The sequence below is a fragment of the Arthrobacter sp. P1_B11 genome (assembly GCF_056406715.1).
Genome location: NZ_JBFTZQ010000016.1, coordinates 1 through 56,616, shown reverse-complemented (window position 1 = coordinate 56,616; position 56,616 = coordinate 1). Strand labels below are relative to the sequence as shown.

At 66.1% G+C, this 56,616-nt stretch carries 53 protein-coding genes; 20 read left to right on the top strand and 33 right to left on the bottom strand.

The features are described 5' to 3' along the window. Window positions 1–5: 5 nt before the first annotated feature. Together AC1D14_RS13910 and AC1D14_RS13905 are read left to right on the top strand one after the other, a co-directional pair. The gene (locus AC1D14_RS13910; protein WP_476968650.1) at window positions 6–719 is read left to right on the top strand and encodes a tyrosine-protein phosphatase; all 714 of its coding nucleotides are present in this window, start codon (window positions 6–8) and stop codon (window positions 717–719) included. Beyond that, on the top strand, window positions 716–2,908 hold the full coding sequence (locus AC1D14_RS13905; protein WP_230119485.1) for a trypsin-like serine protease: 2,193 nt from the start codon (window positions 716–718) through the stop codon (window positions 2,906–2,908). The genes AC1D14_RS13910 and AC1D14_RS13905 overlap by 4 nt, the downstream gene beginning before the upstream one ends. 2 nt (window positions 2,909–2,910) lie before the next feature. Here the strand turns inward: AC1D14_RS13905 and AC1D14_RS13900 are convergent, their stop codons facing one another. The 4 genes from AC1D14_RS13900 to AC1D14_RS13885 all read right to left on the bottom strand — a co-directional run bounded on the left by AC1D14_RS13900 (window position 2,911) and on the right by AC1D14_RS13885 (window position 6,116). Continuing rightward, window positions 2,911–3,219 carry an antibiotic biosynthesis monooxygenase family protein gene (locus AC1D14_RS13900; RefSeq protein ID WP_230119484.1) on the bottom strand — a complete coding sequence of 103 codons (309 nt, stop codon included), beginning with the start codon at window positions 3,217–3,219 and terminating at the stop codon, window positions 2,911–2,913. 109 nt (window positions 3,220–3,328) lie between these two features. Then, the gene (locus AC1D14_RS13895; protein ID WP_230119483.1) at window positions 3,329–4,654 is read right to left on the bottom strand and encodes a right-handed parallel beta-helix repeat-containing protein; all 1,326 of its coding nucleotides are present in this window, start codon (window positions 4,652–4,654) and stop codon (window positions 3,329–3,331) included. A gap of 239 nt (window positions 4,655–4,893) precedes the next feature. After that, the gene (locus tag AC1D14_RS13890; protein WP_230119482.1) at window positions 4,894–5,643 is read right to left on the bottom strand and encodes an ABC transporter permease; all 750 of its coding nucleotides are present in this window, start codon (window positions 5,641–5,643) and stop codon (window positions 4,894–4,896) included. A gap of 41 nt (window positions 5,644–5,684) precedes the next feature. Further along, window positions 5,685–6,116, bottom strand: a complete 432-nt coding sequence (locus AC1D14_RS13885) for a PaaI family thioesterase (RefSeq protein WP_230119481.1) — start codon at window positions 6,114–6,116, stop codon at window positions 5,685–5,687. Window positions 6,117–6,300: 184 nt separating this feature from the next. Here AC1D14_RS13885 and paaZ point away from each other — a divergent pair, with 184 nt between their 5' ends. Next, window positions 6,301–8,412, top strand: coding sequence for a phenylacetic acid degradation bifunctional protein PaaZ (gene paaZ / locus AC1D14_RS13880; protein WP_230119480.1), 2,112 nt, complete (start codon window positions 6,301–6,303; stop codon window positions 8,410–8,412). A 243-nt stretch (window positions 8,413–8,655) separates the two neighbouring features. Then, a complete protein-coding gene (locus tag AC1D14_RS13875) occupies window positions 8,656–9,063 on the top strand; it encodes a VOC family protein (protein WP_230119479.1) in 408 nt (135 codons plus the stop codon). A gap of 129 nt (window positions 9,064–9,192) precedes the next feature. Here AC1D14_RS13875 and AC1D14_RS13870 read toward each other — a convergent pair whose 3' ends face one another. Then, window positions 9,193–10,023 (bottom strand): DUF427 domain-containing protein, encoded by an 831-nt coding sequence (locus tag AC1D14_RS13870; protein WP_230119478.1) that lies wholly within the window; start codon window positions 10,021–10,023, stop codon window positions 9,193–9,195. Window positions 10,024–10,080: 57 nt separating this feature from the next. Further along, on the bottom strand, window positions 10,081–10,686 hold the full coding sequence (locus AC1D14_RS13865; RefSeq protein WP_230119477.1) for a TetR/AcrR family transcriptional regulator: 606 nt from the start codon (window positions 10,684–10,686) through the stop codon (window positions 10,081–10,083). A gap of 312 nt (window positions 10,687–10,998) precedes the next feature. On the opposite strand from AC1D14_RS13865, the gene AC1D14_RS13860 reads away from it, so the two are divergent. Further along, window positions 10,999–13,188, top strand: coding sequence for a multicopper oxidase family protein (locus AC1D14_RS13860; RefSeq protein WP_476968649.1), 2,190 nt, complete (start codon window positions 10,999–11,001; stop codon window positions 13,186–13,188). A gap of 105 nt (window positions 13,189–13,293) precedes the next feature. Here AC1D14_RS13860 and paaK read toward each other — a convergent pair whose 3' ends face one another. From paaK to AC1D14_RS13840, 4 genes are read right to left on the bottom strand one after another with little or no spacing between them, the layout of a single operon-like run. Next, window positions 13,294–14,664 (bottom strand): phenylacetate--CoA ligase PaaK, encoded by a 1,371-nt coding sequence (paaK, locus tag AC1D14_RS13855; RefSeq protein WP_230119475.1) that lies wholly within the window; start codon window positions 14,662–14,664, stop codon window positions 13,294–13,296. 2 nt (window positions 14,665–14,666) lie between these two features. Then, window positions 14,667–15,155: a hotdog fold thioesterase gene (locus AC1D14_RS13850; protein WP_230119474.1), complete on the bottom strand. Its 489-nt coding sequence runs from the start codon at window positions 15,153–15,155 to the stop codon at window positions 14,667–14,669. Window positions 15,156–15,191: 36 nt separating this feature from the next. Next, window positions 15,192–16,115, bottom strand: coding sequence for a CPBP family intramembrane glutamic endopeptidase (locus tag AC1D14_RS13845; RefSeq protein WP_230119473.1), 924 nt, complete (start codon window positions 16,113–16,115; stop codon window positions 15,192–15,194). Continuing rightward, window positions 16,093–17,010 carry a lysostaphin resistance A-like protein gene (locus AC1D14_RS13840; protein ID WP_476968648.1) on the bottom strand — a complete coding sequence of 306 codons (918 nt, stop codon included), beginning with the start codon at window positions 17,008–17,010 and terminating at the stop codon, window positions 16,093–16,095. Before AC1D14_RS13840 ends, AC1D14_RS13845 begins: the two co-directional genes overlap by 23 nt. Window positions 17,011–17,203: 193 nt before the next feature. On the opposite strand from AC1D14_RS13840, the gene pta reads away from it, so the two are divergent. Continuing rightward, window positions 17,204–19,276 (top strand): phosphate acetyltransferase, encoded by a 2,073-nt coding sequence (pta, locus tag AC1D14_RS13835; protein ID WP_230119471.1) that lies wholly within the window; start codon window positions 17,204–17,206, stop codon window positions 19,274–19,276. A gap of 10 nt (window positions 19,277–19,286) precedes the next feature. On the opposite strand, the gene AC1D14_RS13830 is transcribed toward pta, so the two are convergent. Next, window positions 19,287–19,568: a hypothetical protein gene (locus tag AC1D14_RS13830; protein ID WP_230119470.1), complete on the bottom strand. Its 282-nt coding sequence runs from the start codon at window positions 19,566–19,568 to the stop codon at window positions 19,287–19,289. Between the two features lie 436 nt (window positions 19,569–20,004). Between AC1D14_RS13830 and AC1D14_RS13825 the strand changes: the two genes are divergently transcribed. From AC1D14_RS13825 to AC1D14_RS13815, 3 genes are all read left to right on the top strand, one after another. Beyond that, window positions 20,005–20,094, top strand: coding sequence for a hypothetical protein (locus AC1D14_RS13825; RefSeq protein WP_354962159.1), 90 nt, complete (start codon window positions 20,005–20,007; stop codon window positions 20,092–20,094). 140 nt (window positions 20,095–20,234) lie between these two features. After that, a complete protein-coding gene (locus AC1D14_RS13820) occupies window positions 20,235–21,392 on the top strand; it encodes an acetate kinase (RefSeq protein WP_230119469.1) in 1,158 nt (385 codons plus the stop codon). A gap of 56 nt (window positions 21,393–21,448) precedes the next feature. Beyond that, entirely contained in the window at window positions 21,449–22,075 is a 627-nt protein-coding gene (locus AC1D14_RS13815; RefSeq protein ID WP_230119468.1) for a GNAT family N-acetyltransferase, read from the top strand. Here the strand turns inward: AC1D14_RS13815 and AC1D14_RS13810 are convergent. Genes AC1D14_RS13810 through AC1D14_RS13800 form a run of 3 tightly spaced genes read right to left on the bottom strand, consistent with a single transcriptional unit; the run spans window position 22,035 to window position 25,054 of the window. After that, complete coding sequence (locus AC1D14_RS13810) at window positions 22,035–23,570, bottom strand: putative bifunctional diguanylate cyclase/phosphodiesterase (protein WP_230119467.1); 1,536 nt, start codon at window positions 23,568–23,570, stop codon at window positions 22,035–22,037. The two genes, AC1D14_RS13815 and AC1D14_RS13810, sit on opposite strands and share 41 nt — an antisense overlap. An 8-nt stretch (window positions 23,571–23,578) precedes the next feature. Beyond that, entirely contained in the window at window positions 23,579–24,004 is a 426-nt protein-coding gene (locus AC1D14_RS13805; RefSeq protein WP_230119466.1) for a DUF7793 family protein, read from the bottom strand. After that, window positions 24,005–25,054: a tetratricopeptide repeat protein gene (locus AC1D14_RS13800; RefSeq protein WP_230119465.1), complete on the bottom strand. Its 1,050-nt coding sequence runs from the start codon at window positions 25,052–25,054 to the stop codon at window positions 24,005–24,007. Between the two features lie 207 nt (window positions 25,055–25,261). Here AC1D14_RS13800 and AC1D14_RS13795 point away from each other — a divergent pair, with 207 nt between their 5' ends. Beyond that, entirely contained in the window at window positions 25,262–25,423 is a 162-nt protein-coding gene (locus AC1D14_RS13795; protein ID WP_476968647.1) for a hypothetical protein, read from the top strand. A gap of 83 nt (window positions 25,424–25,506) precedes the next feature. Here the strand turns inward: AC1D14_RS13795 and AC1D14_RS13790 are convergent, their stop codons facing one another. Continuing rightward, a complete protein-coding gene (locus tag AC1D14_RS13790) occupies window positions 25,507–27,153 on the bottom strand; it encodes a sensor histidine kinase (protein WP_230119463.1) in 1,647 nt (548 codons plus the stop codon). 142 nt (window positions 27,154–27,295) lie between these two features. Between AC1D14_RS13790 and AC1D14_RS13785 the strand changes: the two genes are divergently transcribed. Further along, window positions 27,296–27,670, top strand: coding sequence for a DUF7793 family protein (locus AC1D14_RS13785; protein WP_230119462.1), 375 nt, complete (start codon window positions 27,296–27,298; stop codon window positions 27,668–27,670). A gap of 98 nt (window positions 27,671–27,768) precedes the next feature. On the opposite strand, the gene AC1D14_RS13780 is transcribed toward AC1D14_RS13785, so the two are convergent. From AC1D14_RS13780 to AC1D14_RS13770, 3 genes are all read right to left on the bottom strand, one after another. Next, window positions 27,769–28,572, bottom strand: a complete 804-nt coding sequence (locus AC1D14_RS13780) for a class I SAM-dependent methyltransferase (protein ID WP_230119461.1) — start codon at window positions 28,570–28,572, stop codon at window positions 27,769–27,771. A gap of 189 nt (window positions 28,573–28,761) precedes the next feature. After that, window positions 28,762–31,314 (bottom strand): hypothetical protein, encoded by a 2,553-nt coding sequence (locus AC1D14_RS13775; protein ID WP_230119460.1) that lies wholly within the window; start codon window positions 31,312–31,314, stop codon window positions 28,762–28,764. Between the two features lie 7 nt (window positions 31,315–31,321). After that, window positions 31,322–32,062 carry a peptidoglycan-binding protein gene (locus AC1D14_RS13770; protein WP_230119502.1) on the bottom strand — a complete coding sequence of 247 codons (741 nt, stop codon included), beginning with the start codon at window positions 32,060–32,062 and terminating at the stop codon, window positions 31,322–31,324. Window positions 32,063–32,258: 196 nt separating this feature from the next. Between AC1D14_RS13770 and AC1D14_RS13765 the strand changes: the two genes are divergently transcribed. Then, window positions 32,259–32,555, top strand: a complete 297-nt coding sequence (locus AC1D14_RS13765; protein ID WP_230119459.1) for an antibiotic biosynthesis monooxygenase family protein — start codon at window positions 32,259–32,261, stop codon at window positions 32,553–32,555. An 81-nt stretch (window positions 32,556–32,636) separates the two neighbouring features. Here the strand turns inward: AC1D14_RS13765 and AC1D14_RS13760 are convergent, their stop codons facing one another. Then, window positions 32,637–34,859 (bottom strand): S9 family peptidase, encoded by a 2,223-nt coding sequence (locus AC1D14_RS13760; protein WP_230119458.1) that lies wholly within the window; start codon window positions 34,857–34,859, stop codon window positions 32,637–32,639. Window positions 34,860–35,820: 961 nt separating this feature from the next. Here AC1D14_RS13760 and AC1D14_RS13755 point away from each other — a divergent pair. Further along, the gene (locus AC1D14_RS13755; RefSeq protein WP_230119457.1) at window positions 35,821–36,159 is read left to right on the top strand and encodes a hypothetical protein; all 339 of its coding nucleotides are present in this window, start codon (window positions 35,821–35,823) and stop codon (window positions 36,157–36,159) included. A gap of 169 nt (window positions 36,160–36,328) precedes the next feature. On the opposite strand, the gene ctaD is transcribed toward AC1D14_RS13755, so the two are convergent. From ctaD to AC1D14_RS13735, 4 genes are all read right to left on the bottom strand, one after another. Further along, the gene (gene ctaD, locus AC1D14_RS13750) at window positions 36,329–38,077 is read right to left on the bottom strand and encodes an aa3-type cytochrome oxidase subunit I (RefSeq protein ID WP_230119456.1); all 1,749 of its coding nucleotides are present in this window, start codon (window positions 38,075–38,077) and stop codon (window positions 36,329–36,331) included. A 34-nt stretch (window positions 38,078–38,111) separates the two neighbouring features. Next, window positions 38,112–38,573 carry a DUF4383 domain-containing protein gene (locus AC1D14_RS13745; RefSeq protein WP_230119455.1) on the bottom strand — a complete coding sequence of 154 codons (462 nt, stop codon included), beginning with the start codon at window positions 38,571–38,573 and terminating at the stop codon, window positions 38,112–38,114. 27 nt (window positions 38,574–38,600) lie between these two features. After that, window positions 38,601–39,023, bottom strand: coding sequence for a hypothetical protein (locus AC1D14_RS13740; RefSeq protein ID WP_230119454.1), 423 nt, complete (start codon window positions 39,021–39,023; stop codon window positions 38,601–38,603). Between the two features lie 211 nt (window positions 39,024–39,234). Then, on the bottom strand, window positions 39,235–39,888 hold the full coding sequence (locus tag AC1D14_RS13735) for a hypothetical protein (RefSeq protein ID WP_230119453.1): 654 nt from the start codon (window positions 39,886–39,888) through the stop codon (window positions 39,235–39,237). Window positions 39,889–40,109: 221 nt separating this feature from the next. On the opposite strand from AC1D14_RS13735, the gene AC1D14_RS13730 reads away from it, so the two are divergent. Continuing rightward, on the top strand, window positions 40,110–41,522 hold the full coding sequence (locus AC1D14_RS13730; RefSeq protein ID WP_230119452.1) for an ABC transporter substrate-binding protein: 1,413 nt from the start codon (window positions 40,110–40,112) through the stop codon (window positions 41,520–41,522). A gap of 39 nt (window positions 41,523–41,561) precedes the next feature. On the opposite strand, the gene AC1D14_RS13725 is transcribed toward AC1D14_RS13730, so the two are convergent. Then, window positions 41,562–42,584: an NAD(P)H-hydrate dehydratase gene (locus tag AC1D14_RS13725; protein ID WP_230119451.1), complete on the bottom strand. Its 1,023-nt coding sequence runs from the start codon at window positions 42,582–42,584 to the stop codon at window positions 41,562–41,564. Continuing rightward, entirely contained in the window at window positions 42,562–43,320 is a 759-nt protein-coding gene (locus AC1D14_RS13720; protein WP_230119501.1) for a histidine phosphatase family protein, read from the bottom strand. The genes AC1D14_RS13725 and AC1D14_RS13720 overlap by 23 nt, the downstream gene beginning before the upstream one ends. Window positions 43,321–43,582: 262 nt before the next feature. Between AC1D14_RS13720 and AC1D14_RS13715 the strand changes: the two genes are divergently transcribed. Then, the gene (locus tag AC1D14_RS13715; RefSeq protein WP_230119450.1) at window positions 43,583–44,059 is read left to right on the top strand and encodes a hypothetical protein; all 477 of its coding nucleotides are present in this window, start codon (window positions 43,583–43,585) and stop codon (window positions 44,057–44,059) included. Between the two features lie 180 nt (window positions 44,060–44,239). On the opposite strand, the gene AC1D14_RS13710 is transcribed toward AC1D14_RS13715, so the two are convergent. The 7 genes from AC1D14_RS13710 to AC1D14_RS13680 all read right to left on the bottom strand — a co-directional run bounded on the left by AC1D14_RS13710 (window position 44,240) and on the right by AC1D14_RS13680 (window position 51,721). Then, on the bottom strand, window positions 44,240–45,493 hold the full coding sequence (locus AC1D14_RS13710; protein ID WP_230119500.1) for an Nramp family divalent metal transporter: 1,254 nt from the start codon (window positions 45,491–45,493) through the stop codon (window positions 44,240–44,242). 127 nt (window positions 45,494–45,620) lie between these two features. Then, window positions 45,621–46,598, bottom strand: coding sequence for a thioredoxin-disulfide reductase (gene trxB / locus AC1D14_RS13705; protein ID WP_230119499.1), 978 nt, complete (start codon window positions 46,596–46,598; stop codon window positions 45,621–45,623). Window positions 46,599–46,728: 130 nt separating this feature from the next. Beyond that, a complete protein-coding gene (locus tag AC1D14_RS13700; protein WP_230119449.1) occupies window positions 46,729–47,376 on the bottom strand; it encodes a PAS and ANTAR domain-containing protein in 648 nt (215 codons plus the stop codon). 25 nt (window positions 47,377–47,401) lie between these two features. Beyond that, the gene (locus AC1D14_RS13695; protein WP_230119448.1) at window positions 47,402–47,554 is read right to left on the bottom strand and encodes a hypothetical protein; all 153 of its coding nucleotides are present in this window, start codon (window positions 47,552–47,554) and stop codon (window positions 47,402–47,404) included. 158 nt (window positions 47,555–47,712) lie between these two features. Next, a complete protein-coding gene (locus AC1D14_RS13690; protein WP_476968646.1) occupies window positions 47,713–48,807 on the bottom strand; it encodes an LCP family protein in 1,095 nt (364 codons plus the stop codon). A 163-nt stretch (window positions 48,808–48,970) separates the two neighbouring features. Further along, a complete protein-coding gene (locus AC1D14_RS13685; protein ID WP_230121444.1) occupies window positions 48,971–49,591 on the bottom strand; it encodes an arsenate reductase/protein-tyrosine-phosphatase family protein in 621 nt (206 codons plus the stop codon). A gap of 348 nt (window positions 49,592–49,939) precedes the next feature. After that, window positions 49,940–51,721: a molybdopterin-dependent oxidoreductase gene (locus AC1D14_RS13680; RefSeq protein ID WP_230121443.1), complete on the bottom strand. Its 1,782-nt coding sequence runs from the start codon at window positions 51,719–51,721 to the stop codon at window positions 49,940–49,942. A 251-nt stretch (window positions 51,722–51,972) separates the two neighbouring features. Here AC1D14_RS13680 and AC1D14_RS13675 point away from each other — a divergent pair, with 251 nt between their 5' ends. From AC1D14_RS13675 to AC1D14_RS13655, 5 genes are all read left to right on the top strand, one after another. Next, a complete protein-coding gene (locus AC1D14_RS13675; RefSeq protein ID WP_230121442.1) occupies window positions 51,973–52,383 on the top strand; it encodes a TOBE domain-containing protein in 411 nt (136 codons plus the stop codon). Continuing rightward, the gene (gene modA, locus AC1D14_RS13670; RefSeq protein WP_476882485.1) at window positions 52,380–53,195 is read left to right on the top strand and encodes a molybdate ABC transporter substrate-binding protein; all 816 of its coding nucleotides are present in this window, start codon (window positions 52,380–52,382) and stop codon (window positions 53,193–53,195) included. The genes AC1D14_RS13675 and modA overlap by 4 nt, the downstream gene beginning before the upstream one ends. Before the next feature lie 8 nt (window positions 53,196–53,203). After that, complete coding sequence (locus tag AC1D14_RS13665; protein ID WP_230121440.1) at window positions 53,204–54,025, top strand: ABC transporter permease; 822 nt, start codon at window positions 53,204–53,206, stop codon at window positions 54,023–54,025. Then, window positions 54,022–55,071: a sulfate/molybdate ABC transporter ATP-binding protein gene (locus AC1D14_RS13660; RefSeq protein WP_230121439.1), complete on the top strand. Its 1,050-nt coding sequence runs from the start codon at window positions 54,022–54,024 to the stop codon at window positions 55,069–55,071. Before AC1D14_RS13665 ends, AC1D14_RS13660 begins: the two co-directional genes overlap by 4 nt. A gap of 121 nt (window positions 55,072–55,192) precedes the next feature. Then, complete coding sequence (locus AC1D14_RS13655; protein WP_230121438.1) at window positions 55,193–56,308, top strand: alkaline phosphatase family protein; 1,116 nt, start codon at window positions 55,193–55,195, stop codon at window positions 56,306–56,308. An 80-nt stretch (window positions 56,309–56,388) separates the two neighbouring features. Here AC1D14_RS13655 and AC1D14_RS13650 read toward each other — a convergent pair. Next, window positions 56,389–56,616 (bottom strand): IS30 family transposase (locus AC1D14_RS13650; protein ID WP_476968645.1); only part of this gene is annotated, 228 nt, incomplete at its 5' end.

Sequence of the window (56,616 nt, the reverse complement as noted above, 5' to 3'; positions counted from 1 at the left end):
TCTCCGTGAACGCGAGGGAACTGGCACCTGTGGGCTGGGACGGTGCCGTCAATGCTTGGCGCGTGGCCGGTTCGGTCTACCGGATGGGCCGCCGCGAGTGGGTCACGGCCGCCGGCTGGCAGGACGCACACAATGACGGCGTCCGCACCGTCATCGACCTCCGCAACCCCGCCGAACGGCAACCCCGGGACGCCGATCCCGACGTGGGCGGGGCGCTCGCCGCGTTCGACGTCATATTTGCCCCGACCGAGGACCCGGACAACCGCGAGTTCAAGRCTCTCTGCGTCCCCTACCTCAATGACCCCGCCTATTACGCCGCCAACGCCCGGCTGTTTCCGGACAAACTGGCCGCTGTGTTCAAGGCTGTGGCCGCATCCCCTGGCGGAGTCGTGATCCATTGCTCGGCAGGACGGGACCGCAGCGGCATGGTCGCAGCCATGCTTCAGGACCTCGCCGGCGCCCCTGACGGCGATATTGTCGCTGGCTACCAGGCGGCCATGCGCGGCATCAATGAGCGTCACCGCACACGGCTGACACCGCACCCCCACGAACGGTACCTGGACGAAGAAACCCTGGCGCCGCTCCTGCAAAGCCGCGGGGAAGGCGTCCTTGATTTCGTTCGGTCACTCAACACCCGGGAGTACCTCCTGCGGCATGGCGTTTCGGAGCCGGAGCTGGAAGCCATCCTGTCTGCCCTCGGCGCCAGGGTGGCCCTGTGACTTCCTCCGCATACGGCGCAGCAGGCCGGCGCGCACTGGCTCTGGCGGCGGCAGCAGCTGTCGCCCTCAGCGCCGCTCTCGGGTCCGTGCCGGCTTCCGCTGCCGAGGAAAGTCCGACGCCGGCAGTCACCGGCGGTGCCGCGTCGCCGTCGGTTGCCAGTAGACCGAGTGTCAGCAGCCCGAGTGTCAGTAAACCCAGTGTCGGCGCTACGGGTGTCAGCGCCTCCGGTATCAGCGACGAAGGCCTGGCGGAGGCAGTTGCGCGGGATCTCGGCATGACCCTGGCGGAGTTCAACGCTGCCGGTGCGCAGGGAAAACGCGCTGCCGATGCGCTGGCCACGCTCTGGAAGCTGCCCGGTTTCGTTGCGCTCAGCCTGCACGACGGCCATGTTCTGGTCGAAGGCACGGGCCCCGGGCTTCAAAAGAGCGTTGCGTCGCTCAACGCGGCCGGCCAGGCTGGCAGGAACGAATTCGTGCTCATCGCCCCGGGCGCAGCGTCCGCCGCTCGGGTCCCTGGGACGCCAGTGCAGACAACGCCAGCGCACGCAACGCCAGCCCCGGCGACACCAGCTGGGGCAACGCCAGCCCCGGAGACACCAGCAAAGGCTGCGCCAGCCCGAGCAACTCCGGCGCAGGGGCCTGCTCCGGAGAAGGATCTTCAGGCAACCAGCACCGAGCAGCTCTACCGGGCCTATTTGCACGACGTCGGCGCAGCAGGCCTGCAGGCTGTGGCCGCGGCCGGTGGCAAATTCATCATCCGCACGGGCGGCGTCAATTCCCCCGAGAAAGCGTCTCAAAGCGGACAACAGCCGGGGGGCGGCGTAATGCGGGGGGCCGCCGGCGAGACCGGCATGTCGCCGTCGGAATTCGTGGCACAGTACGCCAACGTGGTGCTGGAGAAGGGCGAGCCGATGGCCAGCGAAGAGGACTTCCTCGGCGGCCAAGGCTACCGAATCGACGGTGTGGTGGTCTGCTCTTCGGGGTTCAGCGCCTTTAGCCCTGGAGGAGAGCCGCTGGTGCTCACAGCTGGCCACTGCGCGGAGGACGGCACCGCCCGGCTTGCGGAGGTAACACTTCCGGCGGGCGAACCGGCCGGTGGCTCCGTCGCGGAGAGTGGGGTCACCGGGGAACTCGGGACCTTCGGATTCAGCCAGTTCGGCGGCCCGGGAAACGCCAGGATCAGCACCGACCCGGCTGGCGCCGTGGAACCGGGGTCCGACATCGCCGTCATTGAATCCATCCGTTCCGACCTCGACCTGCTGCCTGCCGCGACCACATGGGACGATCCCGCAGACCTCGGCGCCGGGGCCGTGCCGATTGTGGGCACCGCCGCCCCCTTCGTCGGACAGGCTGTCTGCCGCTCCGGCCGGACCGCGGGCTGGTCGTGCGGCACGGTGGACGAGGTGGGGATCTATGTCGTAGAGGGCGGCTCCGGCGAGCCGGACGACCTCCGATCCTTCCGTGGGTTCCTCTCCACATCCGTGCAATCAAGCGGAGGCGATTCCGGTGGTCCCTGGATCAGCGGAAACTATGCGGTGGGAACACACTCGGCCGGAAACTCAAGAACGTCGGCAGAAAACTTCGCTGTGGCTGCCACCCTGCAGGAATCGCTCAACGTGCTGCCGGGCGTCCAGCTGAGGCTGTTCCTCAACAAGCCGGCACTGGACGCACCCCTGCCGGCCGGGCCAATCGCCGCAGGGCAGCGCATCACGGGCAGGATCCCGGCAGCTCCGGCCGCCGCTGTACCGGCTGGCTCCAGTGTCCGAATTGTGCTGCCGGCCCACGAGCCGCTGGACGTCCCAGCAGACGCTGACGGCAACTGGTCGTTTACAGCGCCCGCCTCCGCTACGCAGTTTTCGGCGCAGACCATCAACGGCTTCAGCAGCTCCGGGACAAGCACCTTCAGTACGGTCGAGAAACCAGCCGCTTCAAACCCGGCCACGCCGTCCAAGCCTGCCGCGCCGGCACGCTCTGTCCGGGCCGCCGAACTGAAGCCGGCGCCCCAGCCATCCGTCGTGGCTGTGCTGCCTGACGGCATCACGTACATCCGGGATGCAACGGCGAGCACTACGGACAGGCTGGCCGACACCGGGGCGTCCGGCCTGCTTGCGGCAGGCGGCGTGGCAGGCGCTGCCCTGCTCCTCGGCGGATTGCTGCTTCTCGCAGTCCGGCGGCGCGGCAGGCGATAGGACTACTTCGCGGCCGTGCCGATCGTCGCTGCCTCGTCCAGTGTGTGAGGCTCGAAGTGTTCAACTATTTCGCGGATCGACTGGAGGCTTTCCGTGAATGCGGCCGATGCCCGCCACCGTTCAATCTGGTCCAGGGACTCCCACGGTCCCGTGCTGATGAATCGGTTGGGTACATCCCGGTCGTGCATCAGAATCCCCTTGGCTTCCGGGAAATCCGTCTGCGTTCGTGCGGCCATGTCCTGCCACGCCTTCACGAAATCGTCCTCATGGCCCGGTTTGATGAGCCAGATCCCCAAGGTATAAACCGACACGATCCACCACCTCCATGGCGCTAAGAGCAGTTACCTTGATTATCTTCCGGTGCTGCGGCAGGCGGAAGGGCTCACACCGGACCGGGGCACCTCCGGTGCCGGCTCCGACCTAGCAATTCGGCGAATCGTATTCGTAGGCGCCGGCGTCGGCCCTTCCGATTCCACCGCAGAGACCGCTCTGTGGCACCTGCACCCGGTCCAGGTCCAGCCCAAAAGGACTGCCGCCGACCCGGTCGACGGCCGGGCTGGCCGATGTCAGCCGGAGATCTTGGGGTGCGTTCGCGAAGAGGGCCGGGGCCGTCGTCGAAGTCTTGTCCAACACCACGTTGCTTGGCCCGTTGATGACGTTGGCCTGTTCGGTCCAGCCGGAGCCATCCAACCAAAGCGCGTTGCGGTTGGCCACCAGAATGTTGCCTCTGATGACCGTCGAGGACGGGCACGTGGCGTGGCACACTACTCCGCGGGAATGGCTGCCGTTCAGCCAGACCGTGTTGAATTCAAAGACAGTGTTGTTGGTCGGGCCGAAGGGTGATCCCGTTCCGCGGGCGATCAGGCCCGAGGCTTCGGCGCAGTCAGGGCCGCAGGAAGCGCGGACGAGGTTGTAACGGTAGGTGTTGCCGTCGGCAGTGCCCTTCGATCGTCCCAGTTCCGAGAACACATTGTTGTCGATCGCCTTGTTGTGGTGGATCAGGTTGCGGTTGCCGTTGTAGATCTCGAAGGCGCTACCGTCGCGGCCGAAGTCGGAGGAGGCGGCAGTGGAGCCGATCACGGTATTGCCGAAAAATTCGTTGTCGTCACCGTTGATGAGCACGCCGAAGGCGCCGGAATCGTCACTGCAGTCAACGGCCTGCGGCGTGCCGCACCGGGTTCCCGGGGTGTTGACGTTCATGACGTTGTTGTCGGCCAGGAAGTTGTTGGCATACATGCCGAAATCAGAGCCGGAACTCACCTTAATGCCAGCCGTGTTGTTGGAGGCTTCCGAACTTCTGACGATGTTGTTGTCGCCCGCGACGTTAAAGCCCGCGTAACCGCAGGATGTGGCGCGCAGCCCGTCTACTTCGATGAAGTTGCCGCTGAGCCGGAAACAGTTTCCCCCTTCGCCGCCGGTGACGGTCGGCAAACTCCCGCTTCCGTAGTTCTTCAGCGTGATGGCTGAGCCGGCAGTTCCGTTGCGGCTCACCTCCACGATGCCGATCCACACATCACCGCGGCGGAAGCTCACTGTGTCGCCGGGCTTGAGGTCGGCTTCGTTTACCTTGGACAACGATTGCCAGGGCGATCCACTCGATGTTCCCGGGTTGGTGTCGCTGCCGGCAGCACTGACGTAGTAATTGGTGGTCGCCGGCGCCAAGGCGGAAGTAGTCACACCCGCCAGCAAGCCGCCTGCCAGAACGGCAACTGCCAGGATTGCAGCCCTTGTGGATTTCTTGCTCATGCATCCGCCTGCGGTGGTGCGGAAACTACGGAACTCGGCTTAGCGCCGACGTCGGCCGCCGCCGGAAAGGGAACCGGACGGAGGCACCATTTTTAGACAGAACCACCTTTGGGTGGATGGCTGCCGCATGCCACTCATCCAGAGGAGCCAGCGTATAAAGCGTCCATGGCAAAGTCAACGCTTTCTCCTCCGCCACCCATGACCGCCAGACCGCCCCGAGCCAAATGTTGGCCGGGCGTTCAACGTAGTGCGCCGGGCCGCACACGGACCGGAGCAAGCATGTGCACCAGCATCACTGCGGTGATTGAGCCGGCGGCCATGATCGAAGCCAGCACCACAATCTGGAAACGCCCTGCCTCCAACGGTGAAAGCCCGCCGAAGATGGCTCCCACGAAGGCCCCGGGCAGTGTGACCAGGCCGGTTGTCTTCGTCTGGTCGATCGACGGTATGAGGGCCGAGGACGCCGCCCCGCGCGCCATGTCCCGGGTCGCCTGCCGGGGAGTGGCACCCAGCGCCAGCCAGGCTTCGACGAGGTCCCACTTGTCAATGACAGCCTCGTTGAACCGTCGGCCGGCCAATGCCGCAATCGTCATGGAGTTTCCGATGACGATGCCGCCGATTGCCAGGGCGTAGCGCCCTGTGAAACCGATGGATCCCGTGGCGAAGACGATGGCAAGCGCAACAATGATGCCGGCGGCCATCGACGAGCCAACCATTGCCAAGTGGGTCCAGCTCCAGCCGAGGCGGCGCGTGGCAGTCATGGCAGCGACAACGAACATGACGCCCAGCGCCACGGCAACCCAGGTGCCGCTGGCAATGACGGCTCCCAGGATCAGGCTGACCGCTGCCAGTTGCGCGGCTCCGCGAAGGATGGCGAGCGCGGGGGCGAAGCCGTGCGGCACCTTAAAGGCTTTGAGAACCCCGGCTGTCAACACCATGAGGAGCCCGACTGCCGCCAGGGTCGGAGTCAGGTTGGCAAGCTCAGTCACCTGATCAGCCTAGCGGCGGACGAATCACGGTCACATGGCGGCTACGACTTCCGGGCCAGCAGCAGGTTGGTGATCCGGAGCGTGCAGAGCCGCTGGCCGGCCTCGTTGGTAATCAGCACCTCATGGGTGGTGAGCGTCCCGCCCAGGTGGATCGGCGTCGCCGTGATGGTGATGAGGCCGCTGCGGGCTGACTTGTGGTGCGTGGCGGAGACGTCAACACCCACCGCCGTCTTGCCCAGCGTGCTGGCGTGGATCACCGCTGCCCAGGACCCCACGGCCTCGCCGACAGCCAGGGATGCGCCGCCGTGCAGTAGGCCGAACGACTGGCGGTTCCCCTCCACGGGCATCGTGGCTACCACGCGTTCCACGGATTCCTCGATGATTTTCACGCCCATCTTCTCGTCGAGTTCACCCAGGGTGATCTTCCACGTCTCGGCGGTCTGCACGTCTGCGTCGCGGTGCTCGGGCGTCATTTGCTCTCCTCAGAACGGTGGCCGGATCCTGCCGGGGCCCGGCTCGGCTGCAGCGCTTCTTAGTGTGCAGCGGGGCACATTCATGTACTGTAGACATATTACCGAACGGACGGTCAGTAATGCGCTGGCCGGATTGCCGGATTGCCCGGATTTGTTTGTTCCGCGTTGGAAGGACCCGTCAACGATGACCACAACCGCTACCGCTCCTGAGGCCACCCTGGACACAGTAGAGACCGTCCCCAGTTTTGTGCAGGACTCCTGGTGGACTCCCGACGCCGGTTCGGCAGCTTCCGCTGTCCCCGTGCGTGACGCCAGCACCGGGGAAATCCTAGCGAAGGTGAGCACGGACGGACTGGACTTGGCCTCCGTCGTGGATTACGGACGCACCACCGGCCAGACGGAACTCGGCAAGCTGACCTTCCACCAGCGGGCTCTCAAGCTCAAGGAGCTCGCGCAGTACCTGAATGCCCGCCGCGAGCACTTCTACACGTTCTCCGCGCAGACCGGCGCTACCAAGATCGACTCGATGATCGACATCGACGGCGGAATCGGCGTGCTGTTCACCTTCGGCTCCAAGGGCCGGCGCGAACTCCCCAACTCGCAGGTTGTGGTGGACGGACCCATGGAGGTGCTGTCCAAGGACGGCTCGTTCGCGGGGGAGCACATCTACACGCGGATTCCGGGCGTCGCCGTCCAGATCAACGCTTTCAACTTCCCTGTGTGGGGCATGCTGGAAAAGCTCGCCCCCGCGTTCATCGCCGGCGTACCCACCATCGTCAAGCCCGCCACCCCCACCGGCTACGTCGCCGCGGCCGTGGTGAAGGCGATCATCGAATCCAACATCCTGCCCAAGGGCTCGCTGCAGCTCATCTCAGGCTCGGTCCGCGGACTGCTGGACGTGTTGGACTACCGCGACCTCGTGGCCTTCACCGGCTCCGCATCCACCGCCCAGTCCCTGAAGTCACACCGGAACGTGGTCGAGGGCGGTGTCCGCTTCACCTCCGAGACCGACTCCCTCAACGCTGCCATCCTCGGCACCGACGCCGTCGAAGGAACCCCGGAGTTCGACGCCTTCGTCAAGTCCGTCGTCACCGAAATGACCGTCAAGGCCGGCCAGAAGTGCACCTCGATCCGCCGCGCCATCGTCCCGCAGGAGCTGGTGCCCGCCGTCATTTCCGCCATCGGCGCCCGTGTCGATCAGCGCGTCGTGCTCGGGGACCCGCGCGCCGAAGGTGTCACGATGGGCGCGCTCGCCTCGCTGGAGCAGCTCGGGGACGTCCGCGCCGCTGTGCAGTCCATGCTTGACGCCGGCGGTGAGCTTGCGTACGGAACTCTCGATTCGCCGTCGGTCACCAGCGCTGATGGTGCCACGGGCGTCGTCGACAGCGGTGCCTTCATGTCCCCGGTGGTGCTCAGCTGGGCCGATGCCGAGGCGGAACAGGTCCACTCGCTGGAGGCGTTCGGCCCGGTTGCGTCTGTGATCGGGTACAAGGACCTTCCCGACGCCGTCCGGCTCGCCGCCCGCGGCGGCGGCTCCCTCGTCGCCTCGGTCTGCACCAATGATCCGGCTGTGGCCCGGGAACTGGTCACTGGCATCGCGGCCCACCACGGCCGTGTGCTGATGCTGAACCGTGAGGACGCGCGCAGCTCCACGGGTCACGGCTCTCCCGTGCCGCATCTGGTGCACGGCGGGCCGGGCCGCGCCGGCGGTGGCGAGGAACTGGGCGGCATCCGCTCCGTGATGCACCACATGCAGCGCACCGCCATCCAAGGCTCGCCCAACATGCTGACCGCCGTGACGGGCGTCTGGCACACCGGAGCGGACCGCAACTTCACCGTTGAAACGGAGGGCACGCACCCTTTCCGCAAGTCGCTTGAAACCCTGCGGATCGGCGACGCCGTCCGCTCCGGGCTGCGCCACGTTTCGCTGGAGGACATCACGGCCTTCGCGAATTCCACGGGCGATACTTTCTACGCCCACACCAACCAGGAGGCCGCGGAAGCCAACCCGTTCTTCCCGGGCATCGTGGCGCACGGCTACCTGCTGCTGAGCTGGGCCGCGGGGCTGTTCGTGGAGCCCGCGCCGGGCCCGGTGCTGGCCAACTACGGCTTGGAGAACCTGCGCTTCATCACGCCCGTGGCCGCCGGGGACTCCATCCGCGTCACACTCACGGCCAAGAAGATCACGCCTCGCGAGACCGACGAATACGGCGAGGTGGCCTGGGACGCCGTCCTGACCAACCAGAACGACGAAATCGTGGCCACCTACGACGTCCTCACCCTCGTGGAGAAGTAGGCCGGTGGAGAAGTAGCGCCGGTTTTTCCCGGACGCTCTCTCACGTCGTGTCGGTTTTTCCCGGACGCTCTCTCACCCAAGTGAGAGAGCGTGGGCGTTGGGCTGCGGGAAGTGAGAGAGCGTCCGGTTTGGGCTGCGGGAAGTGAGAGAGCGTTTAGGCCGTCTGGAGCGGTTCCCGCCGGGTTTTCGTGAGATCTTTCGCGGGCAGCCGGGCGTAAAATGTCCTCCGTAGGAGGTGGCGAAATGACCCTAGTACTAAACACAGCCACAACCGTCCTGCCCGTCGATGACAGAGAGCGCGCCCGTCGTTTCTACGCGGAAACACTCGGACTCCCTCATCGCGGCTTGGCAGATGACGGAAGCGAATTGTTCGGCAGCGAAGGCGGCCCGATGCTGCAGCTGATGGAGGTCAGAGACGGCAAACACTCTGATCACACCACCTTGAGTTTCGAGGTTAGTGACATTGAACGGACCGTCCAGGACATGGAGTCCAAGGGCGTTCGGTTCCAGGACTATGACCTCCCGGATCTCAAGACCGAGAACCATATCTGTTCAACAGACGCCGAGAAGTGCGCCTGGTTCATGGACACCGAAAACAACATCCTCTGCGTTCACGAGAGGCTCGGCACCCAGGCTGAATACCAGCTCTGACCGTTCCCCCGCACCGTTCGCAGCTTTTCCGAACCCTTCCTCACCCAGTGAGGGAGGGTTCGGTTTTTGGGCGCAGGATGCGAGGGAGGGTTCGGTTTTTGGGCGCAGGAAGTGAGAGAGGGTTGGGGTTCAGGACCAGGGCGTGACGGGGTGCTCCTGCAGTTCGCCATCGACGGCAACATCCACGCGCTCGTTGAAGAAGCAGACCAGTCCGTGGATCTGGCTGGCGTCGATAAACCGTGAATCGTAGGCCCAGGCCACGTTCCGGCCGCGGTCCGACTCCGGGAAGCTCCAGTACTTCGCCTCACCCTTGTACGGGCAGACAGTCCTGTGCGAGCTAGCATCCAGCAGGTCCAGCCGGACGTCCGCTGGCGGGAGGTAGTAGCGGACCGGCAGCATGGTTTCATACAGCAGCTGGGCGCCGACCGTGTCGGCGAGTTTCACGCCGTCGAGCGATATTTCCACGCGCCGGAGCGTGGCCCGTATATCCACCCGGTGGAAGGGGTCGCGCGGGTGGCCGATAATTTCCTCTTGGTCCTCCAGCCAGTGGAATGCCGCAAAATCCAGCACCACGTAGCCGTCCAGGTCGGCATCGGACGGGCGGAAAGCGGCGCGGGGGAGTATGTACGCCGATGCTATGACGTCCAGCTCCTCACCCGGGGTGGTGTGCCGCCGGAACCCTGTCCGCGGATCCAGCCCTGTCTGCCCGCTGGATGACCAGGCAAACGGGTGTTCCTCGACGGTGCCGTCCTCCGATTCGGGGCGCCGGAGCCTGGCCAGGAGGTCCTTCTCCGGAACGGCATACACCGGGGTGACGCGCTTCGGCTCCCACACCAGGAGCGCGTCCTGGGTGTCGACGACGGGACTTCCGTCAATGCCCGCGCGGACCCTCTTGGTGGTGGGCTGGTAGCGCAACTCGGGAAAGACGGCGAAGAGGACTTCGGATACCTTGGTGGCCATGCCTTTAGCGTGGGCGCGGCGGCGAGCCGGCGTCAACGGCTATTTCGTTGCCCTGCGTCAGGCCTTGGCGTGGAGGCCGTCGAACACCATGGTGATGACGTCGTCGGCGAGCTTTTCCGGCGAAAGCGAGCCGCCCGGCTTGTACCATTCCACGATCGAGTTAATAGTGCCGAACAGCAGCCGGGTCACGGTGCGGGGATCGATGTCCTGGCGCAGCGATCCCTCGTCCCGGGCCGCGGAAATCAAGCCAGCCACTTTGTGGTCAAAGGCCCGCCGGCGTTCCATTGCGTTCCGCTCGATGTCCGTGTTGCCGCGCAGCCGGAGCAGCAGCGTGACGAACGGCAGGCGGTCCACCAGGACGGCAATGGTCTGGCGCAGCACGAACTCCAGGCGCGCATCGGCGGCGCCCGAAGTGGCCCCCGGTTCGTCCAGGATGGCCTCGAGGCCGCCGAGGGCGTGGTCCAGGGCGAGTTTCAGGAGATCGCCCTTGGACGGCACGTGGTGGTAGATTGCGGACTTTGAGATGCCCAGGTTCTCGGCGAGGATGCCCATGGACGTGGCATCGTAGCCGTGACGGTTGAAGACGTCGACGGCGATCAGCAGCACTGATTGCTGGTCGTATCCGGGGCGGCCGCGCTTTGTGGGTGCTGCTGTACTGGGCATACCGGCTATTTTCTCATGAACGTTCGGTAATCCAAGCACGGGCGAAAACAAAATGCGCTGGCCAACCCGCATGTTCGCGCGGGTCCCGAGTTCGGCCGATCGGCAGACCGCCAGATCGGAGGGTCTGCACCAAAAGAGCACCAGCTTTTCGCAAGGTTGCAAACCCACAGTTGTCGCCAGGGGAATCGCCGCAGAAAAGCTGATCCACAGAGGACAAGGAGGTCCTGGTGGTCAAGATTCGGTCTCGTAACCACACATGACGACCGGGGCGGCTGAGTTGGGTTGCGCCCCCACGCCAAGGAGGCGCAGACCATGTCTGAAGAATCTGCAAACACCCGCGGGCTCGCACGCCGCGCACTTCTCCGCTTAGGTGCCGCCGGAGGAGCCGGAGCGGCACTCGTGGCCGCACAGGCCTGGGCCAGTCCGCTGCTGGCCCGGAGGGGGCTGCTTTCGGCTGACGGCGCCTTCGCCGCCACGTCCACAGCGCTTGGTGACGTAATTTTCTACATCGAAAAGTTCCCCACGAGCCCGCTGATCATCTCGCCGTTCAGCGACCCGCTGCCGATCCCGAAGGCGCTGGCCCCGGTGCCGAAATCGGTGTTCAGCGCCTGGCGGAATCCGCCGGGACCGGGACCGGGCCAGCAGAACTCCTTGGGCAATGAGCAGCACCAGGTCTGGCCGAGCCAATTCGGCGAGCCGGACCCGATCGTCTACAAGATCGACGTGCTGGTTCGGACTCACGCGTTCACCACCTCCCAAGTCCTGCCGATTGACTCGGACGGCCGCCCGACGGTCTCGTTCGATTCATCCCGCAGGACCTTCCCCGCGGGCACGAAACGGACCTTGCCGCTCAGCACGATCTACAGCTTCAGCGGGACCTTCCCCGGGCCCATGATCAACGCGGAATACGGCAGGCCGGTCCTGGTCCGCTTCGAGAACCACCTTGATGAGAACCCGCTGAACCTGGACCGCCAGGACTTCGGTTCCCCGGACTTGTCCTTCCTGACCCACCTGCACAACGGCCACACGGCACCGGAAAGCGACGGCAACCCGCACTACTCGATGGTGTCCGGGCCGAGGCACCCAGGCTTCAGGCCGCAGATGTTCGTCGACAACCTGTATCTGAACTGGCCCGCCGGTGGAGATGACCGCGAGAAGCAGAGTTTCTTCTGGTTCCACGACCACCGCATGGACCACACAGGTTCAAATGTTTACAAGGGCATGGTGGGGCTGTACCCGATCTATGACCCGAAGAACGGCATGGACATGGGGGACGAGCGGAAGGGGCTGCGCCTACCGGGCGTCCGGAAGGACAACCCGGACGGATCCTTCGACGTGGACTACGACGTCCCGCTGGCCTTCTACGACTGCCGGCTCGACGACGGCGTGACCACCCACAAGGACATCCACGATGTGCAGGGCGAGTTCCCGGCCGCGAAGAACCCGGCGAAGCACCCGGAGTGGTGGGGCAAGACCTTCTACAAGCACTTCCCCAATCACGGGTTTGTCGGCGACATCTTCACCGTCAACGGCACGGCCAGCCCGGTGATGGAAGTGAAGCGGCGCAAGTACCGTTTCCGGTTCCTGGACGCCTCCATTGCACGGATCTACGAGTTCAAACTGATGAGCTCGACCAAGGGACCCAAGTCGTCGGCGTCGCTTGGCTACGAGGATGACGAGCTACAGGGCCAGTACCGGATCGAGGACGGCCAGCAGTGCATGCAGTTCACCCAGATTGCCTCGGACGGCGGACTCCTGCCGTTCCCGCTCAAGCGGGACTCATTTGAACTGTGGCCCGCCAAGCGCCGCGAGGTGATCGTTGATTTCACCAGGTACCAGGACGGCACGCCGACCACCAAGGGCGACGTCGTCTACCTGACCAACGTCATGAAGATGCCCAACGGGCGGATGTGGTCCAACTCGTCCCGGTTCTTCCCCGACCCGAAGTACAAAGTGCCGGTGCTCAAGTTCGTGATTGGCGATACCGCGCCGGATGACAGCCTGATCCCCACAGCGCTCCGTCCGCTTCCGCCGTTGCCGAGCAACTGGCAGAGCATGCTGGACAACCGGCTGATCTTCGAGGTGAAGCGCGGCAGCGCGGGCGGGGAGACCGAGTGGCTCATCAACGGCAAACCCTTCGACCCTGCAAGGGTGGCGACGAGCCTGAAGAACAGGGCGGGCCGTTCGCCCCTGGCCCAGCAAAAGAAGGGCAGCTTCAACCTTTGGGAGGTCCGCAATGGCGGCGGTGGCTGGGTGCACCCGTTCCACCTGCACATGGAGGAGCACCGGACCGTCATACGCAATGGCAAGGACGTGAGCCGCACAGTAGATCCAGGACATCCCGATGACGCCTCGAAGGAAGACCTGACAGCGCTTGACCCTGGCGAGTCGGTGATCATCTACCGGGGATTCCGGGACTTCGTGGGACCGTACGTGGCGCACTGCCACAACCTGGCGCACGAGGACCACGCCATGATGTTCGGCTGGGAGATCACACCCTGAGGGCCGCATGCCGCCGGCGGCAAGCCGCTCGGCCGGGGCGCGTCGAGCAGATGGGCCCCGGGTGCCGGGGACGGATATGCGTGGTAGCCGGGGCAGCCCGTAGGCTCACCCCTTCGGGCGCATGTCGTAAATCCGGCGCAGCTTGCCGTTCGAACGCTCCAGCGAACCCGGATCCACGACGGCCACCGTGCACGAAGAACCCACATGGATCTTGATCTGCTCGCGCAGGACGCGGGCCGCAGTCGTGCTTTGCTCCGTCGTGACGTTGTCGCGGCGCTCAATCTTCACGGTCAGCTGGTCCATGCGCTGGCCCTCGGGGCGCGTCAGTTCGAGCTGGAAGTGCGGGCTGAGCTCGGGGATGCGCAGGGCGATTTCCTCGATCTGGGACGGGAACAAGTTCACGCCGCGGAGGATGATCATGTCGTCGCTGCGGCCTGTGATGCGGCCCATCCGTCGGTGTCCCGGGCGGGCAGTGCCGGGGAGCAGGCGGGTGAGGTCCTTGGTGCGGTACCGGATGATCGGCAGCGCTTCCTTGGTGAGCGAGGTGAAGACGAGTTCGCCGTGCTCGCCGTCGCCAAGTACGTTCTCCTTGCCGGGCGCGGGGTTGAAGGGGTCGATGATTTCCGGACGGAAGTGGTCCTCCCAGATGTGGCTGCCGTCCTGCGTCTCCACGCATTCACCGGCCACGCCCGGGCCCATGACCTCCGAGAGCCCGTAGATGTCACAGGCCTTGATGTTCATGGCGACTTCCAGTTCGTGCCGCATCTCCTGGGTCCACGGTTCCGCACCGAGCACGGCATACTTCAGTGAGGTCGAGGTGGGGTCGATGCCCATGTGCGCCATGGCGTCCGCGATGGTGAGCAGATACGTGGGCGTGGCCAGGATGACATCCGGCTCAAAGTCCTGGATGAGCTGGATCTGGCGCTCGGTCTGCCCGCCGGACATCGGAATGACGGTGCAGCCGAGGGCTTCGGCGCCGGCATGCGCGCCGAGGCCGCCGGTGAACAGGCCGTAGCCGTAGGCATTGTGGACCTTCATGCCTGGCCGGACGCCGGAGGCGCGGAGGCAGCGGGCCACGAGCTTGGCCCAGTCGGCCAGGTCCTTCTTGGTGTAGCCGACGACGGTGGGCCGGCCGGTGGTGCCCGAGCTTGCGTGCACGCGGGCCACTTCGCTCTGCGGCACGGCGAACATGCCGAACGGGTACTCCTGGCGCAGGTCCTCCTTGGTGGTGAAGGGGAAGTTGCCGAGGTCTGACAGTTCACGGAGGTCCGTGGGGTGGATGCCGGCGTCGTCGAACTTGCGCTTGTACAGCGGCACGCGGTCGTAGGCGTACGCCACCGTGTGCTGCAGGCGGCCGAGCTGGAGCGCTTCGATCTGGTCCCGGGACATGGTCTCTTCGGGGTCGAGGACCGCGTCAGTTGCGGACACCGCGGCCGTGGAAGAAGCGGCGTTGGGTTCAGTGGCGTGGAGGGTCATGGTTAATTCCTCTTCTTGGGGATGGTGCGGCTGCGCCCGCGGAACTCGGCAATGAGCTCGCCCGGCAGTGGGGAGCCGGGATCGGCGGCGAAGATCTGGATGTCGTACAGCCCGCTGCGGCCCGCGATGGAGCGGCGGTCGGCGACGGCGGTGATCACCTGGCCTTGGAATGCCGGCTTGAGGAAATTGATATCGACGCCGGACGCAACAGTGATGCTGTCCGCTGCGGCGCCGACTGTGTTGGCGGATGTCCCAGCGGAGCTTGGGGCCGGGGTGGCAGGGTTGCAGGCGAGGGCAAAGGCGGAGTCCGCGAAGGCGAAGATCATTCCGCCGTGCGCCATGCCGAAGCCGTTGAGCATTTCCTGCCGGAGCGTCATGCGGATGGTTGCATGACCGTCGCCCAGGGCAAGGACCTCAATACCCATCCACTCAGAGGCGTAGTCGTTTTCAAGAACCGGGTGGGTTAGCCCGGAAATGGTTGTTCCAGCCATGCGTCATTGCCTCCAGCTTTATTTACCGAATGTTCATTAGGTAATCCCATGGGAGGCCTCCGTGTCAAGAGTGCGGACCAGTCGGGAGGGCCCCGCATAGGCGATAACCACGAGTGCGGCAAGGACATGGAGCAGCGCCAGAGTCCACCAGAGCGTGAGGTAATGGGGACCTGCCAGGGCCGGCAGCACCAGCGCGCCGGACGTATTGAACGCGGCATGGAAGACCATGCAGAGCGGCACGCCTCCAGGGCCGGCTGGGTCGCCCGGCTCCGTCGTGAGACGGGTTTTGCTGGAGGACGTGCTGTTGTAGATCCAGGTCAGCAGCACGGACTGGGCGATCACCATGAGCAGAAACGGAAGAGGCGGGCGCTGCCCGGTGGGGTCGGACACGAGTTCCGGCAGATGCCAGGCCACCCACACGGCGCCGAGGAGTAGGGCTGCGGCGAGGGCGGTGTGGTTCCGCTGCATCAGGGGAAGGGCGTAGCCGCGCCAGCCCAGCTCCTCGAAGAGGCCCACGATCACCAGAGTCGACGCGAAGGTGCCGATCAGCATGAACCAGCCCGGATTCGGCGCAAAGCCCGGGATCGGCGCGCCGCCGGCCACAGTTAGTGCTGCCGCGGCCACCACCAGCAGGCACGGCAGTCCCAGCGCCACCACGTACCAGCGCCCGGGCACTCGCCAGCCCGCCAGTCGCCGCAGGAGGCGCAGCAGGCCGTCCTTTCCCCCGGAGGCGACGGCCACCAGGACAGCCGCAAGCGCGGGTCCGAACGGGACAAGCGGGGAGCTCTCGGGATTAAGCAGGGTCAGCGGCCACGCCCCCCACGAAATGACGAAGGCCAGCACGAAGAAAAGCCTGAGCCGCCGGCGGGCTGGCCAGGAGCGCCGGCTGTTCAATGCTCGCCAGGCCTGCCCGGCAAACCGGGCCGGTCCGTGCCCGTTAGCTTGCGGGAGGTGAGCCACGACCGGCCTCCTCCGGTGGCTTCCGCGCGGCCTCGGGCGGGGGCCGAAGTGTTCGTTCGCGCGGGCCTTGTGCGGGGCGCTTTCCACGGAAGCCGCGCAGCGCCGCCGGTACCCCGAGCAGGACGGCCACGGCGGCAATCTGCTGCCATTCGCCGTCGAACACGTCCAGCTGGGCCGACGCCGAGGCGTTGAAGGACGCGTGCAGCAGCCCCACTATCAGCAGGCTGCCACCCGTCCCCACGTACGCCATGCCCAGCAGGGCGCGGAAGAACGGGGCGAACAGGAACAGCACCGCCCAGTAGGCCGCCGCGTCGGCCCAGGGGGTGCCCGCGAAACCCTTTTCGGCGAAGGCGAAGGGGACATGAATGAGGGCGAAGGGGATGGCGGTGAGCAGGGCGGACACGATCAGTCCGTGCCGCTCCATCAGCCGGCGCTGCACCACGCCAGTCCACGCCAGCTCCTCCCAGATATTGCCGAGGAAGGCCCCGGTGACCACGGTGTTCACCAGATAGCTGCCTACCAGCGGCGCCCAGCCGTCGGCGGGCTGGTGGAAGGTTCCGGTGGCCGCGGCAATCAGCATGGTCAGCGCGGGAAGGGCAAGCAGCGCCGCCACGTACCATCCCGCACGCACCCGCCATCGGAGGGCCTGACGGAACAGGGTGCGGACGCCCGGCCTGCCGTCAGCCGCTGCAGTGACGAGGACGGCAGTGCCCAGCAGGATCAGCAGTTCCGCGAGGATTCCCGGGAGGATGTTCCCGATCAGCAGGATGGACCCTATCTGGGCGGCCCAAGAGAGCGTGATGGCGACGACCAGGAAGGCCGTCACGGGATGCCGATTGATGAGGGACGCGGGAGCAGCGCGGGAACCAGGAGAGTTCATCAGCAGTACTGTCATTCGGAATCGCCGGTTATGAAGGAGCCTCGCGGCGCTGGCCCGCCCGGGGTCCTGAATGGCGTGTGCACGCCGACGTGGCAATCAACACCATGTGGCCACCAACACCATTGTCTGCTCCCGAAAGCGCGGGAACAAGTGAAAGTATGGAAGGCAGTACGCCCCACGCAGGACCTTCCAACCAGAGGACTTGATCATGGCCAAAGGGATTTATGTCAGTGCGACCACCCCGGGTTCGGGCAAGTCGCTCATAGCGCTGGGCCTGGCGGACACGCTCCACCGGCACGCGGACCGGATTGGTTTCTTCAAGCCCGTGGTCCACGGCGACGACCCCGGCGCGGATCCCATGCTGGCGCTCATGAAGTCCCGCTTCAACCTCGACGACCAGCGCTGCCGCGGCGGCCTGACCTTCGCAGAAGTCCGCGGCCTGCTCGCCGAGGGCAAGCGCGAGGACATCGATGCCCGCTGCGTGGAGATCTTCGCCGAGATGGGCCGGCATTGCGACGTGATCATCGTGGAGGGGACGGACCTCACAGGCCACGACGCCGCCGTCGAATTCGACCTCAACGCACGCCTCGCCAACAATCTCGCTGCCCCCATGGTTGCCGTGGTGGGCGCAAAGGGGCGGAGCGCCGCGGAGGCGGCGGCCGCCGTCGACGTTGCCCGCAAGGAGTTGGCGGCGGAGAACTGCTCCCTGTTGGCCATCATGGTGAACCGCGCGGATCCGGCGGCCGTGGACGCGATCGCTGCCGCCGTAAAGCGCGGCGCGTCCGGCCGGCCGGTGTATATCTTCCCGGAGCTCGATGACATCGCCCGGCCCACCACCGGCGAAGTGGGCGCCGCCCTAGGGATCCGGCAGATCGCCGGCCGTGCGGACATGGAGCGCGACGTCAGGGACGTCAAGGTCGCCGCCATGAACGTGGGCAACTTCCTGAACGTGCTCGACGACGGCGCGCTGGTGATCGTGCCGGGGGACCGGGCGGACGTGATGGTGGCCTGCCTGGCGTCGTCGTTCTCCCCGGAATTCCCGGTGCCGTCCGGGCTGATCCTGACCGGCGGCCTGGCCCCGGATGCCAACATCTACCCCCTGCTTGCGTCGGCGCCGTTCCCGGTGTTCGCCACGACGGACGACACCTACACCACGGCCCGCCGCGTGTCCGAGGTTCGCAGCGAGATCTGGAGCGGGCACCGCCGGAAGGTGGCCTCGGCGCTGGGCCTGTGGTCCCGGCGGGTGGATGAGGCTGAGATCCTTGAACGGCTGCACCTGCCCCGGGCCGAACGCATGACCCCGCTGCGGTTCCTGCACGACCTCATCGAGCGGGCCCGGTCCCAGCGCCGCCACATCGTGCTACCGGAGGGCACGGACGTCAGAATCCTCCGCGCCGCCGAGATCCTGTACCGCCGTGACGTCTGCGACCTCACGCTGCTGGGCCGCGAAACCGACGTCAGGGAGCTCGCCGCCAGCCGGGGCATCGACCTGTCCGGCATCAACATCGTGGATCCTGCCGCCTCGGAGCTGCGCCAGGGATTCGCGGAGAAGTACGCGGAGCTGCGGGCGCACAAGGGCGTGGACCTGGCCCGGGCCCTGGAAGTCATGCTGGACGGCAGCTACTTCGGCACCATGATGGTCCAGCTCGGTGTGGTGGACGGCATGGTGTCCGGCGCCGCGCACACCACGGCCCACACCATCCGCCCGGCGCTGGAGTTCGTGAAGACCCGCGAGGGCGTGAAGATCGTATCGTCGGTGTTCCTCATGCTCATGCCGGACCGTGTGCTGGTCTACGGCGACTGCGCCGTGAACCCCGACCCCAACGAGGAACAGCTGGCGGACATCGCGCTCGCCTCGGCGGAAACCGCGGCCCAGTTCGGCGTGGAGCCCCGGGTGGCCATGCTGTCCTACTCCAGCGGCGGCTCCGGCTCGGGCGAGGCCGTGGAGAAGGTGCGGCTGGCCACCGAGCTGGTGAAGAACCGCCGGCCGGGGCTGCCCGTGGAGGGCCCCATCCAGTACGACGCCGCCGTGGACGCCTCCATCGCCGCGTCCAAGATGCCCGGCTCGTCCGTGGCCGGCCAGGCCACCGTGTTCATCTTCCCGGACCTGAACACCGGCAACAACACGTACAAGGCGGTGCAGCAGACCTCCGGGGCGGTGGCCGTCGGGCCCGTCCTGCAGGGGCTCCGCGAGCCGGTCAACGACCTGTCCCGCGGCTGCACGGTGGAGGACATCGTGAACACGGTGGCCATCACGGCGATCCAGGCCCAGACGGTGTAGCGAGGGCCGGTCAGCTGTTCTCCGGCGCGGCCAGGCTGTCGGGATCTTCCTGCTTGGCCGGCTCGTCGGCCAGTCCCTCCGGTGTAAGGTCCAGGTTCTGAGGATCCTCGGGCTGCTCGGCATGCTTGCCAACCTCCGCGGCCTTGAGGTTTCCCGTGTCGTCGAGGGCCGGGTTCCCGCCGTCGACGCCGGTGGGGTGCTTGGTGGCTGCCCCGGCCGTGCCGGTGTCTGTGGCAACAGGCTCTGTGGCGTCAGGCTCGGTGTTGTCGGGCTGAGCGGTGCCGTTCGTCATGGAAGTCCCTCTCTGCGTGGTGCTGCGGGTCCCGCCGACTCTAAGCGCCTGACGCGGCTTACGCAACGGCACGGCGCGCCGGGTGTGGCCTATTTCGCTTTGTATGGCATTGCGCTCGGAGTGGGTGTCAGCCTCTTCCGTGACGGCAACCTCTAGTTCTACCTCACCGCCGCCGTTGTCCTAGCCGGCGTCGGCCTTGCCGCTTTCCGTGAACTGCGCGCATGAGAAGGGGAGCGGATCATCCACGCCACCGGCTCAACGATCTCATCCACTCGCCGGTCGCTTTTCCATCATGGCGGCGCTGGCTGGTGCGGAGTCGTCGGATTTCAAGGATTAGCGGGACGCCATCCAGGTCAGCGACTCCGTGCTCAGCTAGCAGCTGGCGGTGCTGGAACTGGCCGGCTACGTGAAGATCAGAAAAGGCTTTGCGGGGAAAATGCCGCGCACATCAGCCGGCGTGACCGTCGACGGACGCGCGGCCCGGGACGGACACCTGCAGACGCTTCGGGACATCGCGGGAGGCTAGGATCACGCCCGTCGGTCACCGGCCACGCTCGTGGGGCCCACTTATAGTGGGTGCTAAGGAGCGCTTCGCCAGGCCCCGGCGTGACGCCCGACCGCTGCACCGTCAGTTGTAACCCCCGGCAGCAAGGCTTAGGAGGCCCCATGCTCGTGCTCGTCATCAACTCCGGCTCGTCCTCGCTCAAGTACCAGGTGCGCGACGTCGCCGCCGGCAGCATCCTCACCGAGGGGCTGATCGAGAGGATCGGGATGTCCAACGGCGGCCAGGGCGACGGCGAGGTGGTGGGCCCGGCGGACCACGCCGAGGCCTTGGAGCAGGTGGATGCGGCCATCCACGGGGTGCTCGGTGACCGTGCGCTGGACGCCGTGGGGCACCGCGTGGTGCACGGCGGGGAGCGGTTCGGCGAGCCGGTGCTGATCGACAACGAGATTACCCGGGCCATCGAGCGGCTCAACCCGCTGGCCCCGCTGCACAACCCCGCCAACGTGCTCGGTATCCGCGCCATCGCCAAGAAATGGCCGGACATGCCGCAGGTGGCCGTGTTCGACACCGCCTTCCACCGCAGCCTGCCCGAGCACGCCTGGCGCTACGCCGTGCCGGACGAGCTCTACACCAACCACGGCATCCGCCGCTACGGCTTCCACGGCACCTCGCACGAATACGTCACGCACCAGGCCGCCGCGCTGCTGGATGTTCCGGTGGACGAGTTCGACGGCGTGATCGCCCACCTCGGCAACGGCGCCTCGGTCACCGCGATCCGGGGCGGCAAGTCCGTGGACACGTCCATGGGTTTCACGCCCCTGGAAGGCCTCGTGATGGGCACCCGCTCGGGCGACCTGGACCCCTCCATCCTGGTGTTCTTGGCCCGCACCGGCTGGAATGCCGAGGATCTCGACTCCATGCTCAACCGCGAATCCGGGCTCAAGGGCCTGGCCGGGAACAACGACATGCGCTCGGTGGTGGAAGCCTCCGAATCCGGCGATGCCAAGGCCGCCATGGCGCTCGCGGTCACGTCCTACAGGCTGGCCAAGTACATCGGCGGCTACCACGTGGCCGTGGGCGGAGCGAAGGCCCTCGTGTTCACCGCGGGGATCGGCGAGAACTCGCACCAGTTCCGTGCCCTCGTGGGGGAGCGGCTGGGCGCGCTGGGAATCCAGCTCGACGCCGGGCTGAACAGCGAGCGGTCCAAGGAACCGCGGGTGATTTCCACCGCAGCCTCGGCCATCCCCGTGCTCGTGGTCCCCACGGACGAGGAGCGCGCGATCGCAGAGGCCACGGCCGCCGTCGTATCCGCCGGTTGAGCCCGGCGCAGTCCGCCGGCAAATGACCTACTCCGGATAGGGCGTACCCTCGAACCATGCCTGACATCCGCCTGCCCATCCTCACCGAGCGGCTGATCCTGCGCCGGTTCGAGGCCTCGGACCTGGACGCCTTCCACGCCTACCAGTCGCTGCCGGGAACCGCGCGGTTCCTGCTGCGGGAGGCCAAAACCTACACGCAATCCATGGAGACCCTTGGCCGGTACGCCAACTTCGTCTTCGAGAAGGAAGGCGACTGGATCTGCCTTGCCGTTGATTCCCAGGACGACGCCGGCCTGCTCGGCGAGGTGGTGCTCAAGTGGCTGCCGGGCGTGGGGCAGGCGGAGATCGGTTGGATCATGGCGCCGGATGCCCGTGGCAAGGGGTATGCCACCGAAGCCGCCCAGGCGTTGCTCAAACTCGGCTTCGGGGAACTCGGGTTCCACCGGATCGATGCGAAACTGGACGCGCTTAACACCGCGTCTGCGGGGATCTGCGAACGGCTGGGGATGCGGCTCGAAGCCACTCTCACAGACAACTGGCACTACAAGGGAACCTGGTCCACCGAGCTGATCTACGCCGTTCTCGAGGACGACTGGGCCGGCCGCAACGGCGAAACGACGCCTGTGGAGCAACCGATGCAAACTATGCGGGCCAGACGTCCTGCTGGGCCAGCCTCTCGGTGAATGCGGCCTCGGGCAGCGGGCGGCTGAAGTAGTAGCCCTGCCCGCTGATGCAGCCGGTGCTCCTCAGGTGCTCGGCCTGTGCCGCGTTCTCGACGCCCTCCCACACGGCTTCGAGCCCGCAGGCCCGAATGAGCTGGAGGATGGCCGCGATCAGTGCAGGCTGTGCGGGGTCGCTGCCCAGGGCGGTGAGAAGGGTCCGGTCCACCTTGACCCGGTCCACCGGCAGCCGGCGCAGGTAGCTGATGGAGGAATAGCCGGTGCCGAAGTCGTCGATCTCGAGGCCCACGCCGAGCTTGCGGAGGCTGGCCAGCGTGTAGCGGTCGAGTTCGTTGCCCTGGATGATGGCGCTCTCTGTCAGTTCCAGGACCAGCAGCCCGGGATCCAGCCCGCTAGAAGTGAGGGCGTCGCGGACGTCTTCGATGAACTCGAGGCGCTGGAGGTCGGCGGCAGAGATATTGATCCGCATGGAGAAGTCGTGCCGGCTGGTTTCGGGAGCCTTCCGCCAGCGCCGCAGCTGCTCCACCGACGCCTTGAGCACCCAGTTGCCCAGATCGGAGATCAGACCCGTTTCCTCGGCGATGGGGATGAACTCGTCCGGCATGATGAGACCGCGCGTGGGATGCTGCCAGCGGACCAGGGCCTCAACGCCCTCGATCCGGCCGGTGGCAAGTTCGATGACCGGCTGGTAGAACAGCACCAGCTGCGAGCCGGAGATGGCTGCGCGCAATTCCCCCACCAGCTGGTTCCGGAGCTGCCGGGCGTGCAGCATGGCGGGCTCGAACACCCGCAGTTTGTTGCGGCCGTCCGCTTTGGAGGCGTACATCGCGATATCGGCCTCCACCAAGAGCTGCTCGGACGTCTCTCCGCGGTCGGCAATCCGCAGGCCCAGGCTCGCCCCGCACCGGATGCTCTTGCCGTCCACGTCGATGGTTCCGTTCAGGGAATCCAGGATCCTGTTGCCCACAGACGCGGCCTGGGCGGGGGTGGTGGCGGGAAGGAGGACCGCGAATTCGTCGCCGCCCAACCGGGCCACCATGTCGCCGTCACGGACGCACGCGCGGATCCGCGACGCTACACCGGCCAGCACCTTGTCGCCCATCGAGTGGCCCAGCGAGTCATTGATACTTTTGAAGGCATCAAGGTCCAGCAGCAGCAGCGCGGGCGGCAGGCCGCCGTCGGACGCTTCCGCCTGGGCCTCGTTAACGGCGCTGACCAGCGCGGAGCGGTTGTAGAGTCCCGTCAGGGAATCGGTGAGGGCCATATGCTGGAGCTCCCGATGCGCCGCGTTGAGCATCCGGGTGCGTGATTCCACCCGTTGCTCCAGCTCCTGATAGATGATCTGGAGGTCCTCGGCGAGCAGGTTGGTGCCCATGATCACGGCATCGAGCTCGTCCCTCGCCTCGGAAATTTCAATGCGCGAATGGAGCTCTCCCGAGGCGAGGCGGACGATGCCGTCCAGGAGCTGCCCCAGCCGGGGATCGGCGTTACTAAACATCGCCGCCATTACGCCTTGTCCATGCGGGCCAACCAGTGGAGGGCTTCGTGGTCCGAGGTGAAGTACTTTGCCCGGGCAGACCCGAATTCGGCGCCGAGCAGGAAATGCCCCAGCAGCCGGTCCACCGGAGATTCGCCGACGATCGCCCAGGCAGACACTGAAGAAATGGCCGCGTAGGCCGCACGCGCGTCGCGGCTCACGGACGCAACCCCGGTTACGTGAAGGACGACGGCGACCCGCCGGTCCCCGGCAAGGTCACCGAGCTGCTCGCGCAACTGGGCGGCTGCCGTCTCGTCCAGGTCCGCACCGGAGGGCAGCACGGCCTTGACGGCCAGCTCAGGCAACACGGTGCAGACGACGCAGGCCACGGGCAGTACGTCCGCCGTGGCCGGCATCTCCGGGACTGCACCGGGAACCATGGTTGCTTCTGACACTTACCCCCCCTGAAGAAACCTCGGCTGACGTCTGATGGAAGCGAGATAATCCCGCACCATGGCGCTCCGCTCCGTTGCGGCAGCCGTATCGAACAGCGTAACCGCCTCGTCAAGGATCTGCAGGGATTCGGTGTCGTTTCCCTGGGCCATCATGGCTTTGCCCAGGACGAACGACGCCTCCGCCGCCGTCTGGGTGGCGAGGACGGGGAACTTGTCGCGGAGGGGCGCCAGGATGGTGATCGCGGAATCCATGTCGCCGGTGAGATAGTACCAGTGGGCGCGGACCAGGGACATCTCCAGCATGTCGCGCTCGCTGCCGCCCACTACTTCCGTGGCGAGTTCGGCGCGTTCGATGCAGCGGAGGGTGGCGGCGTTGCTGAGCTGGGCGTGTAGGCGCATTTCCGCGGAGCCGCGGTTGAAACGGGCCCAGAGGTCCACGTCGCGGGAGGGGGAGAGCCTTTCGGCCGCGAGGTCATGGTATTCGCTGCCCTCCGTAACCCGGTTGGTGAGGAAGGCGACGTTGCCGATCACCCAGTAGGCCTTGCCCGCAGTGTCGTCGTCCACGTGGTCGGTGAGCAGCGTCTTCAGGTCCAGGCACTCGCGCCACGCTGCGTCCAGCCGGCCGCTTTCGGCGAGGGCGGCGATGAGCGCCTGCTGGGCCTGGATGTGCAGGTACACGTTTTCAAAGTCCCCGGCCACCAGACCGGCAGCTACGGCGGCAGCGTCGACCGCCTCCGGAAGGCGGCCCAGTCCCTGCAGCGAATGCGCCAGCAGGATGTTGGCACGGGCGCCGAGATCGGGGGCGGACGCAGCCACCGGATGCGCGGCGATTGTTGCCGCCAGTTGCTGGCATTCCTGAATGGAACCTTGGTCCCGCAGGCATTCGACCTGCAGCAGCACCATCTTCCACCAGCGGTGGTCATCGCCGGATTCGAGTGCCAGGGCCGCGGCCTGCCCGGCCTGGGCGTATCCGGCGCTGTAGTCCCGGCGCTTCCAGCTCTCGCGGGCCTCAAGCTCGGCAATCACGAAGGGCGATAAATCTCGAGACATCGGCATGCTGACAATTATCCATGGACCGCGCGTTACGCCGACCTGCGCGCCACTTCAAGTGAGCTTGTTACGCTGCGGGCGGATTCATTAAGCGAATGGTTTTGCCATAGAAAATCGTGCCTAGAAAAACCTTGCAAAAACTTGAGGAAGGAACCGTATACTTCCCCCGTAACCAGTAATGCACTTCACAAATGAAAGGATCAGCGGATGAAGAAAATTGCCGCAACACTTCTTATGACCGGCATCCTGGCAGTTGCAGGCTTCGCTGCTCCTGCCAACGCTGCACCAAAGAAGGACACCACCACCACCACGTCCGCGCCTTCGAAGTCAGAGGTCACCTACGCATCGATCGGCTGGTGGCCCAACTAAGGTTGGTGCATAACTCAGCGCGATATGAAACTGCCCCGGGCCTGCTGGTCCGGGGCAGTTTCTGCGTAGAACAGTGTGGCCTTTTAAGGCCCTGCGACCGGCAGGTGGACGGACACGGTGGTGCCTGCACCCAGGGAAGACGCCAGCTCCAGCGATCCGCCGTGGCGGCGCACAATGTCGTGGGCGATTGCCAGGCCCAGCCCGCTGCCCGGTACAGCGGCTGAGGAGGCGTTGGACGCCCGGTAGAAACGCGTAAACACCTGGCCGATTTCCTGTTCCGGAATTCCGACGCCGGTGTCCGTGATCCGCACTGCGGCCGACGGATTTCCGTCCCCCGGCGGGTCCAGCATGACGCTGATACTGATCCGGCCGCCGTCGGGCGTGAATTTGATGGCGTTAGCCACGATGTTCGTGAAGACCTGCTCGAGCTGCGCCTCGTCCGCCTGGATCTTCACGTCCTCGTGGGAATCGGCGCCGGTGATAACCACGTTGCGCGATTCGGCCAGCGGGCGCAGGGCGGCAACCACGATCCGCAACACCTGTCCCAGCTCCACCTGCTTGAGGTTCAGGTGCCCGGATCCGTCCTGCTGCGAGACGGTGAGCATGTCCTCGATCAGCCGCCTGAGCCGGTTGGAATTCCGCGAGATGACTTCCATCATCGACTCGATGCCAGCCGGCACCGGGCCGCCGGCGCCATCGCGAATCATGTCGAGGTAGGCGGTGATGGACGTCAGCGGGGTCCGGAGTTCGTGGTTGACGGTGGCCAGAAAGTCCGTTTTGGCTTTGTCCAGTTCCCGGAGCTGCTGCAGCACCTGGACCTGCGCACTGATCAGGTGGCCCTGGATGAGGCTGTGGGCGAGGTTTCCCGCGACGTGCTGGATGAGGGCGATCTCGGCCCTGGTCCATTCGCGAGGCGCGTCCACCTGCGCGATCCAGATGATGCCGAGCGCCGAGTCGCCGTCGCCCACGGGAACCACCACAGAGGCGCGGCCGGAGACGAGCTCGGACCAGCCGTGGAGTCCCTCTGTGAGCGGGAAGGTTGGTTCTGCCTGATGATCCGCCACCGCCAGCACATCAGCCTCGGACCAAAGGCTGGTGGCCAGGTCACGGGCCGCGTCCTCGTAGGAGCCGAGCGAATCCGGAAGCCGGGGAAACCCGGGCCTGCACCACTGGGCACTGATACGGGGCACGCGCGAATCGTGGAAGGTGGTGAACCAGACGTGGTCCGCGCCGAGGGACTCGCCGAAGCCCCGGACCAGGTGACCGGCCATCTGCTGCGGGCTGTTGGTGCCGCGGATGGCAGCGGAAACGTTTCGAAGGCTCTCGCGGAGGAACTCCGCATGCGCGCGTATCCTCCGGCGCTCGCGGGCACGGCCGATCAGCGTTTCCACCCGGTGGGTCAGTTCCTGCGCGCCGGCGCCGCGGGAGATGTAGTCGGCGATGCCCCACGGCTCCAGCCGCGCCAGGTCGAAGTCGTCTGCGAGGTCCACCAGGAGCAGCACGGGTGTGCCCTCCCAGATGAATTCACTCGCGAGCGCAGTATCAAGAAGCACGACGGCGGCATGGTTCCGTTCCAGCTCCACGGCGAGGGACCCGCCGTCGGACGCTGCATGGACGGTGAAACCGGCCGCGATGAGGACGTTGCCCGTGGCCGCCAATCGGTCCGGCTCGGGTATTGCAACCACGGCTATGCGCGGTGCGGAAAGACTCTCCGCCGGTGCCTGAACCACTTTGCCCCCTGTGTTGCGCGTCGCCAGCGTGCGGCTTCCCGTGATTTTGGACTCACATTATCAGCCCCCGGACCGCGTTGGCCGTGAACGCGTTGGCCTGTAGCTTGATACTGTCCCATCAGCCACCGCGGAGGTCTAGATTGTGAATGCCGAAGGCAGCGGCCGGAACACGCTGTTTCATCTGATCCTGGACGCCGAGGGGCTGCTGCGGCTCACGTGGGCCAGGGGTGCCAGCATCACCGAAGCGGATGCGGAGTCCGCCATGGAGGACGTCAATGCCCTCTGTGGCTCCGGCCGCCACCCGATGCTCGTGGACATGGCCACCACCGCCGAGGTCAGCCGGGGAGCGAGGACCGTGTTCGGGCGTCCGTGCCAGGCCTCGAGGATTGCACTGCTCGGATCCTCGCCCGTGGACAGGGTGATCGCCAACTTCATTCTCGGCATCAACAAGCTCCCGTGCCCCACGAGGTTCTTCACGTCCGAGCGCGACGCCCTGGCCTGGCTGAAGGTCGTATAGCCTCACCGATTGGGCCTGGGCCTGGGCCTGGGCCTGGACCTGGACCCGGGCGGCTGGACGGCCGGGCGACCGGCCCGGCGGCGGCGTGGCGCGTGGATTCAACGGGCCTGGAGCACCGAGAAGTATCCCGGGATCTGTTCGGGTTCGGCGGATGTCAGCGGTCGGGTTTCAATGACGGCGGGGCCGTCCTCCACCACGTCCCACAGTGACTCTGGAAATGCCCGCAGGCGCTGAGCGGCGCCGAAACGTCCGGGCATCGGCAGGCCGCAGATGGCATCCCTCAGCGGCGCAGGAATGAACTGCCGGGTGGCGCCAAGGTGGCTGACGTACTCGACGGCGTTGCCCCGGAAGTCCGTTTCGGCCAGGAATACGCGCCCGCGTTTCCCCAGCAGCGGGTGCAGTTGTTCAGCCAGAGCAGCCTGGTCCCGGCGCTTCAGCACGTGCAGGACGCCGCGGATGAAGACGTTCGCCTCACCGGACACTCCGGCCTCGGTCAGTGCTGCGTTCACTGAGCGCGCCGCCCCGGGAGCCGTCATGTCTGCGGTAATGAAGGAGATCCGCTCCAGTCCCTCGGATTCGGCCCGCGCCTTGGCCACGGCATTGGCGGACACATCCACGCCAAGAACATGGGGGAAGTGGGCAGCCAGCCGGCGGCTAAACGTCCCGTTGCCGCAGCCGACGTCCACGATGGGAAGGTCCGGATTCATTTGCCGCTTCAGGTGTTCCAGGTAGCCCTGCAATTCGTGGTCGTCGCCGGAGTCCCACAGCACGTCGCCCCGGGCCCCAGTGGTGCGGACCTTGCCCCAGTACTGGTCCCAGGCAGCCTGCGGATCCTTGGGCGCCGCGGACGACAGCCTCACCAGTTTGGGAATCAGCAGGTATTTTTTCAACGCCGAGAGCATCGTCCAAATATATGGTGTGCCGGGCGTATGTCTGGCGCGGCGCCCGGCGTCAGGCCTCCGTTCGTGTCCGATTTGCCGGAAATGGCCGCTTGGCTACCGGGGCAAGCGGCCATTTCCGGCAATCGGGAGGTTGGCAGGTTGAAGAAGGGCATCCACGGAGCACCCGATCGACGGAATTGCAGGGCGAATTTATGGGGCGGATTGGGCGGGAGCGCTTGTTGCCGGCACCGTGCCCGTCGGGACTGGACCCGCCGGGGCCGGGGCGGGAGCCGGAGGCGCCGTATTCGCCGGCCCCGGTGTGGCGGGTGCAGCGGACTCGGCCGGGACTGGCGCGGCCGGGTCAGCGGGCTGCGTCCCGGAACCCGCCGTCCCCGAACCCGCCGGTGCCGGTGGCGGACCCGGTGTTGATGATCCGGGCGAGGGAACCTGCGATTGCCCGCTTCCCGCCGTCGGCGACGGGCCCGGCGACTGGCTGGTGGCGGCGCCCGGTTTGGACAGGGACGCGCTGGGGTCGTTCCGGATGATGTCCATGATCTGTTCCTTGTAGGCGTCGAGCCGCGACTGGATCTCGGACAGGGGAACGTCCTGCAGGGTGCGGCCGAACTCCGCGATTTCCTGCCACAGGGCGCTGAGCCTGGTCATGCCGTCAGCGCTCAGGGGGCCGTCGAGGGTCAGGACCAGTTGGCTGGCCAAGGCATAGGTGAGGCACCGGACGCAGTTATAGTTGGCGGCCGCCGAGAGGTTTTCGGGGACAACCACGTCCGCCTGGCCCACGATCAGCACCACCTGGAAGCCAACAGCCACCGCTGCGCAATCCGTGCAACTGGCGAAGGCGTACGCCTCATTGCGCGTATCCACCGGCCCGTCTTCCGCCCACACGAGGGCGAAGGCGACGTCGTACGTCACGGAACCGTCGGCGGTGTTCACGGTCAGGGCCTGGTTGCCGTCCTCTTCCGGGGCCGCCGGCTTGTCGAACGGGAAGACCCACGACGGCGCCGGGGCCGCACCGCCGGTTGCCGCGCCGTGGTCAGGCTGGTCGGCTGGGTTCGGACCGGAAGATTGGCCCTGCCGCGGAACGAGCACCATGCTGAGCTGCGGCTTGCCGCGGGTGGGCAGTGAGGTTCCTTCAGGCCACAACGCGACCGTCCGGCCCGGCCGCCCCTCCTGAAGGGCAGCGTCTCCGCCGGAAAGCGCGGGATAGACGGCGGCTGTCGCGTCGAACAGAGTCCCGCGTTCGTACGGCTGCACCGGGCGATACGCGTCGGGCGCGGGCCACCACGCCCAGGCCAGGCCGGCCAGAACGGCAACGACGGCGGCCATGGCAGTGCCGCGCCGCAGCGGTCTTCCGCGGGTCTTTTTCCACAGCCCCACGCTGAGCTGCCGAACGAGGCGCACCAGCATGTAGCCGATGCCCAGCACGGGAAGGGCGACGACGGCAATCGCCAGGACACGCACGGCGGCGTCGGCCAAGTTGCCGCTCGAAAGGCTGCCAGTCAGCATGGCCTGCTGGTGCTGCAGGCTCGCCCACGCCGTGCCCAGCAGGCGCGGAAGGGAGGCCACCATGAGCACCGTGCTGCCCAGCAGGAGCGGGACGGTCACCAGCACCCAAGCGGTGATGACGGCCCGTGCCCAGGGCCTCAGGGCCTGCGCCTCCGGTTCAGGCTTTCGCCAGTTCCACGGCAGCAGGGCCTGCAGCGTGGGCCTGATGCGCTGGAACAGGTCCGGCACGCCTGTGGCATCGGCCAGGATGTGGTAGCCGTCGAAGCGGACCAGGGGCATCAGCTGGCGGACCATCTGCAGGATTTGTGTGAGCACCACAAGCAGCAGCGCATCGTAGCGGGTAGCCCACCAGATGCCCATGATGGCTACCGCCACGATTGCGTTGAAGTACAGTCCGCCGATGTCAGTGCGCAGCCGGCCGCCGCGTCCCAGGCGGTAGGAATCCGTGACGTCCGTGTAGAAGGCCGGCCAGACGAGGTACAGGCCCGCGCCCATGGCGCCCGGCGTCGCTCCGCCGCGGCGGGCAGCGGCCGCATGACCGAATTCGTGGAAGCCCGCGGACAGGATGGTGACGGCGAGGATGAGCAGCAGGAGCCCCGGGTTGGCGAAGGCATCGTGAGTGGCCGAGGCGAGGCCCTTGACCATGAGGACCCACCAGCAGGAGGCCAGGAAAGCCACAGCAACGGCCGCCACGATCAGCGGGTGGAAGAGGGCGGCGAACGGCGCTGTCAGCTTCCGCGTCCGCTCCGGATCGGTGACCGTATACCGGAACCGCATGCCCAAAAGGGGATCCGACTTCCGGACCTCAGGCTGGGAACCGTCGGCGAGCCGCAGCAGCCCCAGCGGCAGCAACTGGCCCTCGAGCAGCGTCCGAACGTTGTCGGCGCTGACCAGTTTCCCGAATCGGGCACTGGCATACTCCGCGATCTCCCCGGAGTCGCGCTCGCCGTCAACGGCTTCCAGCACGAGGAACAACAGACGCGTCAGCTGGATGGTTTGGCCGTCGGACCGGCGGACCAGGCACGGTGCTTCCCGGTAGCCGGAGCCCTTGGCCTCGCCGATCAGCTGGATGCCGTCCGCGCGGACAGGCACCCCACGAGGACGGGCGTCGACGGCGGCCGGCGCAACAGGCGCACCCCTTGGCCGCGTGCCCGGCCCCGGAACCGAGGTCGGACTTGCTGCGGACGCAGGAGAAACCGGCGGGCCGTCCGGGTTGGACGGCCCGCCGGACACAGTGCTCATCCGGGAACTACTGCTGGAGATCGGACTGCTGGTCCGCAGAGGCAGCTGCCGAACCGTCGATGTTCTGCGTGATGATGGCGTCCTGCTGCGACACGGCGGTGGCGTCGCTGTCGATGGACCCGATGTTGGCGGCCACCGCGGCATCGATCGGGGCGGCCACGTTGGCGTTGGCAGCCACGGCTCCGTTGATGGGAGCGGCAATGTCGGCATCGGCTGCGAGGTCCACGTTGACGTTCAGCAGGTCGCCGTCCAGTGCCGACGAGGGATCCGCAGGAAGGGCGCCGACATCCGGAACGGTGCCGTCCGGAACGGTGCCAGCCGGGACCGCGCCGTCGAGAACTTCGCCGCCGTCAACCGTGTTCGGGCCGGTGGTTGCGGAGTCGCCCCCATCGAGTGTTGCGGAGCCGGTGCTGTCAGGGGTCCCGCCGTCGACACTCTCGGGGCCCTGGCCGATGGTGCTGTCCTGGACGGAGTCGGCCGTGGCGTCGGCAGTGATTCCCTGGTCGATGATGACCCCCTGATCGGCAAGAGCCTGGGACTCGGAGCCGAACGAGAGGATGTTCGCGGATGCCGCGGCGTCAATCGGGGCGGCGACGTTGGCGTTGGCGGCCACCGCGAGGTCGATCGGCGCTGCCGCGTTGATGCCCAGATCAAGGTCGGCGTTGAGGTCTAACACGGACGCGACTTCCTTGTCCGGCAGGGCCGTTCCCGCCTGGGCCAGGAGTTCGTCATCGGAAAGCGGCGTCATTCCCTGTTCGTTGCTCACGCTATGCTCCAGTTCCGGCACCGGGTTCCCTGCCCCCAGCGGACAGGTGCACCGAAGATGTGCCCGTATGCGAGTCAATAGTAAGCATGATGATCAATTTTCGGCAGCTGACGTCCACCGGGAAGCGTCGGTCGGGATCCATGAAGCCGTAACGGTGCCCTGCTGGAATACTGGCACGATGATCACCGAGCACGCACTCCTGCCCGTGACGCCCGGCCGGGAGCAGGACTTCGAAGTTGCCTTCGGCCGGGCGCGCGGGATCATTTCCTCCATGCCCGGATTCCGGAGCCTGCGGCTGTCACGGTCAATGGAATCCCCGAGCACATACCTGTTGCTCGTCCAGTGGGACCGCCTGGAAGACCACACGGTCGGCTTCCGGGAATCAGTCCAATACCAGGAGTGGAAGCAGCTCCTGCATCGCTTTTACCAGCCGTTCCCCGTCGTGGAGCACTTCCAGGAAGTGTTTGCGGACTAACGGGGGACCCGGGACCCCGCGGACTACCGGGGCACCCGGGATTCCGGGGACCTCGCAACTCGATGGTTACTCCGTGCGGGGTTATTTGAGCCCTGCGCCCGGCAGCAGCTCCTTGGCTCCGAGGGAGTCGGCGATGAAGGCGTAGTCCCAGGCCCGTTCGCGCCACTGCACGTACCGGCCGGAGGCGCCGCCGTGGCCGCCGTCCATCTCGATCTTCATGACGATCGGCTCTGTGCCGGTGGTCTTGCTGCGCAGCTCCTGCACCCACTTGGCGGGCTCGACGTAGAGTACGCGGGTGTCGTTGAAGGACGTCACGGCGGCGATCTTGGGGTAGGCGGCCGCACGCACGTTCTCGTACGGAGTGTAGGACTTCATGTACTGGTACACCTCGGGGTCGGTGATGGGGTTGCCCCATTCCTCCCACTCGAGTGCAGAAAGCGGCAGCTCGGGGTCCAGGATGGTGTTCAGCGCGTCCACGAACGGCACTTCCGCCACCACGGCCGCATACTTCTCCGGGGCAAGGTTGGCCACGGCGCCCATGAGCAGGCCGCCCGCGGATCCGCCCAGCGCCGCGATCCTGTCCGGTGCTGCCCAGCCCGATGTAGCCAGCCAGTCCGTGGCCGCGATGAAGTCTGTGAAGGTGTTTTTCTTGGTGAGCTTCTTGCCGTTCTCGTACCAGTGCCGGCCCAGCTCGCCGCCGCCGCGGATATGCGCAATCACGAAAACAACGCCGCGGTCCAGCAGTGACAGCCGGGCAATGGCGAAGCCCGGATCCATGCTCAACTCGTACGAGCCGTAGCCGTACACCAGGCCGGCCGCAGTGGAGTCCCGTGCAACCGACGTGTGCCGCAGCACCGAGAGGGGAATCCTGGTGCCGTCGGCCGCCTCTGCCCACTCGCGCGTGGCCACGTAGTCGGACCCGTCATAGCCGCCGAGCACCGGGCTTTCCTTGCGCAGCAGCAGCTCACCCGCGGGCCGCTCCGGGGTGGGCAGCACGAAATCGTAAACTCGTGACGGTGTGAAGTAGGACGTGTAGCCCAGCCGGATCACGGGGGCCTCGTAGTCGGAGCCGCCCACGCCTGCCGTGTAGAGCTCCTCGTCGAACGCCGGTTCCACAGGGGCTTCCTGGCCGGGCGTTCCCAGACCGGCCAGGGGAATCACCTGGACGCGCTCGATGGTGTCCTTCCGGATTGAAACAACCAGGTGCGTGGAGGTGACGCCCGCACCGTTGACCCGGACCTCGTCGGAATGCTCGACGACGGTGGTCCATCGCTGCTCGGCCAGCGGCTTCGCGAATTCGGCCGGGTCCACGAGCGAAACCATCGAGTTCACGGCGTTGCGGTTGTGGGTGATGACGACGCGCTCCCCGCCGTCGAGCAGGAACGGTTCTGCCTCGTAGAGGACACGTTCGTCGCGGGAGATCACGGTGGTGAGGGCGGCTTCGGGATCGTCAAAGCGCAAAAGGCGCGTTTCGCTGTACTCCGAGCAGCCGATGCCCAGCACGAGGTGACGCCTGTCGGACGAGAGCTCAAAGCCCAGCCACATGGCGACGTCGTCCTCCTGGTAAACCACCTCGTCGTCGGTGACCGGCGTGCCCAGGACGTGGGCCTTGACCTGGTACGGGCGCCAGGAATCATCCACGACCGTATAGAAGATCCGGGTGCCGTCGGGGGAGAAGGAGACGCCGTAGAAGACATTCTCGATGACGTCCGGAAGCAGCTCACCGGTGCGGAGGTCCTTGATGCGCAGGGTGAAGCGCTCGTCGCCGGAGTTGTCCACGGCGTAGGCGTACAAATGACCGTCCACGGTGACAGCGGAGCCTCCCACGGAGAAGAAGGGCTTGCCTTCGGCCTCCACGTTGCAGTCAAGCAGGACTTCTTCGCCGGGAATTTCGACGCCGGCCTCCACTGCCGGGGGAGTCCAGTCGGCCACGCGGTTGCCGGTGTCCTGGGCGCGGACGCGGCACTGGATGCCGTACTCCTTGCCTTCGACCGAACGGCTGAAGTACCACCAGGCATCCTTGCGGTTGGGGACGGACAAGTCTGTCTCCTGGGTGCGGCCCTTGATCTCCTGGAAGATGGCATCCCGCAGCGGCTCCTGGTGGGCGGTGACGGCTTCCTGGTAGGCGTTTTCGGCCTTCAAGTGGGCCACGACCTCGTCGGATTCCTTCTCCCGGAGCCACTCGTAGTTGTCCACGAAGGTGTCGCCGTGGTGGGTGCGCTCTGTCGGCACTTTCTTGGCGACCGGCGGCGCCGGGGAGGCGGCGGCGGAGTCTGCGGAGTGCTGCAGTGGAGTCTGGGTCATTCCTTCAATATATAGATCCGCACTGACATTTTGGCGGCCGTTCGCTACCGGGGGAGAGGGCCGTGGTGGCTAACATGTTTTGGCACCTGACAGCGATGCCCCTGCCCACGCATACGAGGTATTCGGAGAGCTTGGCTTCCCTACGGCGTCAGGCGGGGATGGATGAGTGGGATGGTTCCGGGTTCCGTCCGCGCCCCATTGAGCGGACGGAACCCGAGCCAGGGTTACGTGTTCGTGCCGTCGCGCTGAGTGGCGCTGAACACCAACTTCACGGTTGCCGACTTGTTGCCCGGGAAGCCTGCGGACTTGCTTTGTCCGATGAGCCTTACTTTCATGCAAAACCCTTTAGAACCTGCAGGGATTCCATCAAGATTGGCTCAAGATAGCGTCAGGCGCAGGGCGTTGGGGATATTTGTGACGGCGCCAGCATGGAATAGGCCCACCGAGTACGCTGTCTTCGCCGCGGGCCCCGGGCGTATCCTGAAGTCGCGTCCGCAAACCGGAACCAATCCAGCAGCCGAGGGGCAGCCATGACCATTCCGCCAGTGCACGAGCCCGAGCCGTTCCCGCCGGAACCGGGCCCCGATCCGATGTCGCCGCACCCGAACGGCCCTGATCCCTCCGGCCCCACGCCGCCGAGTCCGTTCCCGGTGCCGGAGCCGCCTGGACCGCTTCCTGTGCCGGACCCCGGGCCGGCCCCGCTGCGTCCGGACCCCACCCGAGACTAAGCTGCCCGCCGATACAACGCACCGGCCGGTTGCGCTTGCCGGTCGTCCGCGGGTTGAGCCTGCTGAGAATCGGCTTTCGACGGGCGAAACCAGCGGCCTTGATTGCTGTCGGCTCAGTCACCCGTAAACCGGTCTTCCCGCAACATTCAGACTTTTCCTGTTACCTGCATCACATTTGGGTTAGGGTTGTCTTCGGTCGCAGCGTCGCGGCCGTGCATGAGGGGAGATGTTCGTTGAACCATAAGCTCAAGGTCCTGGTCCGGCTGGATCTGGAATGCGGCGAAGCTCAGGTTGCCGCCCAAGGAAATGTAACCGCCCGAAGCATTCAAGCTCTGTACGTCGTCATGAAGCGCGCCAACCACCTCAAGCAGGGACTTCAGCTTGTTGTGGACGTCAGCCACGCGCGTGTTGAACCCTCCGCACTGGAGGAGCTCCGTGAATGCTCCAAGACCCACCACTTGCCACGCTCGATCGACCCGCTGCAGTCCGAGTGCAACGTCCGCGTTCTGGCACCGGCCGACGGCGGTTCGGGAACCGCCGCTTCGACGGCACCGCTGGCGGTGGCTGCCTAGTACTGGCGGCTGCTTAAACATCACCTGCTGCCCGGCATCGCCGCAGATTTCCTATCGTCGCCGCATTCGGCGAGTAGGAAATTTTACGCGGGCGAACCGCCGTCGACGTCAGCTGTTCAGCCAGCCGCCAGCCAACAAGGCACCAACTCAGCCGCCAGCAGGCCGCAAATCACTTGTCGGGATCGGGGTTCCGCACGTCGCGGGACCCGATGTCCGCTGCCCCGAGCACCTCAGCCACGGGAGCGTGCGTCGTATCGTGTTCGCGTATCCGAATCTCAGGGTGGTGCAGGTCCAGTGCCGGACGCTCCGAGCGGATGCGCGGCAGGGACGTGAAGTTGTGCCGCGGTGGCGGGCAGGACGTGGCCCACTCCAGTGATGCGCCGAAGCCCCACGGGTCATCGACCATGACTTTTTCGGTGCTGCGGGCGGTGATGTAGACGTTCCAGAAGAACGGGATCAGCGACGCACCGAGCAGATACGAACCGACCGTCGAGAACTGGTTCATCCATGTGAAGTTGTCCTGTGGCATGTAGTCGGCGTAGCGGCGGGGCATGCCTTCCACGCCGAGCCAGTGCTGGATCAGGAACGTGCCGTGGAAGCCGAGGAACAGCATCCAAAAGTGGATCTTGCCGAGCCGTTCGTTGAGCATCTTCCCTGTCCACTTCGGCCACCAGAAGTAGAAGCCGGCGAACATCGCGAACACCACGGTGCCGAACACCACGTAGTGGAAGTGCGCCACCACAAAGTAGGAGTCCGAGACGTGGAAGTCCAGCGGCGGCGACGCCAGGATGATGCCGGTGAGGCCGCCGAAGAGGAACGTAATGATAAAGCCGAGGCTCCACAGCATGGGGGTCTCAAACGTCAGCGAGCCGCCCCACATGGTGCCGATCCAGTTGAAGAACTTCACACCCGTGGGCACGGCGATGAGCATGGTCATGAAGGCAAAGAACGGCAGCAGCACCGAGCCGGTGACGTACATGTGGTGCGCCCACACGGTCACGGAGAGGGCCGCAATTGAGATCGTGGCGTAGACCAGGCCCTTGTAGCCGAAGATCGGTTTGCGGCTGAACACTGGGAAGATCTCGGAGACGATGCCAAAGAACGGCAGCGCGATGATGTACACCTCGGGGTGGCCGAAGAACCAGAACAGGTGCTGCCACAGAATGGCGCCGCCATTGTCCGGATCGTAGATGTGCGCACCGAAGCGGCGGTCCGCCCCCATCGCGAACAGTGCTGCGGCCAGCGGCGGGAAGGCCATAATCACCAGAACAGCCGTGATCAGCGTGTTCCAGGTGAAGATCGGCATGCGCCACATGGTCATGCCCGGGGCGCGCATGCAGATGATGGTGGTGATGAAGTTGACCGCGCCGAGGATGGTGCCGAAACCGGACAGCGCCAGGCCAAACACCCACAGGTCCCCGCCGATCCCGGGGGTGAACGTCGTGTTGTGAAGCGGCGCGTACGCGAACCAGCCGAAGGACGCCGCGCCCTGCGGGGTGATGAAGCCGGAGACGGCGATGGTGGAGCCGAACAGGAAGAACCAGAAGGCCAGCGCGTTCAGACGGGGGAACGCGACGTCAGGGGCGCCGATCTGCAGYGGCATGATGACGTTCGCGAACCCGGCAAACAGCGGGGTCGCGAACATCAGCAGCATGGCCGTGCCGTGCATCGTGAACAGCTGGTTGTACTGCTCCTTTGTCTGCAGGATCTGCATGCCCGGCTCAAACAGCTCGGCACGGATCAGCAACGCCATCACGCCGGCGAGGCAGAAGAACACGAAGGACGCGATCAGGTACATGTAGCCGATAATCTTGTGGTCCGTGGACGTGATCCACCTGACCACCATGCTGCCCTTCCGCCGGGGCACCACATCGGGAACTCCGGCGGCGGTCAAACCTGGTTGTTGATATGCGGTCATTGTCAGCCACTCCCTGGCATCGCGCTTCAGGTATTCAGCCCCGTACTGCTCCGCGGACGGTGGTGCTTTCGCGGGACAGCAGCAGTGCCAGCGCGATCATGCCCACGCCCAGCAGGAAATGCAGCCAGTTGTCCGCGGTATTGACCGGGACAAAGTTTGCTGCGGATTCGTGGCCCACGATCAGTCCGTACAGCCAGAGGATCAGATAAACAATTCCGCCGTAAAGGAGGAAGTTCTTTGCCTGCGCGGGCGTGCGGCCCATCAGGATGCCGGCCACACCGAAGAGCATATGGACGATATTGTGCAGGATGGAGACTTGGAACACACCCAGGAGCATTGCTTCCGAGGCGTGCCCGGCGAGGCCCAGCGACCCGAAGTTGCTGGTGATTCCGGGAATGAAGCCAAGAATGCCGACGAGCAGGAACACTGCCCCGACAGCTTGGGACGCCAGCTGGAGCCTGGTTCGGGCACCGGCAGCGGCGTGGGTCATAGCCATGTTGCACTCTCCTTACCTAGTGGCCGGTCAGTCCGGCACCTCCATCTGGAACCCGCAACCGCAGCGCAGGAGGCGCGTGGGCAGATGGACGTCGTGGATGGTGTGGCGCCGGGACAGCTCGTGGCCGTAGATGCTGCTGGTTCCGGAGCTGACGGAGATCATAGGCGTGCCGCAGTGGAAGTATTCACCGCCGAACTGCAGAACGCCCATCACCTGGCCGTGACGGTTCAGGACGGCGGCGACGTCGTGCACGCTCGCCGCGTGGGCGTAGAAGTAGTCGCATTCAACACAGGTATAGGACACATCCACTAGGCCCTCTTGAGGGGGGTGCAAAGCTTCGATGGATTCGACGATCAGGTGCTCGTCGGTCTGGCATTCAGGGCACCACAACCGATCGCCCGACGGCCTGTGCATCCCGCCGGGAAGGGGGGCGTTGGAGATGGTCGACATTGACGCGCTCCTGTTTAAGGGGATCACTGCGCCCTGACTGCTAGAGCGCGATCCCACGCTTAAAATAACCCCCGCGTGCCCGGCAAACAAGAGCAGGGCACAGCCGGCGAAGGGCGCCGGGTTTAAGCCGGCTCTCACGGGTGCCTGCAACGCCTGCTGAGCCCGCGAAACGGGCTGCCCTGACGTACCGCGATGCCTGACGGCACCCGGGCTACAGGCGTTCTGCGTCGTCCTGTGGCGCCGGGTTCCGTGGCGGGAGGTGCTGAGGCGCCGGGCTCTGCCGAGACGCTTTCTGTTGCGCCAGGCCTTGCGGCCCAGGGTCTTGCGGGGCCGCGCCTGGCTGAGCAGGACCCGGCTGCGTAGGGCTTGGCCCGGCACCCTCCTCACGCCTCAGCAGATAAAGTGCCCACTTGCCGCCGGCGGCACCTGAAATGAAGTAGAACGCAACCACCACGGCCGTGACCGTGGTCAGCGACGCGAGGAGCTGGTCCGAGAGGAGGATGCGATTTGGGCCGGGGGTGAAGAAGACGGCCCAGGAGACCAACACAAGATAGAGCAGCACCACCGTGGCCGCGATCGCGTCCCGGATGGCTTCGGCTTCAGGAAGCTTCCGGTCATCGCGCTGATGTGTCCAGACGCCGAAGAAAGTGATGACGATGAGCAGCCCGGCTCCCAAGAGGTAGCCAAGATCCTCGAAGAGCCACGTTTGCCGGCCCTGGATCGCAATCTTGTAGGACACGTTCTCGGCGATGGGCGCGAGGAAGACAACCAGAAAGTCAGGGAGGATGACCCGGCGCAGGAGCGGATCGCGGGTGCGGCCATGCGCTGGGCCGGGGCCAGGCCCATTGGTTCGATGGTCAGTCATGCCATGTCCACCCATCTCCAGGTCTTCCCGAATATGTGTGGCCAGTGTGACCCTCCACCGAACCTGCGTCAACCCGGCGAAGACACAGACTAGAGCCCGACTGCTGACAGGACGCCTTCACTTGGATACGCTGGAAAAACAAGTCTCTGGATGAAACTCCGGTCGCACCCAGGGACTTTCGAACACCTATCTGCGGGCACCTCCACGGCAGGAGCACCGAGGTGAACAGAACCAGAGGGCGGGCCAACGTCGGCTTCGTCGCTGCAGTTTCCTTGGCTGCAGGGATTCTCACTTCCTGCACGTCCAGCGGAGGCCCGAACGGTCCCCCTCCTGATGCATCTGACCCCCACGGCATCACGGTCTGGACCGCGGATACCCTCCCGGATCGCCTGGCCAAGACCAGGGGGATGCTCGAGAAGTTTGCCTCCGCCTCCGGTGTGACGGTGGACCTCGTGAGCGTACCCGCCCACCGGTTCAACCAGGTCCTTACGTCGTCAGCCGCGTCCGGTGACCTGCCCGACGTCATAGGCGGCATTTCGCTAGGCAACGTCCGCACGGCGGCTGCCGGTGACCTCATCAACGTCGAGGCCAACGCCAAGGTCATCAGCAACCTGGGCGAGAGTACGTGGTCCCCGCGCTCGCTGGAGCTGACCCGCGACGGGACCCAACAGCTGTCCGTGCCCGATTCGTCCTGGCAGCAGCTTCTTTATTACCGAAAAGACCATTTTGCCCAGGCTGGTCTGAGGGCGCCGGCTACCTATGGTGACATCCAAGCTGCCGCCCAAAAGCTGCACACTCCGCAGCTGGCAGGCTTCGTGGCGGCGAACAAGAGCCAGGCCTTCACGCAACAGTCGTTTGAGCACATCGCCCAGGGCAACGGCTGCGAGATGGTCAATTCGAAGAGCAGCGTCACGTTCGACAGCCCTCAGTGCGTGGGGGCGCTCCGCTTCTACCGCGACATGCTGACGAACTATTCCGTTCCCGGGATTCAGGACACAGACACTGTGCGGGCCGCGTACTTCGCCGGAAAGGCCGCCATGGCCGTCTGGCCCACGTTCATGCTCGACGAACTGGCGGGCCTTCGCAACGACGCCAGGCCAAACTGCCCCGAATGCAAGGCCGACCCCGCGTTCCTCGCCAGGAACACCGGCGTGGTCACCGGCATTTTGGGGTCAGGGGACGAGCCTGCGCAGTTTGGCGAGATCACGTCCTGGACCATTACCAAGGATTCTGACGCCGATCATGCGCGCCAGTTCGTGGAGTATGTCATGAGCGACGGTTACGCTGACTGGCTGTCCATTGCACCGGAGGAGCGGCTTCCGGTCCGTGCCGGCACTGAAGCCAACCCCACGCAGTTTGCCGATGCCTGGCGGGCATTGCCGGCCGGCCTGGGCAAGAAGGAACCACTGAGCAAGTTCTATGCACCGGACGTTCTCAGCGTCCTGCTGAAGGGAGTCGACGACGTCAAGCACTGGGGCATCATCCAGGGGCGGGGCGACCTTGCCGGTGCCGCGCTGACGGAACTGCCCGTCGCCAAGGCCGTTCATGACGTCACCGCCGGGAAAGTGGACCCCAAGACTGCCGCCAAGACGGCAGCCGCTTCCCTCCGCTCCATCCTGGGGTCGCTGAACTGAGGCCCCCGCCCAAGTATTCAGTGCCCAGGTATTCAGTGCCTAGGTATTCAGTTCCATCATGAGCGGTGGCAGCTCGTCCGCCAGTTCCCGTGCCAGGAAACCCAGGCTCCCCAGCCGGCTCGCGAGCCTGTCCGCGGCCGCAGCGTGAAGGTGGGTGCCCCAGCAGGCGGCCTGCGCGTCGGTGGTGCCGCGGGCCCGCAGCCCGGCGATGGCACCGGCCAGGATGTCGCCGCTTCCCGAAGTCCCGAGGCCACCGTAGCCGGTGGTGATCTCCCAACGGTCCGCGGCTTCCGGGGCGTCGCCGCCCGGCGGCCGGGCGATCAGGCCCTGGCAGCTCACCACGGCGCGGTACTTCTCAGCAATTTCGGCGACCGCGGCCGCCAGCTCGTCGTCGTCTCCCAGGCCGTCCTCGCGGCCCAGGAGGATTGCGGCCTCGGTCGGGTTCGGCGTCAGAATCAGGCGGCCGGCCCACGGCTCCAGTTCGCCCAGCAGCTTGGGCAGGCAGCCGAGCGCATAGGCGTCGAGGATCACCGTCGCTCCGGCATTCCCGCCGTCGGAATCCCCGCCGTCGGAATCCCCTCCGCCGGCACGCACCTCCGCCGTCCGCTCGGCCTCATGCCGCAGCAGCTCCCGCAGCAGCGCCTCGGTCCCGTCGATGTCGTCCAATCCGGGACCGATCAGGACGGCGTCCGCCGAATCCAGGTCCTCGAACAGGGCTTCGAGCCCCGCGGACCCCACGGATCCGCCGGCGGTTTCCCGCAGACCGATTACCCCGGCCTCCGGTAGCGTGACCGCCAGCTGAACGGCCACGGACTCGGCCACAGCCAGCGTCAGCCTGCCGGCGCCGGCCCGGAGTGCGGCGGTTCCGGCCAGCAGCGCCGCGCCCGGCGTGCGCCTGGCGCCGCCAATCACCAGCACCGCGCCACGCGAGTACTTGTCGGCTCCGGCAGAGGGGAGCGGCCAGTCCCGTAGAAGTGACGGCGTGATCTGCGCGGCGGAAGTGCCGGCCGGTGCAGCACCGGCAGCGTCGGAGCTGGCGTCAGCGTGGGTGGACACTGGCATCCCCTGCGTGCTCGGTCACCTGGACGCCGTGCTCGGTGAGATGGTCGGCCACATTGAAGCTCTTCAAGGTCCACGGCCCCACGCCCTCCGGCCGCACGTACCTGGTGACCGACGCGTTCAGGACGGTGGTGCTCGCGGCGAGATCCAGCAGCTCCTGCTCGGACATCCCTTCCAGGACGTAACGGAAGAGCAGCACCACGGCGTCGTGGCAGACCAGCATCACCCGGTGCCCGCTGCCCAGCGCGTTCAGTTCGCCGAGCACTGAGCGCAGCCGCAGCACCACGTCCGTCCAGGACTCCCCGCCCGGCGGGCGGTAGTAGAACTTACCCAGCCACCGCCGTCGTTCTGCCTCATCGGGGAGCCGGTTCTCCACGCCGAGGCGGGTGAGCATGTCCAAAATGCCGAGTTCGCGGTCCCGGAGGCGCTCGTCAGTGCGGACGGGCACGGGCCAGCCCGCCGCCTCGACGGCGATCTCAGCGGTCTGGTAGGCGCGCATGTACGGGGAGGAGATCACGACGTCGGGGCGCAGCTCTGCGGGGACCTGCGCCAGGGCGCGGCCCAGGGCCAGTACCTGCTCCCGCCCTGTGGCGGAGAGCTCGACGTCGGCGTCGCGGGCGGGGACGTCGATGACGTCCGCGCCGGATTCCTGGGCGGCCGTGGCAGCCACGTTCCCCTGGCTCTCGCCGTGGCGGATCAGGGTGAGCTCCACCGCTCCCGCTGTCCAGCCGGACGGCACGGTGCCGTCACTGCGTTGGGTCCCATTGTGCTTTCCGTCGTTGCCCACGATCTCCACTCCCGTTCGCCCTTGGCCTGCGAATGCTCCACGTTACTAGCGCCGTACCCGCACTGTCAGCAAAATAACCATCGAGGCGGCAGTCATGCGCGGGAACGGGCCGGCGTCCCGCGAAATCAGTTCCGGCGGCACCGGCGTGGCCCGCTGTGATGGGGCTACTGTGGCAAGGGTCGGCAGCCGCCGCGAATACCCTCAAGGAGGGTGCATGAACGCCAGTCAATCCAGTTCCGAACAGTTCGGCCAGCATTTGAAAAGCGTAGGAGGGTCAGAGGTGGACGTCACCGGCTCGGCTTATGCGGTCACCGAAGACGACACCGTGGAGAGTGTGGTGTCCGGCCTTCGGATCAAGCAGCAGAAGGACGGAGGAGTGGCCAGCGAGCCGTCCATTCTTCACGCTTCCGCCCAGGTCCTGATCAGCAGGCGGGATGAACACGATCCCGGCCATCACGCGGGAACGTCCCACCCGGGGCAGTACCAGCTGGACATCCATCTCGGGCACCACAGCACCCGGGAACCCATCCCGGAAACGGATCTCGAGGCGGCCCAGCTCTGGGCCCGCGGACGTATCGAGGCCGAGGGGGCGGACTTCGGGGCCATCTATTTCCCTGCCGGCGGAGGGGCCCAGCCGGGCACGGGTGCCCTGGAGTGCAGCTACGACCGTGCGGTGGGCTGGTACCGGTAGGGCGGCGCTGCGGCCGCGCCGTGGCCCGGCGTTAGCAGAAGGACCGCTAGGCTTGCCTGCCACGGGCCTGCCTGTCCGCTCTCCTAACTGGGTTGCGGCTAGAGCCATCTTGAGGCCTGAAAACGACCTTCACTGCGGCTCAGCTGGGTAGGAGCTCGGGCTTGCGGGCTGCGGGTGCGGTCAGGCCTGGCCCGAGATGGTCAGCGCGATGAGGACGCAGTTGAGGCCGACGATGAGCGTCGCGCTGGTCCAGCCGGCGATCTTCAGGGCCCGCGAGTCCGTGTGGATGCCCATGACGTCCCGCTTGCCGGTGAGGCGGATCAGTGGAATCAGGGCGAAGGGGATGCCGAAGCTCAGCAGCACCTGGCTCAGGACCAGCGCCAGGGTGGGTTCAATGCCGGCCCCAAGGATAATCAGCGCCGGGATGAGTGTGATCACGCGGCGGGTGAGCAGCGGCACGCGGATCTTCAAAAGCCCGCCCATGACGGTGGCGCCGGCGTAGCAGCCCACCGACGTGGATGCCAGCCCCGATGCCAGCAGGCCGATGGCGAAGATCATGCCGATGGTCGGGCCCAGGGCTGACGTGACGGCTGCGTGGGCGCCGGCAATGGTGTCCGTGCCCTCCACGCCGCGCAGGCTTGAGGCGGCAAGCAGCAGCATTGCGATATTGACGACGCCGGCCAGCAGGAGGGCGCCGGCCACGTCGAAGCGCGTGGCGCGGATCAGCCGCGTGCGCTCGGCGGGGTCCTCGGCATAGCCGTGCCGGTCCCGGGCCAGGGCCGAGTGCAGGTAGATGGCGTGCGGCATGACAGTCGCTCCCAGCATGCTGGCCGCGAGCAGGACAGTGTCCGTCCCCTCGAACCGCGGCACCAGGCCGGTCAGTGCGCTTCCGGCATCCGGGGGATTGACGAACAGGCCCGAGACGAACCCGACGGCGATGACTCCGAGCAGGATGACAATCGCGTACTCGAAGGACTTTTGGCTCCGGTGTGACTGCAGTGTGAGCAGCAGCATGGACGCCACGCCAATGATGATCCCGCCGGCCAGCAGCGGGAGTCCGAAGAGCAGGTTCAGGGCGACGGCGCCGCCGATGACCTCGGCCATGTCCGTAGCTCCGGCAACCACTTCAGCCTGTGCCCAGTACAGCCGACGTCGGCCGGTGCCGAGGCGCTTGCCGAGGATCTCGGGAAGGCTGAGGCCGGTGGCGAGTCCGAGCTTGGCGGACTGGTACTGCACCAGGACAGCCATGGCGTTGGCGGCAACCAGGACCCAGACCAACAGATAACCGAAGCTCGACCCCGCCGTCAGGTTGGCCGCGACATTGCCGGGATCCACATACGCGATCGCGGCGACGAAGGCCGGCCCAAGCAGCAGCAGGCGGGAAATCCGCCTACGCTTAATGGCGGGTGGCTGGGCCGTTGTGGGGGCGGCCATGCTTTTCTCCACGACGTCGGGGTTGTTCACCCCAACAGAATATCGCAAATTTAGGCAGACCGAAAAACCCGTCTTAGGACTGCAGAACTATTACGTCAGCCGGGCCGGGCGGATCCGGCGGCCAGATCTACGCGTGGGTGGGTTCCTCCACCAGCGCCGTGGCGATGCTGTCCGCATCGTCTAAGGCGGCGAGGTAGCGCTCCGCGTCGAGGGCGGCGGCGCAGCCCGTGCCGGCGGCGGTGATGGCCTGGCGGTAGCGGTGGTCCACCGCGTCGCCGCACGCGAACACGCCCGTCAGGTTGGTGACGGTGGTGGGGGAGTCCACCTTGATGTAGCCCTCGGCGTCCAGCTCCACCTGCCCGGCGACCAGTTCGGTCCGCGGCACGTGCCCGATCGCCACGAAGATTCCGGTGGCGCCCTGCTCCCGGGTTTCGCCAGTGCGGGTGTCCTTCAGCGTCACGCCGGTGACCTTGCCGTCGCCGTGGATGGCGCCGACGGCCGAGTGCCACGCGAAGCTGATCTTGGGGTTGTCCTTGGCGCGCTGGGCCATGATCCGGGAGGCGCGCAGTTCACCCTTGCGGACGACGACGGTCACGGACTTTCCGAAGCGGGTCAGGAACGTGGCTTCCTCCATGGCGGAGTCGCCGCCGCCCACCACGATGATGTCCTGGTCGCGGAAGAAGAACCCGTCGCAGGTGGCGCACCAGGAGACGCCGTGTCCGCTGAATTTCTTCTCCTCCGGCAGGCCGAGCTCCTTGTAGGCCGAGCCCGTGGCGAGGATGACGGCGGGTGCCTGGTGGGTCTCGCCGGCGCCGGTGGCCACGCGCTTGAGGTGACCCTTCAGCTGCACGTCAGTGACGTCGTCGAACACCACCTGTGCGCCGAACCTTTCGGCCTGCTGCTGCAGGCCGTCCATGAGCTCGGGACCCTGGATGCCGGCCGGGAAGCCCGGGAAGTTTTCGACGTCGGTGGTGTTCATCAGGGCGCCGCCGGCGGTGACGGACCCGGCCAGGACCAGGGGCTTGAGGCCGGCCCGTGCGGCGTAGATCGCGGCAGTGTAGCCGGCGGGGCCGGACCCGATGATGATCAGCTGTTCGGTTTTCACGTTGTCAGGGTTCACGGTCTTGGTGCTCACGGCTGGCTCCCTTTCGTCAGTCCTGGCGGTTTCGGCGGTCATGCGGTTCTCCTGAAGGTCTGCGGTGGTCCGGGGCGGAGCGCGAGGCCGAGCGCGCCGCTTACGCCGTCGGATCCAGCTGCTCCGTCTGGGCCTCCCAGCAGGAGATGGCCTCCGGAGCCTTCCCCCGGGTTGCTGCCTCAACCAGCTGCTCGGCCACGGTGGCCAGCTTGACGTTGGTGTGCTGGCTGCGGGTGGCCAGGACCCGGAATGCCTGGTCCGTCGTCCCGCCTTGCAGGCCCATGATGATGCCCTTGGCCTGTTCGATCACTTCCCGGCTGGCGTAGGTTGCCCGGATCGCCTCGGCGGCGGCGTGGCGGGTCTCCAGGGCCACCGTCCTGCTGAGGTCCACTGTGAAGCCGCGCAGTGCCGTGACTTTACCTGTGTCATCCAGACAGGCTTCGGCGGCGGTGAAGACACGGCGCTCCCGGCCCTTGCTGTCGATCACGCGGTGAAAGATTGCCCGCTGTCCGCCGTTCGAACTCAGCTCGGCGATCATCCGGCGGATGGGTTCCCGGTCCTGCGGATGCTTATGGGCCATCAACAGCTCCAGCGTCGGAACCACCTCGCCCGGGGTGTAGCCGTGGATGTGGAACACCTCCTCGGACCATTCAAAACGGCCGGAGGCGAGATCGAGAAGAAATGTTCCCGCCGGGCATTCCTCGCCGGCTTTCAGGGGAAACGAGTAGGTGCCAATTCCACGCAGCATCTTCAGCTCCATCGTCAACGGGGTGTCAGGGGATGCGTCGGCCGCCGGAACGGCTCAGGAAGAACAGCAACACGGCCACAATCAACAGAAAGGGCGCCACCCACAGCAGGAAGCCGACTGCTTTGACCGTGCCGCCAATGATCAGAAAGACCACCGCCGCGGCGGCAACGATCCACATAATTTTCTTCATTACCCTCACCAGTCCTGACCGTACCGAGTCGGCCCCGTTGCGGGGGATGAGCGACTATACATCCAGCCCAAACGGACTTGCAAGGAAGGGCTTCCGGCGCTTTACGCGACATTACGACGGCGCCCGGCCGGCTCCCGTCCGGAGCGTCACCCGCCGGCGTCGGGCGTTATCTGCGCGACGTACGCCGCCAGCGTGTCCTTCGCCAGGGCGGCGGCCACCGCGGCGATGGCGCCGGCATCCGGCAGGAGGATGGACTCCCCGGCGGTGGACACGGAGTCGCCGCCGGTGGGCAGTGTGAAGAACACCGCGTCCTGCTGCCGGATGTTGCGCAGGCTGAAGGCCAGGCCGCCGAACGCCGCGGCGTCGAATCCTTTGTCCACGCTGAGGAACGGGGCCGCCGCGCTCACCACGTTGTGCACTGTCAGCGGATTGGCCAGCGTGCCGCCGGTGAGGGTCTTGGCCACCAGTGCGCGGAGGAACTGCTGCTGGTTGCGGACCCGTCGGTAGTCGCCATCGGGAAATGCGTAGCGTTCCCGGACGAACTCCAGGGCGCGCTGGCCCTTGAGCCGGTTGATGCCGGCGGGGAAGTCCTGGTGGGTGTCATGCGTGGAGGTGAACGGCTCCTTGATGTCCACATCCACCCCGCCCAGGGCCTCGGTGAGCCCCCTGAAGCCTTCGAAATCCATCATCACCACGTGGTCGATGTGCTGGTTCAGCAGGAACTGCACGGTTTGCACCACCAGTGAGACGCCGCCCAGTCCCAGCGCCGCATTGATCTTTGCCTCGCCGTAGCCGGGAATGGTGACCCAGAGGTCGCGCATGAGCGAGATGCCGTACACGTGCTTGCCGTCCGCAGAGACGTGGACCAGCATGATGGTGTCCGCCCGCTGGTCGGTCGCGGCGCCGGGGCTGTTCTTCGCTTCGCGGCGGTCACTGCCCATCACCAGGATATTCATGGGCAGGGTGGGCCGTTCGGGGACGGGGACGGCGGGCGCTGCTGCCACGGTGCCCGGCGGAGCCTTGGCGACGGCCGTGGGCTCCGGCGCCGGCAGCGCGTTGTCGATCTTCGTGGTCTGCGAATCGTAGATGCGGGCCAGGTTCGAGAGGTACGCCACACCGGCCACAGGAATGGCCAGCAGTAACACGAGTATCCCTGTCAGGATTCTCCGCCGCCGGTTCGCCAAGAGAGCGGTGGAGGAAGCGGCAGAAGCCGCTTCAGCCGGATCAGGCCGGGCATCCATGAACGGACGCTATCACCAATTCCGGGCGGAGAGAACGACGGCGGCCGGCCGGGTTTGGCGGTCCGTTGCGGTCCGGTGCGTGAAGGCCCGGGTTTTGGAGGGGGCGTTCAAACGGGTGCGTTCAGCCGGGTGCGTTTGAGCGGACGCGTTCAAGCGGGCTCGTTCAGCCTGGTGTGTTGAGCCGGGCGAAGCGGAGGACGGAGATGATGGCCGGGGCCAGTTCGTCTTCCATCTGGCTGTAGTACTCGGCGCTGCGGCGGTAGGGGTCCACGACGTCGTTGTCGGCTGCCTCAGGGGCCAGGGCGAGGTGCCTCACGGACGCTGCCCGGGCCGGGAGCTTGCGCCAGAGCTTGGTGTTCGCGGCGAGCCGGTCGCCGTCGTTCTGTTCCTTCTCACTCGCGTTCTCCCGTTCCCCGAGGACATCCAGCATCCGCGCGAACTCACGGATGGTGAAGGTGCGCTTGAGCAGCGACGCGTCCAGCTGCAGGACCTCGCCGCGGTGCGCGGAGGTCATGGTCAGGACCAGGTCCACCCGACGGAGTATCTTGCCAGTGAGCTGGCGCGCGGCAAAGCCGTCCGCGGTGCCGCCGAAGGTGCGGATGATGTCCGCGGACAGGGGCTGGACGGGATCGCCCACCATGGCGCGCGTGCCGGCGCTGCGGACCTCGAAGCCGCCGGGCAGAACCTGGTCAAGCCCGGCCTGGAGGAGCCGTTCCGCCACGGGGGAGCGGCAGATGTTCCCCGTGCAGACTGTCAGTATCCGGACGGGTGCAGGCGATTCCACGGTTGATGCTCTTTCCGGTGGTTCGAGGATGGACAGTGTTCAGTCTCGAACCTAACACCCGCGGGCCTCAGGGAAGCCGGAGACGCGGGCAGGGGTCACATTTGGCAGTTCCCGCCTGGCGCAGTCGGGCTGGGAGACGGCAGCGCCTCAAACGCGTAGGGTGTTCCGACCTTTTCCTAGGGCGCCTTTGTCAGGCTCTGGACACCTGGTCGGACGGTGCTCCCTTTGAAGCTCGGCCAGTCCGTTGGACCCGGCACACCCCATGATGCCGGGTCCGGCGGCCCTCGCCCAGGCTTTTGCGAACGAGATCTCCGCACCAACCGTCAGTGACATCCTGACAGATATCGATCAAATCGACTGGCGGTAGCCGAAGAACTCGTGGTCGTTGTTGTAGCCACCGAGACCGCCTCCTACTTCGGCGAAATCGTTGACAAATTCGATTCCCTTGATCCATTTGACCATCTTGAATCCGAGCTCGGTTTCGTTCCGCAGTCGCAGCGGGGCCCCATGGCCAAATGAGACCGGTTGGTCGTTCATGTCGTAGGCGAGCATCGTCAGGTGGTAGCTCATTTGCTCGATGGGTTGGGCGTCGTAGTAGAGGCCGCCTTCGGGGCCGAGAGCGAAGGAGTAGAAGATCACCCACTTCGCGTCCGGTGTCGGTTTGACGGTCTCGAGAATTGTCTGCATGGAGACACCGCCCCATTTGGCGACCCCGGACCAGCCCTGGATGCAGAAATGCTGGGTGATCTGCTCCTGATGCGCCAGAGCCCGGAGCTGATCGAGGTTCAGCTCGACGGGGTTCTCAACGAGGCCGTTGACGACGAGGGTGTAGTCGGCGAAATTGCCGGCTTGCAGCTGCCGGTATTCCTCAGTGGCCGGGTACTTGCCGTTATGCCAGAAGTATGGGGAGATGTCCTGCTCGGTGTACTGGCCAGGCTTGGAATCGATGTGCTCGAACAGGCGCTGGAATGGGCCGATCAGGGCGAAGCCGACCTTTTGCACGACCCGAGGGTGCCGGTAGGTGAATGGCGTTGCTGCCACCCAACCCATGGTCGCGACAACCATTGAGGCCGCGAAAATCCAGAACCCGGTCCACGACTCGGTGTCCTGGGAGGCATACATGTGATTCAGGTTCCGAAGGACACCGGTGGTGGTCACGAGGGCTACGTGGATGACGATAAAGACGACGAACCAGCACAAGACCAAGAAGTGAAGCGACCGGGCGACCTGGATGCTGAACAAGGAACTGATCCGCCGGAACCGAGTGGAAAGCGACGGCGACATCCCCAGCCCGGTGAGAAGAGCCAGCGGGGCGGCGAGGAAGACGGTGACGAAGTAGGCGATTAGTTGCAGGCTGTTGTAGTTGATCCACCCGCCCTCGACAGGCCAATCCAACGACAGGTATTGAATGGCCACCGAGACAGCATTGGGAATCACGTCCCAATGCAGCGGGACCAAGCGCATCCACTGTCCGGTGGTGAACAGCAGGATGAAGAAGACGGTGCCGTTTGCCAGCCAAAGCGTGTCGATGCCGAGATGCCACCAGCGGGCCAGTCCGATGGAGTGCCGGCGGCCGGGCAGGCCGATACCGTTCGGGAGGGTGATGGAATCCTCTTTTGCCGTGTAGAGCGGGTCCGAAGGAACCGGCTTCTGCACCCTAAACCAGTCCTTGCCCGGGGTGGAGTGTTTCGTCCAGTAGAGCCGCGGGTGGTCGGTAAGGATGGTGAGGCCAGAACGGATGATAAAGATCATCAAGAACAGGTTCAGGAAGTGCTGCCAGCCGAGCCAGGCGGGAAATCCCACGGGAGCGGTGATGGGCAGCCCGGACGTCCCCGGAAATTGATGGATGAAGTCCTGCACGGCCGGGAGACCGCGGATTCCCTTGGCAACGGCGACCGCTATCAGCAGGAGGAGAAGCCCGATCGGTATCAGCCACAACAGGTTGAACCATTTGGTCTGACCGATTCTCACCCGGGGTGCAACCCCGTATTGGGCGGGGATGCCGCCGGCCCAGTCCTCATCGACCACGGTGTATCGCTGGCTGTCGAGCTCCGACCGGAAACTTGCCCGCGGCCGCCCGGCGCCGTCATCGGGGGCGGGGAGTGGCCGGTCTTCCGAGGAAGGGTCCATTATCGGAGCTTACGGCACGGGCCAGCAGAAACCAGGGGCCAACCGACGAGCGCCGGGAGAACGCACAGGCATCTGACAATCGCTGAACGGGCGCCGGGAGAACGCACAGGCATCTGACAGCCAATGGAACGGTGAAAAAGTCGTCATGCCGAACTGACTGTCGCACCGCGGATGCCGGTGAAAAGGATGATCACATTCTGATTTGCGGTTCAAAATACCCAAAATATCCGCAAATGGGGGATCATGGAGCCATGCCGAAAATCCGCGTAACTGAAGCAGCACGCTTCCTGGGTGTCAGTGACGACACCATCAGGCGCTGGACCGAGAACGGGATCCTGACCCCGGTCAGGGATGAGTCCGGCCGGCTGGCCGTTGACGGGCTGGAGCTGGCGCACCTCGCCCGCGACCAGGCCCAGCTGCCAGAGGACCCCACCCGGGTAGGCAGCTCGGCGCGCAACCGGTTCGTCGGGCTCGTTACGGGGATCACCGCGGACAAGGTCATGGCCCAGGTCGAACTTCAGTGCGGCCCCTTCCGGGTTGTGTCGCTGATGAGCAGCGAAGCCGTCCGGGAACTCGGGCTGGAGCTCGGATCCGTCGCCACCGCCGTCGTCAAAGCCACCACCGTCATCATCGAAACACCCCAGGGAAAGAGCATCATATGAGCGGCGCCCGCAAGCCTCTAGCCGCACTGCTGGTTGCCGGCGCCCTGAGCCCCGCCCTGGCCGGCTGCGCCGCCGGCACCGCCTCCGCGCCTGCCGGCACCTCCGCGGCCACCGGCACCTCGGCGACGCCGGCACTCTCCGGCACCGTCACGGTCTTCGCCGCAGCCTCCCTGAAAGCGACTTTCACCAAGCTGGCCAGCGACTTCGAGGCCAAGAACCCCGGCACCAAAGTCACGCTGAACTCCGCCGGGTCCTCGGACCTGGTCACCCAGATCACCCAGGGCGCCCCCGCGGACGTTTTCGCCTCAGCCGACACTAAGAACATGGCCAAGCTCACCTACGCGAAGCTGATCGACGGCCAGCCTGCGAACTTCGCCACGAATGTGCTGGAGATCGCCGTCCCGCCGTCCAACCCCGCCTCCATCAGATCGTTCGCCGATCTGGCCAAGCCGGGCGTGAAGGTGGTCACCTGCGCTCCCCAGGTTCCCTGCGGCGCCGCCACCGACAAAGTCGAAAAGGCCACCGGCACCACCCTGAAGGCCGTCAGCGAGGAATCCTCCGTAACCGACGTCCTGGGCAAGGTCACCTCCGGCGAGGCCGACGCCGGCCTCGTCTACGTCACCGACGTCAAGACCGCCGGAGACAAGGTCAAGGGCATCGCCTTCCCCGAATCTGACCAGGCCGTGAACACCTACCCGATCGCCGCCGTCGGCACCAGCAAGAACAAGGAACTGGCCGCGGCCTTCATCGCCACGGTCACCGGCAGCCAGGGCAAGAAAGTCCTGACCGACGCCGGATTCGGCACCCCCTAAGGGACAGCATGAACCACCGCAGCGGCTCCGGGTACACCGGCATCCCGCCATGGATTTACGCAATCGCGGCGGCAGGAGGACTGTTCGTCCTGCTGCCGTTGGTGGCCATGGTGGCCAAGGTCAACTGGCCCCAGTTCGTCCCGCTGGTCACGTCCGAATCCTCGCTCACCGCCCTGGGCCTGAGCCTGCGCACGTCCGCGGCGAGCACCGTCTCCTGCGTCGTCCTCGGCGTTCCGCTGGCACTCGTCCTGGCCCGGAGCCCGTTCCCGGGCCAGCGGCTGCTGCGCGCGTTCGTCCTGCTGCCCCTGGTCCTGCCGCCCGTCGTCGGAGGCATCGCCCTGCTCTACACTTTCGGACGCCAGGGCCTGCTCGGCAAGAACCTCGAACTGGCCGGAATCCAGATCGCCTTCTCGACCACCGCCGTCGTCCTCGCACAGACTTTCGTCGCGCTGCCGTTCCTGGTGGTCAGCCTCGAAGGCGCCCTGCGCACAGCCGGCAACAAATACGAAGCGGTCGCAGCCACCCTCGGGGCACGCCCGAGCACCGTGCTGCGCCGCGTCACCATCCCGCTCGTCCTGCCCGGCCTTGCCTCCGGCGCAGTCCTGTCCTTCGCCCGCAGCCTCGGCGAATTCGGTGCCACACTGACCTTCGCCGGCAGCCTGCAGGGCGTGACCCGCACGCTGCCGCTGGAAATCTACCTGCAGCGGGAAACAGACGCCGACGCCGCAGTCGCACTTTCCCTCGTCCTCGTCGCCGTGGCGGTCGCCGTCGTCGGGCTCTCCTACCGGCACCCCCACACCGGCGCGGCACCGGAAAGGGCCCTGCAGTGACCTTCCATCTGAACGCCATCCTCGCCGCGCGGAACTTCGACGTCTCCCTCCGCCTCGGGCCGGCCGAGACCATCGCCGTCCTCGGGCCCAACGGTGCCGGCAAATCAACACTGCTCGCCATCATCTCCGGCCTGCTGCGCCCCGACACAGGCAAAGCCACGATCGGCGAAAAAGTCCTCTTCGACCTGACAGCAGACAAGAACCTCTGGAGCGCCCCGCACATCAGAGGCACGGCACTGCTGGCCCAGGAAGCACTCCTTTTTCCACACCTCAGCGCCCTGGACAACGTCGCGTTCGGACCGCGCAGCGCCGGCGCCTCCCGAACCGAAGCCCGCGAAACGGCAGCGCACTGGCTCGCCGAAGTCGACGCCGGATCCCTCGCTTCACGGCGACCCGGACAGCTCTCCGGCGGTCAGGCACAGCGGGTGGCCGTCGCCCGCGCCCTCGCCGCCGACCCTGACCTGCTGCTCCTCGACGAGCCCATGGCCGCCCTCGACATCCACGCAGCACCCCTGCTGCGCCGGCTCCTCAAACGCGTCCTCGCCAACCGCCGCGCCATCATCATCACCCATGACATCCTTGACGCCCTCATGCTGGCAGACAGGGTGATCGTCCTCGAGGACGGCCGGATCACCGAGGAAGGCCCCACGCGCGAAGTCCTCGAAAAACCGCGCAGCCGGTTTGCGGCCGGGCTGGCCGGACTGAACCTCATGACGGGCAGTGTCACCGAGCAAGGCCTGGTGACGGCCCAAGGGCAGATCGTCGCGGGCCATCACGACGACACCACCGTGCCCGGGCAGGACGGCGTGGCGGTCTTTCCCCCCTCGGCGGTTTCCGTGTTCCTCACCGAAGAGCACGGCAGCCCGCGAAACTCATTCCCGGTGGCCATCACCGATCTGGAGCCACACGGCGATCAGATCCGGGTCCGCGCGGGAGGCCTCTCCGCAGACATCACCCCGGCCGCGTCGGCCGACCTCGGCCTGATACCCGGAATGACCGTCCACTTCGTCATCAAGGCGACCGCCATCGCCATCCACCCGGCCTAGCTCCGTGCGTCCCGGTTTCATGGAACTCTCAGGAAACCTTCACGTTCCTGCCGGGGCCGGCGTGACACCATGGGCTCCTACACGGACGGTGCTGCGCCTGTGCATCAGGAGGCAAGAACTCATGACGGCTGAAAGCTCCTCGCAACTGCCCCGCGGCAGAGGACGGTTTCGCCGCGCCTCGCTCCTGCTGGCCAGCATCGCAGTGGTGGCAGCGCTGGCCGGCTGCGAGGCGGCTCCCGGCCCCTCGCCGTCGCAGTCGCGCACGCAGCCGGATGCCGGAAAACAGGCCCATGTCTTCGTGATCAACCTCGAGAACAAGTCCTACGACAGTGTCTGGGGCGCCGATTCCGCCGCGCCGTACCTGTCGCAGACGCTGCGCGGGCAGGGCGTGCTGCTGAGCCAGTATTACGCCATCGCGCATCTGTCCATGCCCAACTACATTGCCCAGCTGTCCGGGCAGGGGCCCAACCCCGCCACGAGGGAGGACTGCCACACCTATGAGCCGCTGAACTCCACCGGGACAGCTGCCCTTGGCCAGGTGGAGGGCATCGGGTGCGTCTATCCGGATTCTGTGCCCACGCTCGCAGGCCAGCTCAGCGCCGCCGGCAAAACGTGGAAGGGCTACATGGAGGACATGGGAACGCCCTGCCGCCATCCCGAGCCCGGCACCAGGGACACGAACCAAAACGCCAACGCTGATGGCCAGTACGCCACCAGGCACAACCCCTTCGTTTACTTCACCTCAATCACGTCCTCGCCCGAGTGCCAGGCCAACGTGGTCGACTTCAGCAACCTGTCCGCCGACCTCAGGGCGGCGGACACGACGCCGAACCTGTCCTATATCACCCCCAACCTGTGCAACGACGGGCACGACCACCCCTGTGCCGACGGGCGGGAAGGCGGCCTCGCAACCTCTGACGAATGGCTCAAGCAGCACGTCCCGGAGATCCTGTCCTCCCCAGCCTTCAAACAGGACGGGGTCCTGGTGATCACCTTCGATGAGTCCGAGGGGAAGGAAAGCGCGTCCATGGCCATTCCCGGAGGTGCAGGCGGCGGCCGCATCGGCGCCCTCGTCCTGTCATCGCGGACCAAGGGCGGGACAACGTCCGAACGGCCGTACAACCACTACAGCCTCCTGGCCAGCTTGGAGGACCTCTTCGGCCTGCCGTACCTCGGCTACGCTGCGGCGCCGGACGTGAACCGCTTCGGTGCAGATGTGTACAGCAACGGCTCCTGATCCCTTCGGCGCTTCCGGTTGAGCGCGAACGAACACTCGAGGCCCTCTTGGGTTCTAGCGGTCGTTGCAACACCTGTTGGTTAGGTGGTTAGTAGTAAAGCACGTAAACGCTCGGCTGGGGTTTCCCAGCCGAGCGTTTTACGTGGCCGGCCGTTGAGTTTCTGAGCGACGAGTTCGAGGTCTTCGGGACCGTAGACGGACAAATCCGTGCTCTTGGGGAAGTACTGGCGCRGCAGCCCATTGGTGTTCTCATTCGAGCCGCGCTGCCAGGGGCTGGCGGGGTCGCAGAAGTAGACGTTCATGTCCGT

Coding starts and splice junctions, on each gene's coding strand:
- AC1D14_RS13895 (WP_230119483.1), bottom strand. CDS start 4,654: ATGAGCAAGAAATCCACAAGGGCTGCAATCCTGGCAGTTGCCGTTCTG.
- AC1D14_RS13885 (WP_230119481.1), bottom strand. CDS start 6,116: ATGACGCCCGAGCACCGCGACGCAGACGTGCAGACCGCCGAGACGTGG.
- paaZ (WP_230119480.1), top strand. CDS start 6,301: ATGACCACAACCGCTACCGCTCCTGAGGCCACCCTGGACACAGTAGAG.
- AC1D14_RS13875 (WP_230119479.1), top strand. CDS start 8,656: ATGACCCTAGTACTAAACACAGCCACAACCGTCCTGCCCGTCGATGAC.
- AC1D14_RS13870 (WP_230119478.1), bottom strand. CDS start 10,023: ATGGCCACCAAGGTATCCGAAGTCCTCTTCGCCGTCTTTCCCGAGTTG.
- AC1D14_RS13865 (WP_230119477.1), bottom strand. CDS start 10,686: ATGCCCAGTACAGCAGCACCCACAAAGCGCGGCCGCCCCGGATACGAC.
- AC1D14_RS13860 (WP_476968649.1), top strand. CDS start 10,999: ATGTCTGAAGAATCTGCAAACACCCGCGGGCTCGCACGCCGCGCACTT.
- paaK (WP_230119475.1), bottom strand. CDS start 14,664: ATGACCCTCCACGCCACTGAACCCAACGCCGCTTCTTCCACGGCCGCG.
- AC1D14_RS13850 (WP_230119474.1), bottom strand. CDS start 15,155: ATGGCTGGAACAACCATTTCCGGGCTAACCCACCCGGTTCTTGAAAAC.
- AC1D14_RS13840 (WP_476968648.1), bottom strand. CDS start 17,010: ATGACAGTACTGCTGATGAACTCTCCTGGTTCCCGCGCTGCTCCCGCG.
- pta (WP_230119471.1), top strand. CDS start 17,204: ATGGCCAAAGGGATTTATGTCAGTGCGACCACCCCGGGTTCGGGCAAG.
- AC1D14_RS13830 (WP_230119470.1), bottom strand. CDS start 19,568: ATGACGAACGGCACCGCTCAGCCCGACAACACCGAGCCTGACGCCACA.
- AC1D14_RS13825 (WP_354962159.1), top strand. CDS start 20,005: ATGCCGCGCACATCAGCCGGCGTGACCGTCGACGGACGCGCGGCCCGG.
- AC1D14_RS13820 (WP_230119469.1), top strand. CDS start 20,235: ATGCTCGTGCTCGTCATCAACTCCGGCTCGTCCTCGCTCAAGTACCAG.
- AC1D14_RS13815 (WP_230119468.1), top strand. CDS start 21,449: ATGCCTGACATCCGCCTGCCCATCCTCACCGAGCGGCTGATCCTGCGC.
- AC1D14_RS13810 (WP_230119467.1), bottom strand. CDS start 23,570: ATGTTTAGTAACGCCGATCCCCGGCTGGGGCAGCTCCTGGACGGCATC.
- AC1D14_RS13800 (WP_230119465.1), bottom strand. CDS start 25,054: ATGTCTCGAGATTTATCGCCCTTCGTGATTGCCGAGCTTGAGGCCCGC.
- AC1D14_RS13795 (WP_476968647.1), top strand. CDS start 25,262: ATGAAGAAAATTGCCGCAACACTTCTTATGACCGGCATCCTGGCAGTT.
- AC1D14_RS13780 (WP_230119461.1), bottom strand. CDS start 28,572: ATGCTCTCGGCGTTGAAAAAATACCTGCTGATTCCCAAACTGGTGAGG.
- AC1D14_RS13775 (WP_230119460.1), bottom strand. CDS start 31,314: ATGAGCACTGTGTCCGGCGGGCCGTCCAACCCGGACGGCCCGCCGGTT.
- AC1D14_RS13770 (WP_230119502.1), bottom strand. CDS start 32,062: ATGACGCCGCTTTCCGATGACGAACTCCTGGCCCAGGCGGGAACGGCC.
- AC1D14_RS13765 (WP_230119459.1), top strand. CDS start 32,259: ATGATCACCGAGCACGCACTCCTGCCCGTGACGCCCGGCCGGGAGCAG.
- AC1D14_RS13760 (WP_230119458.1), bottom strand. CDS start 34,859: ATGACCCAGACTCCACTGCAGCACTCCGCAGACTCCGCCGCCGCCTCC.
- AC1D14_RS13745 (WP_230119455.1), bottom strand. CDS start 38,573: ATGGCTATGACCCACGCCGCTGCCGGTGCCCGAACCAGGCTCCAGCTG.
- AC1D14_RS13740 (WP_230119454.1), bottom strand. CDS start 39,023: ATGTCGACCATCTCCAACGCCCCCCTTCCCGGCGGGATGCACAGGCCG.
- AC1D14_RS13735 (WP_230119453.1), bottom strand. CDS start 39,888: ATGACTGACCATCGAACCAATGGGCCTGGCCCCGGCCCAGCGCATGGC.
- AC1D14_RS13725 (WP_230119451.1), bottom strand. CDS start 42,584: ATGCCAGTGTCCACCCACGCTGACGCCAGCTCCGACGCTGCCGGTGCT.
- AC1D14_RS13715 (WP_230119450.1), top strand. CDS start 43,583: ATGAACGCCAGTCAATCCAGTTCCGAACAGTTCGGCCAGCATTTGAAA.
- AC1D14_RS13710 (WP_230119500.1), bottom strand. CDS start 45,493: ATGGCCGCCCCCACAACGGCCCAGCCACCCGCCATTAAGCGTAGGCGG.
- AC1D14_RS13700 (WP_230119449.1), bottom strand. CDS start 47,376: ATGCTGCGTGGAATTGGCACCTACTCGTTTCCCCTGAAAGCCGGCGAG.
- AC1D14_RS13695 (WP_230119448.1), bottom strand. CDS start 47,554: ATGTGGATCGTTGCCGCCGCGGCGGTGGTCTTTCTGATCATTGGCGGC.
- AC1D14_RS13690 (WP_476968646.1), bottom strand. CDS start 48,807: ATGGATGCCCGGCCTGATCCGGCTGAAGCGGCTTCTGCCGCTTCCTCC.
- AC1D14_RS13680 (WP_230121443.1), bottom strand. CDS start 51,721: ATGGACCCTTCCTCGGAAGACCGGCCACTCCCCGCCCCCGATGACGGC.
- AC1D14_RS13675 (WP_230121442.1), top strand. CDS start 51,973: ATGCCGAAAATCCGCGTAACTGAAGCAGCACGCTTCCTGGGTGTCAGT.
- modA (WP_476882485.1), top strand. CDS start 52,380: ATGAGCGGCGCCCGCAAGCCTCTAGCCGCACTGCTGGTTGCCGGCGCC.
- AC1D14_RS13665 (WP_230121440.1), top strand. CDS start 53,204: ATGAACCACCGCAGCGGCTCCGGGTACACCGGCATCCCGCCATGGATT.
- AC1D14_RS13655 (WP_230121438.1), top strand. CDS start 55,193: ATGACGGCTGAAAGCTCCTCGCAACTGCCCCGCGGCAGAGGACGGTTT.